The following is a 57,299-nucleotide window of genomic DNA, read 5'->3' on the forward strand; positions in this document are numbered from 1 at the left end:
GGGGTGGGGTGGGTGGGGGCGAACGCTGTTGGTTCGCCCCCCCCCCCCCCACCCTGTAGGCCCCGGGCGGCGGCGGACCACGCCGACCCGGCGAAGCCCCCGCGCTCGACTTCGATGCCACGGCTCGACGGCCGCTCACTGTCTCGAGTCGAATACGCCCACGAGATGGACGCGCACCGCATGTCGTTGCCGCCATGCTCGGTGATCGACGGACCGTCGATGTCGGTCCGTGCCGCTACCGTCGGTCGTCGCGATACCCCTTAACGGAGGACGGCCCGATGTCCGCAGACGCGCGCCGGGAGCGTGCCAGCAAGAACCGCCGCTACTTACCTCACGCGGACAGCTATGTCGCTCGTGAGGACTACTGCCAGCGGTGGCAGGTCGATCCTGAGTGTGTCAATGCCGACTGGCGTGAACTCGACACGCTGGAAGAGCACATTGTACGAGCCGCTGTATACCGCCTTATCGCGCTGCGCCAAGCCGTGATAGCCGGGGAGCGGGACCGGCTGCCTGATCCGAGACTGGTCAACCCCGAAATGCGCGCCAGGACCACCCGCGACGTGATGGACCGCCTCACCCGCCTGCTCGCCAGGTTCGCCGCCCAAGCCCGAGGAGTCGGATGGACATGGGACGAGCTGGCACGTTCGGTCACCGGATCCGAGGTTCCGTACTGGAAGGTCTCGGAAACCGGCGCATTCGAATCGGTGACCGGGCAACCGCTCGGAGCGATCGGTATGCGAACGCTGACGTGGCTCTGCCGAAGCTGTGACCAGCACATCACCGATCGAGGGCCCTACGGCCATCCGGCCGACTGCGAATCGGGACACGCCGTCGACTGCGTACGCCACGCCGGCGAGGTCGCCGCCTACGAGCGAGCGGCCCGCCCGGTGGTCGCCCCGATGCTTCTTCGCAGTAGTCCGCCAGAAGAGGAGGACACCAGCACCGCGGACCTCTGCCGCCTCATCCGCTCCACCCGATGCCGCTGTGCGCAGTGTTTCTACTGCGAGCGCCCCCTGGCAACCCGTCGGCACGAGCACGATCACTTCCCAGTTCCCCGGTCGGCGGACGGCGACCGGGTGGTACCAGCATGTCTGGACTGCCACGAACTGAAGGACACCTACCCCCTGCGCGGGTGGCCCCACGCCGAACTCGCCGCGGCATGGCACGGCATCCTCGCCTGTCTGGACGACGCAGGCGTTCCGGACGGTGAAGACCTCGCCCATCTGGGCATGGTCGACTACTGGAAGGAACAGCCCGACGCCTGGGACGAGGTCGTCCTGGCGCAGTGGCGGCAGCTCCGACCGCTCAGCCGTGTGCTGTACGCCAAAGTGCGCGCTGCCAAGGAACGCCACAAGCGGACCCTCCTCAAGGACACCACGGGCCCCACCGCTCCCGGCACAGGCTGACCTACGAAGGTCGAGTACAGCGCCTCCTCACGGCCGAGGGCGTCATGCCCAACCCTCCTGGGACGGGCCGCAATAGAAAGGTCATAACCGGACGGCCATCCGCTGATCATCGATGCCGAATCTGAGTGAACCTGCGCATCAGGTCCAAGGCGGTCGACGCCATTCCGGCAGGTCACCGAGACGTTTCCCGTTACCGAACCGTCGTCCTCATGATCCAGCATGATCGGCGTAGCAGAAGGCAGCTTCTGGCACGTGGTGGTGCTCACGGCGGCAGGTGAGCACCACCAGGCGATGCCCGGTGGGATCTCCGGTCAACGTCGGTTCTTCTTGCGCGCGGCCGCCTGACTTTTACGCCTGGCCTTCCTGATGTCCACCGCGGTGTCCGAGGGCCGAGATGATCGACGGTCTGTCCGTACACGGCGGCGGCCCTCGGCATGCCACCGTTGCAGAACCGGCGGAAGGCTGCGCCTGGTCGCCAGCCAGTCCATCGCCGTGGCGGTCGCCTCGTCGGTCGACTCGACCGCCAGCCTCGCGGCCATGCGCGGCTTGGCCACCACCGTTGCCGCGATCGTGTCGTAGGCCGGGCCGTCCACGTAGTGCTGCATGGTCATCACATCCCGCACCCCGGGACAGAACGCCCCGCCCACCATCCAGGCGGCCCCGGCCATCACTCCACCGGAATCCTCACCCGCCGGCTCCTGACGGGTGAGGTTGACCAGCAGGTCCACCAGACGGCGCTCCTGCGCGTCGAGCACCACCGGAGCTTCCTCGGTCAACGCGCGCTCGTAGGCCGCCCGCGCCTCTTCGGCGTTGCGCAGCACGTGTACCCGGTCCAGGCCGCCCATGTCGAAGTGCAGGACCGCGTGACCGGTCTGCAGCCCGGATGCCCGACCAAGAACCTCCCCGGTCCTGCGGTAGCCGGCCAGGAGCACCTTCTCGGGCCGCCTGGAGCCTTTGCGCCACTGATCGCCCAGACGCGCATGCGGTGACGACACGAACGGACAGATCTGCGCGGCGTACAGGCCGCAGACCTCGTGGACCGGAGCCTCCCCGTGCAGCGCCGGATCCATGTCGAGAACCTGCTCCTCGAACGCCACCTGCCACCGCAGTTCGTCATGGAAGGGATGGCCGCACACGGCACACAGGTCGAAGGCGGCCAGCGCCAGCTTCCGCCGCTCCGAGATCGACCCGAAGTCAACCCGGTCGGGAGGCTGGCTCACGGTCGTGATGATCGGATATCCGCGCTCGTCGGAGCGCAGGTCGGCACATCGGGCCGGCCGCGGTATCGACTCGGGACGTCGGCCTGTCTCCACTGCCATCCCAGCATGATCCCAGACGGCCGGGCCATGCCGGACACGCACCGGATCAGGATGACATCAGGTCCCTCCCCCTCCCCGAGGGGCGGGGGAGGGACCGGGACTGAAGCAGAGTACGCCGGACCGCTTCGCTCGAACTACCACTACCGACGCCAACACATGTGCGATTATTTCGCTGACCGAAACACGGATTCCCGATCAGTAAAAAATTGACATCCGAGACTTTTGAAGTCACAGTAACAAGGGGAACAAGGCAGGTGGTGTGACAATGCGACGCAACGATGAACAAACGTACGGTGGATCCGGGTGGCATAGCGGACACGAGCCTCTCTACCAGGTCAGCGAGGTCGCGGAGCTGCTCCGCGTGTCCAAACAGACCATCTACCGCGCCATCAACGACGGCGAACTGCCCGCAGTTCGCATTCGAAGCCGCAAACTCGTACCCGAATCGGCGGTCACGGCGGTGCTGCGACGCGCAGCGTCGGCCGGCGGGGCAAGTCCCGACGCGCCGGGTCCCGTAGAATCGCTCGCGTCGACGACGCAAAGAATCACCGAGTAAAGCCCAGTAGCGCAGCTAAGCCGACCGGTAGCCGGACAGCATGGTTTGGGGCGGCGGTGAGCACCGCCACCCCGGACCACAGGTCATCCGTCGTCGTTGTCGAACACCTCGGTCGGCGTGCTGAGGGCCAGCGGGTGTGGCTCGCCGGTCAGCATGGACAGGGCGGTGGCGACCTCTTCCAGGTCGGCTTTCGTGTAGACCGCGATCGCGCCGGGTTTGGCGTCGCCGCTGGGGCGGTGACCGGCGTAGGCGCGGGCCACCGCCTCGCCGAAGTTGCGTTCCACCCACTTCAGGGTGGTGTGCCGCAACCAGTGCGTGGAGATGTTCTGGGTGCGGACCGGTTCGACGTGGTCGCGCAGTCGGTCCCACAGGCCGTCGTAGCGCCGGTAGGTCAACGGTTTGCCGTTGTGGTAGCGCAGTACCTTGCTGGTCGGTTCGCGTGCTCCGCGGTGGTGGGCGTGGTCGACCAGGTGGGTCATCAGCGTCGGTGACACCGGCTGCCAGCGGCTCTGTTCACCCTTCTCGTGCAACAGGACCAGGCACTGCTCCCGGTCCAGGCCGTGGAGTTCCAACGCCAGCGCGCCGCCGCGGCGGGCGGCGGTCTCGACGTGGAACCGGATCAACAGCGCGTCCAGCGCCGGGTCGTCGCCGGTGGTGGAGGCCGCCTCGGTGACCGCCTCCAACACCGTGTTGTTCAACCCGCGCCGGGTCGGTACCGCCCGCTTGGGTTTCTTCACCTTCCACGTCGGATCCCGACTCGCGGGGATCAGCTCGTCGTCGACGGCGAACCTGTACAGGCACCGCGTGGCGCTGAACATGTGCTCGGCCGCGCTGTGCCCACCCCGCCAGTTACGCCGCCGCACCGCGGTCTGACGGATGTGCCCGAACAGCCACGTCAGGTCCGAGGCGGGAACCTCGTCCAACCGGCGGTCGGGCCACAGCGCCACCAACCTGTTCCAGTAGGTGCCGTAAAGCTTGCGCGTGCCCTCGCCCACCAACCCTGACACCACCGGCACCCACTCGGCGATCGTGGGCACCTCCCGCGGCGGCGCGGCCGGCTGCGAGGCCACCAACGCCTCCGGCGACACCCCCAACAGCGCCAGCACCTGACGTGCCTTCTCTAGATCCTCCGTACTCGGCTCGGCCCGGTCCGTCATGACGAACCACCCGCCGCACCGTCGCCGGTCCCATTGACCTGTACCTGTGCCGGACCTGGATCGGTTGCGGCGCCCTCGGCGTCGAACGGCCGCGACGCCACGACCACCTGACGCGGATCGGGGAGGGCCTTGTCCAGCGCCACCAGGCTGTGCACCACCATCGCCGAACGGTCCGGAACCGCGACCAACAGCACCGGATCACCGATCTCGAACGACCACCAACGCCGCACGACCAGCGGAACCTGGATCAACCCGCGCCTGCTCAGCGCGAACACACCACGGGGATTGCGCTGAAGCACCAGCGAGGCCCCGTGCAACCGGATGTCCAGCCGTTCCCGCGGAACCCACCGCAGCAGCGCCAACAACGGCTGGTTGGCCAACCGGCCACGATCATCGAACCGCGCCAAGGCGTAACGCGGCCGATCCCGCATGCTCAACTGCCCCAGATCCCGAATCGAAGGCGCGGGCGTGCGCCGCTTGTCCAGAACCCGGCGCTGCGGAGCGGATGGTGAAGGTTGCCCGACCTCGGCCGACGCAGCCTTGTCGGTCGGCACGCCGGAAACACCGCCCGGATTTCCGGAACGGTGTCGAGGGGAGGTGGTACCCGGTGGAAGACCGGAGATGACCTTGTCAGTCACGGCCACCACCGCCTGGAGCGGTAGAGGCCGTGCCGACCACTTGAACACCCGACCGACAGATTGGTCGGGTACCTGAACTGGTGTTATTGGACGGGGATCCAACACACGATCTTGTGTCCGAGGGGGGACTTGAACCCCCACCCCCTTTCGGGGACTAGCACCTCAAGCTAGCGCGTCTGCCATTCCGCCACCCGGACTCGGCTCTCGCCGTGGTGTGGCCATAGATTACATGATCGTCTTTCGTGGTCCAAATCCGGGGGACGCGCAAGGAGTCGTCGTGGGGTTTTGGCTGCTCACGACGGGTACAGCTTGAGCGGTGCGTTGCAGCGACGTGGACGGCTTGTAGCAGGTTGTTACTCTCTGTTGTGAGTAGCTGTAGGGTCATGTGCTCACACGGCGGGCGGCGTCGCGTTCGGGGTCCCACCCGCCAACTCACCGGGTATCGGCTGAAGGCCCTTGACGCGCTCCCACAGGCGGGTGAAGCGGTCGATGCGCCATAGCTGTGCCAGGACCAGCACGGTCGCACCGAACGCCGTGGGCCACAACCGCAATGCCATCAGGCCCCAAACGATCAGGCCGACACCGGCCAAACCTACGAGGGTCAGCAAGCGCAGGACCGCGCGGTGGTCGGGCGGGATCAGGTTGTGGTCGCGCAGCCAGGCCCGTTCGCCGTAGATGCCGCGCGCGGCCCAGGTTTCCGGGTTGTCGACCGGCGGGAACACCCGCGGGTTGAGGAAGAGCCACGCCACCACGACGCCGATCGGCAACAGGCTCCACCAACCGATCCAGGTACGGCTCCACACGGCCACCAGCAGGGCGGGGATGGCGGCGAAGCGGGTCCAGACGCTCCAGGGGTTGGCGTGGCGCCGCCACGCCTCGTCGTCCATGTGGAAGATCGTGGCGATCCGGTCGGCGACGTTCATAGCGCTTCCTCTCCGGCGAACGGGTTGTCAGTGGACGAGGTCTTCGAGTGCGGCGACTGCCCGGGTGACGCCGTCCTCGGCGCGGATGGCGGCGCCGAGTTCGTGTGCGTGTTGGCGCATCGCCGTGTCGTGCACGGCGGTGGCGATGGCTTCGGCGAGCGCGGTCGCCGTGAGTCGTTGTCGGCTCAGCGGTGGTGGCGCGATGCCGACCACGTGTGCGCGGTGTGCCCAGTGAGGTTGGTCGGCGACGAACGGGCACACCACCTGCGGCACACCGGCGGCCAGTGCGGCGGCGGTGGTGCCTGCTCCCCCGTGGTGCACGACCACTCTTATGCGCGGGAACAGCCACTGGTGCGGGGCTTGGTCGATGACGAGAATGTCCGTTGTGGACGGTAGCGCCGTGATGCTTCCCCAGCCGGTGGCAAGCACGGCGCGGACGCCGGCCTTGCGGATCGCCTCGGTGAGGATGCGGCCGGTGCGCGCGGTGTCGCGGCCTGCCATGCTGCCGAAGCCCAGGTAGACCGGTGGGGGTCCGGCGGACAGGAACTCCTCCAGGTGTGGCGGCGGCGTCCACGGCGAGTCGGGCAAGTACCAGAATCCGGTGGTGCGCACGGTGGTCGGCCAGTCAGGTGCGACGGGGGTGATGCGCGGGCTGAACGCCTGAAGTACCAGTCGGTTGTGCAGCAGGTTGTGGGAGCCGCGGCGGCGCGGTAGGCCGAGTTGGTCGACCCGCCACCGGTCGGTGATGCCGGCGTAGGAGCGCAGCGTCGCGCTCGCCGCCAGGTAGGTGGCGCGGTTGAGGCTCTTGGGCAGCCGAGGCAGCGGCACCATCGGGCAGGGAAACGCCGCGGTGGGCACCCAGCCTGGTTGCAGGGCGGCGAGCACGGCTGGGACGCCGAGCAGTTCGGCGACGTGTTGCGCAGGCACGGCTGGGGTGTGCACGACCACGTCGGCGGCCGAACCGCGGGCGACGTCACCAACGTCGCGCAGCACGTCGGCCATCAGCGGCTTGATGCGGCGCGCGGCGCGCACCGCGGTGATCTTGCCCCGCAGACCGCGGTAACCGCCGTCGATGGCCTGCCGGAGCACGGGGTCGTGCAACAACTTGTTGGGCCCTTCGTCCAACCCGGCGAACTCGACTCCGTGCTCGGCCGCCATCGCGCCGGCGGAGTGCGGCGCGGCCAGCAGGACCTCGTGGCCGGCGCGGCGCAGCGCCACGGCCAACGCGAGCATCGGCTGCACGTCGCCGCGCGTGCCGTGGGTGACCAGCAGCGCCCTCATCGGTCGAGTTCGGTGAATGCGCGCAGCCAGTGGTCGTCGGTGAACAGCCCACCGGTGAGCATTTCCAGCCCGGCTCGCGCCCCCTTGGTCCCGGCGGGGTCACTGCCCAACAGCCGCTCGACCTGCTCGCCCAGCAGCAGTGGCGCGAGCTGCCAGGACACGTAGACCACCGCCCGTGCCCGCGCGTCCGACGTCGGCCGCACCCGTCCGGCAGCCTCCCCTTCGGCCAGCCACTGCTCGGTGCGCTCCACGATCCGGGTGAACAGCGCGGTCGCGGCATCGGTGCCGTCCAGCAGTGAGCGGGCCAGGTAGCGCCGCGCCGGTGTCGCCGCCGCCAGCACCCGTGCCAGCGCCTCCCCCTCCAGGTCGTCGCCGCCCTCCATGCCCGCCAGCACGTGCTCGTCACACGCCTGCCGTAGCCCCTCTTTCGACCCGAAGTGATGCACCACCAGCGCCGGCGACACCCCGGCGTCCGCGGCGATGGCCCGCATCGACGCACCGGCCACCCCGTCGGCGCCGAAGCGGAGGAGGGCGGCATCACGGATGCGAGCCCGCGCGGTCAGATCCGACTTGGCTGAACCCATGTACAGAGTATTGAACACGTGTTCAGTCTTCGCCACGGAGATCGCGGATCTTTACGCCATGTTTGCGGGTTTCCCGGCGTTGTCCCAGGAAAGCGCAAGGAACACGGCGACGCGCGGGCTCGGGTGATCACTAGCGAGATTGTGTGACCGTGAATGCGTGGTGTCGGGGTCGAGCGTGGTCATCCGGCTGATCGGGGATGCGGTAATGGGTCAAGGCTCGCTGGGGGTCGCTGGCCCGCGGCACGTCGAACTCGAACACGGGAGAACTGGAAGTTCACCTGGCTGGTCGTCGTGCCGGGCTCGGTGACGCGGTAACTGGGAGCGAGCGGCGTGTAGGGGGCCTGCGCTTCCGGCACGCCGATCGCCCGGTCAGAGGCAGCTGCTGTGGGAGGGTGTGGTTGTTCTTGGTCGTTCCCTTGTGCGGTGCCGGACTTCCGGCACCGCACAAGGAACGGTTCAGCAGCTGATGCGGGTGTCGCCGACGTCGGTGGTGCAGGTGTCGGTGCCGAGGCCGCCGTTGGCGGTGTCGCCGCCGATGCCGTCCTGGACGTCGATGGTGTCGTTGCCGAGGCTGCCGCCCAGGGTGTCGGTGCCGTTGTGGTCGATCAGGGTGTCGTTGCCGTTCTGGCCGTCCAGGGTGTCGTTGCCCGGCCCGCCGTAGAGGGTGTCGTCGCCGTTGCCGCCGTTGATGGTGTCGTTGCCGCCGAGGCCGCAGATGACGTCGTCGGCGTTCGTGCCGTTGATGGTGTCGTTTCCGTTGGTGCCGACGATCGTGCAGCCGAGGGAGTTGTTCACCGTGGTGGACTGGGTGGCGGAGTTGTTGCCCGGTACGGAGTCGGGCTCGGCGGCCGAGACGGTGGCGGCCGCGGTCGTGGTGCCGGTGGCCGACGGGGTCGCGGTGATGGTCGTGTTCGCCGAGCCGGAGGCGGGGATCGTGCCCAGGGCGCAGGTCACGGTCAGGGAGTCGATCGTGCAGGAACCCTGGGAGGAGGTGGCGGAGTCGATCGTGACCGGGCCGGTCAGGGTGGTGGACGTCGTGACGGCGGTGGCTTCGGAGGGTCCGGCGTTGGTCGCGGTGACCGTGTAGGTGTACGGGTCGCCGCCCAGGGCCACCGGGTCGGCGGAGTCCGTGACGGTGACCGACAGGTCGGCGTCGAGGTAGGTGTACCGGTCGGCGGCCGAGGTGGCGCTGGTGCCGGTCGGGGTGGTGACGGTGATGTCGACGGCACCCGCCGCTCCCGCCGGTGCGGTGGCGGTGAGGGTGTTGTCGTCCACGACCGTGAAGGAGGTCGCGGGGGTCGCGCCGAACCGGACGGCGGTCGCGGCGGCGAGGCCGGAGCCGGTGACGGTGACGGACGTGCCGCCTGCGGTCGGGCCGGCGGTCGGGCTGATCGCGGTCACCTGCGGCTGGCCCACGCGCGCGAGGACCACGCCGAACGAACCGGCGCCGACCGGGAAGGTCGAGGTCACGGTGTTGGTGGCGGTGTCGATCACGGCCGTCGAGGTGGCCCCGTTGTAGGGGACGTAGAGGGCGGACCCGTCGTCGGTGATGGCGAGCCTGCTCGGGTTGCTCCCGACGGGGATGGTCGCGGTCACGGTGCTGGTGGCGGTGTCGATGACCGTGATCGTGTCGGGTCCGACGTTGGCGACGTACACGTGGCTGCCGTCGGGGGAGACCACCACGCCCTGCGAGATCGCTCCGGTCCCGCCGATGGTGATGGTGCCGGTCACGGTGTTGGTGGCGGTGTCGATCACCTTCACGACGCCGACGCGGTGCGCGACGTAGAGCGTGGTGCCGTCGGGGGAGATGGCCTGGCCCGTCGGCCGCACCGCGCCCGTGACGATGGTGGCGGTGACCGTGCTGGTGGCGATGTCGATCACCGACACGGTGGCGGAGACGTTGTTGGTCACGTAGGCGGTGGCACCGTCCGGCGTGATGGCCACCGTCGCCGGGTTGGTGCCCACCGGGACGGTCGCGATCACCGTGTCCGTGCTGGTGTCGATCGTCGAGACGGAGTTGGAGGTGCCGTTCGCGGCCACGATCCGGGTGCCGTCGGGGGTGATCGCGAGCCCGCTGGAGCTGGGGCCCAGCTCGATGGTCGACACCGCGGTGGCGGTGGCGGTGTCGATCACCGAGATGCCGCCGCCGGCTTTGGTGACGTAGACGCGGGAACCGTCCGGGGTGGCGACGAGTTCGAGCGGGGAGGCCCCGACGACGATGGTGGAGACGACGGAGCCGGTCACGGTGTCGTAAGCCGTCACCGTGTCGTCGCTGCTGTTGGCGACGTAGGCGAATGTGTGGGTGACAGCGGGCACGGCGTGCGCGGGCTGCGCGCCCACGGCGAGCAGGCCCGCCGATGCGGCCGACGCGCTCAGCGCCAGGGCCAGTCCGCGGCGCCGTCCGGATCTGCGGCGCTTTGCCTGCGATGTTGTGGAATTCATGAGCGGTATCCTTTCTGCGGGTGCGGAACCTCAGCGCAGTGAGGCTGAACGTGCGGAACCATCAGAACGGCGAGACAGCCGGAATCGCCGGTTCTCTCATCGGCTGCTCCTCCGCGTGGCGATGGGCAGCCCGAATGACCGGTACCGCGCGCGGGTTTTCGTGATCGAGTGCCATTGGATCGGGAGGAAGAACTGCGGGGCGCAGACCGGCGATCAATTCCCCGGACTGCTGTCCCGCCGGGTGTCGGAGCAGGTTATCGAGCCGACGAATGAGTGCGAAACCTTCGCTGTGATGTCCGCCCCGAACGCTTCCCCGGCTCACCGGATCGAGCGTCGAGAGCCACCTAGAGCGTCGGTGGAGCCGGCCGGAGCCCACCCGTTCGGAGTAGGAAAGGTGCTCCGTACACCCTAAAAAGCGGACAACCCTCGGAGGAATGCGCAATGTGCGGTATCCGTCTTTCTGCGGTGACGAGCTGGCGCCGGACGATCGCGCGGGTCCGGCGGTCCCACCTCGTCGCGTGCGGACCCGTGCGGACGCCAGGGGAGACGCGTGGGCGGTGGTGCTGCGAACCCCAGTCCACCCCGCCGGGCATGGCCGGCCGCGTCGCGATTCTTGGCCGCCCCGAAGGGAATTCGTCAGTGAAGGCTCGTGTTGTCGGCAGAAGAGTCGGGGTGACGGCGAATTTCTGGTCCGGGTGTCGGAGGTCCGCGTGCGCATGTTCACCCTGGACGTGGAATGGTTGCTGTCATTGGTTCGCCATGACGCTGAACGGATCGCCGGTGATTGAACCACTCGGCGGGACCACCGCTCGCGGCTCCGTCGTTACCGTTGTCCACTGGCCCACGTGTCGCGTCACCGACCGGTTTGGGGAGCAGCACATGCGTTGGTTGTCCGTTGTGGCCGCGATGACGACGCTGTTCTTCGTCGCGCCGTACGCCGAAGCCTCCGTCGAGTTCGAGGAGCTGCTGCCACCGGCCGGGGAGCGGTCGGTCTCCGCGTGGGCGGTCAACGAGGCCGGGCAGGCGGTCGGGGCCGCGCACTCGACCGGTGACGCGCTCCGCTGGGACGGGGCGGCGAACCCGGTCCGGGTCGGCAGTTCCCTCGGCATCGGCGTCAACGGGCGCGGCGACGTGCTCACCTACCTGAGGTTGAACACGGTCGGCCCGCTGCTCTACTCGATCGCGGTGTGGGAGAACGGCCAGGAGGTCGACCGGTCGCCGCAGGGCCGCCTCACCGTCCCGTTCTCGGTGCGTGACATCAACGACTCCGGAGTCGTCCCCGTGGGGTACCGCCACAACTCCGACGGCGGCGGGTACGAGACCACGCGCGGGGGCACCTGGCGCAACGGCCGGTTCGCCGACCTGCCGTTCCCCAAGGCCACCAAGGTCGCCCACCGGGTGGTCAACACCAAGGGCACCACGGCGGGCTCGCTGACCCCGCTGGACGGCACCGGGAATTTCGCCTTCCGCTGTTCCGCCACCACGTGCACGCGGCTGCCCGCGGCGGGTCCGGCGGGTACCCACGACGCGTCGGCGCTCAACGAGTCCGACGTGCTGGCCGGCACGTGGTGGTCGGTCGAGCCGCGTTCGTCCCGCGCGGTCGTCTGGAACGGCACCGCGGTGACCGTCCTGCCCGGCGTCAACGCGGGCGTGGCGGACAACCCCCGTGCGATCAACGAGCGGGGTGACGTCGTCGGCCGGCACGAGGTCGACGGCGTGCGCAAGCCCGCGCTCTGGCGCGGCGGGCGACTGGTGGACCTGGGCGCGACCGGCACCGGCGAGGCGGTGGCGGTGAACGACCGGGGCGACGTCGCCGGCTGGCACACGACGGCCGACGGGGTCCGGCCGTTCTTCTGGCACGCGGGCACCCTGACCGACCTGCGCACGCCGAACGACCTGCCGTCGAAGGCGAGCGGCCTGAACAACGCCGGCGTGGTCATCGGCACCGCCGAGCAGTTCGGCCCGCCGTCGCGCGCCTACCGCTGGACCGTGCGCTACTGACGCGTGAGCCGACCAGCACGGCCACGCTGCGCCAGCGGCCCGATTCAGGCGAACAGGTCCTGCGGCAACCTCATTTCCTTGAACAGGTGGTCGCGTGAGGCTTCGAGGTCCCGGCGCAGTCGGTTCAGGTCCGCGTCGAGCAGCCGTCCCCGCCACTTGCGCACCCGGCCGGCGACGATCACGGTCTCCACGTTGGTGCGGTCCATCAGGGACACGACCGCCCCGGGCACGTTGTTGAGCGGGGCCACGTTGAGGGCGGTGGCGTCGAGGAGGACGACGTCGGCTTCCCTGCCCGGTGTGAGGGTGCCGGTCCTGCCGTCGAGTCCCAGGTGCTTGGCGCCGTTGACGGTCGCGTAGCGGAGCACGTCGCGGACGGTGAGGAGGTCCGGCGTGCCGGGGGCGGGCGTCGGCCAGGTGTTGGGCGGCCCTTGGTCCAGGACCTGCTGGTTGACGATCATGCGCTGCATCGTCATCGCGGTGCGCATCTGCGTGAACGGGTCCGCGGTCATCGTCGTCTCGACGTCCGAACTCAAGGAGGGCTCCATGCCCAGCTCCTGCATCTTGAGGATGGGCGGGGTGCCGTGCCGCATGGTCATCTCGATGGGGAACGCCAGCGAGACGTGCGCGCCGGCGTCCCGGAACCGTTGCCAGGTCTCGTCGGACATGCCGGTCATGTGGATGAAGAGGTTGTCCGGACCCACGTCGACCCCGCCGTCGCCCCGCGCGACGGCGTCGAGGACGGGCCGCATCCCCCACGAGCCAACGGAATGCGCGGCGATCCGCAGACCCAGCTCGCGGGCGATCGCCCACGCCCTGGTGTAGACCTCCCGGCCGAGGTGGAGTTCGCCGCCCATGACCATGGTCACGAGCTGGTCGTCGGAGGGGAACCACTTGTCCCGGATGCGGTACGCGTCCTCGGGGTAGCGGGCTCCGGTGCGGCCGTCGCCTTCGAAATAGCCGAATGCCGCACGCCGCCCGGTGTCGATCAACGCCTGGATCGCCGCATCGGTGTGTTCGGGGGAGTGGTGGATCTGCGACACGTCGAGCACCGTGGTGACACCCGCGTCGAGCTGCGAGAGCCCCGCGAACAGCTCGTTGATGTACACGTCCTGCGTCCGGTACACCCGTGCGAACCCTTCGAGGACGTGCTCGGTGTAGTTCGGGTGCGCGCTCGGCGATCCGGACCCGTCGTCGCGGAGCAGGCCGTTGGCGAGGAACGCGCGCTCCGCGGTCTCGAACAGGTGGTGGTGGGTGTCCACGAAACCCGGCATGACGATGCGCCCACGCGCGTCGATCACGCCGGCCCCGGCGGCGCGGATGTCGGGCCGGACCTCGACGATCCGCTCGCCCTCGACCAGGACGTCGGCCTGCGCGAAGTCGCCGACGTTGGGGTCCATGGACATCACCGCGCCGCCGCGGATGACGTAGCGGCGTCCACGGCGGCCGGTGTCCTTCGGCGGTTGAGCGTCGGCCGGCCAGGCGATGACTGCTGCGGTCACCGTCGCGGAGGTCTTCAGGAAGTCGCGCCGCCTGCTCATGGTGCCCCCTCGTGCTGAGTTGATGTATCAACTCAAGAGTCGCACAATCGAGTTGACACATCAACTGGCGAGTACGATGGCCGCATGGTGCAGCAGCGACTGACCGAACGCGAACTCCGCGCCTGGCGGACGTCCTTCCAGATGCTGGAGCTGCTGCGAACGCGCATCGAGCAGCAGCTCCAGGCCGACAGCGGTCTGTCCAATGCCGACTACACCGTGCTCGCGCTGCTGTCCGAGGCGCCCGACGGCCGGATGCGCCCCTACGAGCTGGGGCAGGTGGCCGGCTGGGAGAAGAGCCGCATGCACCACCAGCTCACCCGGATGGGCAAGCGAGGTCTGATCACCCGGGAGCAGTGCGGCCCCCGGGGTGTGGACGCCGTGATCACGGCGAAAGGACTCGCCACGCTCAAGAAGGCCGTACCCGGTCACGCCCAGGAGATCCGGAGGCTGTTCATCGACCCCCTCACGGCGGAGGAGTTGGACGAGTTCGCCCGCATCGCCGGCACGATCCTCGACAACCTCCAGGCGGACCAGCCGGCCGACATCGGAGATGCATAAAGAGTTCATATAAACCTGCTATGCTTCAGGCGTGAGCCGAGCCGCTGATGCCATCGGGTCAGCCCTCTACGGTCTGGCCACCAGGGCCGTGAGACGCCTTCCCCGCGACATGAGCCTGACGTCCGCCGCCACCTTGGCCACCCTGGACAAGACCGGCCCGCGGCGGATTACCGACCTGGCGGCGGCCGAGGGCGTCACCCAGCCCGCGATGACCGTCCTGGTCCGGGTGATGGAGAAGTCCGGGCTGGTGGAGCGGAAGGGTGATCCGTCCGACAAGCGGGTCACGCTGGTGTGCCTGACCGAGGCCGGTGCGTCGTACGTCCGGAAGCGGCGTCAGGCGGGCGTTGACGCGTACGCGCGGTTGATCGACCAACTCACCGCCGACGAGGTCGAGACCTTGGCGGCAGCCCTGCCCGCGTTGCTGCGGCTGGCGGACCTTGAAAGCGAGTCGGACCGGTGAGCACTGTCCGGTTACGTGCCGAGGCACGCCTGCTGGTCCCCGCCCTGGTGTTCGTCGCCCTGGTCGTGGCGGCGGTCGCCAGCCTCGGGACACCGCTCATCACCAGCGTGGCGACCACGTTCCACGTCTCCCTCGACAGCGCGCAGTGGATGCTGACCATCGCCCTGCTCAGCGGTGCCGTCGCCACACCCGTCCTCGGCCGGCTCGGAGCCGGTCCGCACCGGCGGGCCACGATCCTCGCCACGTTGGCGATCGTCGTCGTCGGCAGCGCGCTCACCGTGCTGCCGCTGCCGTTCGCCTGGCTGCTCGTGGGCAGAGCGGCCCAAGGCGTCGGGCTCGGTCTCACGGCGCTGATGATGGGCGTGGCCCGCGACCATCTTCCCGAGCAGCGCGGCGCGGCCACGATCGCCCTGATCTCGGTGGTCTCCATCATCGGAGCCGGCGTCGGCTACCCGCTGGCCGCGCTGCTCGCCGAGTTCGGCGGACCGCGGGCCGCCTACGGCTTCGGCCTCCTCGTCACCACCATCGCTTTCGTGACCGCGTGGCGCTCCGTGCCCGCAGCTCCCGAAGGCCGAGCAGCTCACGTGAACGTGGCCGGTGCGCTCGTCCTGGCAGGGGGACTGTCCCTCGTCCTGTTCCTGGCCGGCGAGAGGAGCCTGTGGAGCCGACACCTCGCCGTGGCGGTGTCCCTTGCCGTCGCCGCCGTGCTCCTGCTCTGCGTCTGGGCCGTTCTCGAACTGCGGACCAGGACGCCCCTGGTCGACGTCCGGGCGGTACGGCGCCCGGCGGTCGCCGGGGCGAACATCGCCATGTTCGTCGGCGGGAGCGGCATGTACCTCCTGCTCACGCTCATCACCCGCTACGCGCAGACGCCGCACGGCGCCGGCTACGGCTTCGGACTGACCACCTTCGTGGCGGGGCTGGTCCTCATCCCGTTCTCGGTGCTGGGGTTCGTCGCCGGCAAGCTCACGTCGCGAGTCCGTGAACGGCTCGACGGCCCCCTGCTCCTGGCCGGCAGCGCCGCCATCGTCGGCGGCGGGTTCGTCCTGTTCGCCGCGGCCCGGTCCAACCTGGCCGAACTGCTCGCGGCCATGGGTGTGCTGGGCTTCGGCGTCGGCAGCTTCTCGGCCGCCATGCCCGGCGTCATCCTGGCCGTCACCCCCAAGAGCGAGACGTCGAGCGCCATGAGCTTCAACTACGTCGTCCGCAGCGTCGGGTACTCCCTGGGCAGTGCCATCGGGGGCCTGGTCCTCGCAGCGGGCCCCGGCCATCTCTTCCCCGACGACAGCGCTTACACCACCGCGGCGCTGGTCGGCATCGGCACCATGGCGATCACGACGCTGACAAGCCTTGCCCTCCGACGCTCACCCAAGGTCAACCCGTAAGTCAGATGCACTCACTGGAGGTTCCATGTCCAAGGGCTACTGGGTCAGCGTCTACCCCACCATCACCGACCCCGAAGGGCTTGAGGTCTACAACGAACTGGCCGGTCTGGCCATCAAGGCCGCGGGCGGGCGGGTGTTCGCCGGCATCGGCAGCCGGGTCGTCGCACACGAAGCCGGAATCGCCGAGCGCGTCGTCCTGATCGAGTTCGACAGCTTCGAGAAGGCGGTTGCCGCGTACGAGGGCGCGGCCTACCGGAAGGCGCTGGCCGAACTCCCCGACGGCTTCGAGCGCGACTTCCGCATCGTCGAAGGACTCGACTGACGACCGGGGCCGCGGTGGCGCACCCGCTGCGCCTGTCCGGTCCATCCCCTTGTCGGTGGTTGACCCGGCGGGGTAGTGGTTTTCACAGATCCTTGGTCCCCGGTGCCGGACGCGCCTAGCGTGTCGCCTCCGGCCGGGCAAGCCGGTCGGAAACCTTCTGGTACAGGGGGATTCATGCGATTGGCCCTGAAGTTGTCGGCCACCCTGATCGCGGCCGTGACGGCGTTCGGACTGGCGCAGCCCGCCGCGGCGGCCACTTCCGCCGTGCCCGCCGGCTGGCAGCTCGTCAAGGGAAGTGACGTGCGGGTGGCCGCGCAATACCTCTACTCGGCCGCCAGTGGTCGGTACGTGTCGGCGGAACTCGACTACCCCGGTGGTAACAACGGGTTGTTACGCGCCAGATCGACGGTCGCCGACGCCTGGGAGCAGTTCACGTTCGCCTACGACGCGGCCGCCGGCAAGTGGTCGATCAAGTCCATCGCCAACGATCGTTACGTGTCGGCGGAGCTGGACTACTCGGGCGGCTACCGAGGAGTCCTCCGCGCCCGTGCTACCGCGGTGGACCTGTGGGAGCAGTTCGACCTGTTCTACAGCGCGGACGAGGAGCGGTACGCCTTGCGTGCCGCCAACGGTTCGTTCGTGTCGGCGGAGTTGCAGTACACGGGCGGCTACACCAACGTGTTGCGGGCACGTGCCGGAGCGATCGACGCCTGGGAGAAGTTCATCATCGGCTGATCACCAAGGCGGGACGCCCGGTTCACGTCGCAGTGGACCGGGCGTCCCGCCTCGGGCAGCGGGATGCCGGGCTCAGCCCACGGCCCGGCCCGCCCACCAGTTCCCGGGCGAGTCGGGGTCCGCGCTCGTCCAGTAGTCCACGCACGCCCGGACGAACTCCTCCGCCGTCAGCAACCCGTCGCCGTCGAGGTCGAGGTGGCTGAACGCCACCGCCGACTCCTCCTCGGTCAGGTTCGGGAAGTGCCCGTGCTGGAACTTCCGGAACTCGGCCGGGCTGACGTTGCCGTCCGCGTCGGTGTCGGCGATGGCCAGGAACGCCTCCGCGAGCGCTCCCACGGTCGCGCGGGCGGCCTCCGGGTCGTCGGCGAGGCTGCCGGTGGAGGCGACGAACTGCTCGCGGCTGATGGCCTGGCCGCCGTCGGGGACGTGGGGCAGGTGCAGGTCGCGCCAGATGCCCAGGTAGGCGTCGATGATGCGGTGCTCCTCGGCCGAACCGGAGGCGTGGCCCAGTGCTTCGGCGGCGCGGCGGCCCATCAGGACGTGGTCCTGCTCGGTCAACAGGCCGTCGCCGTCCACGTCCAGGTGATCGAAGCCGTGGTTGATCTTGGCTTTGAGCAGGTCGGTGAGAGGCACTGCATCCTCCGGACTGGTGCGGTGGGTACCTGGACCTGCTTACAACATCGGGGGGTTGAGCACGGTCGAGTAGGTCCGATCGGGTCGGGTCACCACACTGCCGGGTGATGGCTGAGGGTGAACGGCTCGGTCATGCGGCGGTCCGGCTGATCACGCGCCCATGTGGATGTAGGGCGCCCACGACGACGGCGGTTCCGACTGGCGGCGCTTCCGCATCATGTGGTGCACCGCGTGGGCCGCGGTGTTGTCGGACCGCAGCTCGGTGTAGAAGTCGGAGGTCGCCCGGAGGGCGGGCCCGTCGCCGAGCGACCAGAGGCTCGCCACGACGTCGCCGAAGCCCGCGAGCTGGAAGCCGCTCGCGATGCTCAGCGCCTCGTCGGGCAGGTCCAAGCCCTGCCGTGCCGTGGTGCACGCGGACAGGTACGCCAGCGTGCCCCGGGGAACGTGGAGTCCGGCCAGGTCGGCGAGACCGAGCGGCCCGTCGTGCAGGAACAGCTGCCCTTGGTGGCGCTCCGCCGGGTTGCTCCCACCGTGGCAGGCGAAGTGCACCATGTCGTGTGACGCCAGCGCCGCCATCACCCGCTCGCGGGTCGCGGCGGCGTTGCGCAGGATGCGGCTACGGGGGAACAACCCGGCGAGGAGCGCCAGCTCCTGGTCGACCCCCGGCAGGTCGGGCAGACCCGGTGTGCGGGACAGCCCCACGACCAGCGGGGCGGGGTCCGGGTGCGTCCGCCACGGCCGGGTCCGGCGCAGCGCGCGGATCGACGTGGTGTAGGAGAAGACGGCGCGGTCGAGCGCCTGCGGTCCGCCGCGGACTCCCGCGGCGTGCAGCGGGAGGTGCGACAGGAGGCCGGTCGGGCACCACCGGACCACGGGCGGACGCCGGCCCTCCGGCGGCGGGCCGGTGAGACCGAGCGCGGTGAGGACCGGTCCGGTGATCACCTCCCACAGCCACTCCAGACCGTCCAGGAGATCTTCGTCGTCCGCTTCGACCAACTGCCTCGTCCGGGACCGGAGCGTGTCCAAGTCCACCGGCGGCAACGGCACGTGCCGCACGCCTTCGGTGGTGACGATCAACGCGTCGAGACGTCCTCGCGCGGCCAGCGGCACCACCACCGGGCCGGATCGGCACGCCTCCAGGATCTCGGGGAGGCGCGGGGGCTTGAGGAAGTCCTCGAAACCGGGCAGTTCGCGGATGTCCTCGACGAGGCGCTGCCGCTCGCGGTCGAGTCGGTGGCGGCTGTCCGAATCGGTGGCACCGGCCAACTCCGCGGTCACCCGGGCCAGGTCGGCGGCCGGTCCCGGCGCTCGCCCGGCGAGTGCCGGGATGCCGTCGCGCACCGCGGTGCTCTCGGCGAACAGCACACCCCGGCCGCGTTCCAGCAGTTCCAGGGCCAGTTCCGGTCGGCCCGCCGCGATCGCGTACGAAGCGGCGCGCACCGGGGCCGTGCGGAACTCGCGCAACGCCGACTGGCGGTCTTCGGTGGACAGGTGCCGGCCGGCCAGGTCGGACAGCGATCCGATGGCCGTAACCATCAGGTCGGCCGCGCCGTGGTCGTCCAGGTCACCGAGGATTTCCGCGGCGGAGACGGCCATGCGGACCCGTTGCCGCACTGTGCCGCCGGGGCACGCCATGGCGGCTCGCAGCGCGGCCACGGCGGTGTGCGCGTACTTCCGGTCGCGGGTGTCCGCGTAACGGTTGTTCCACAGCGCGGCGAGCGTGAAGCGCATGTTGGCCCGCTCGACCTCGTCGGTGGCCTCCTGCGCGCCACGGTCGAGGTGGGCCACGGCTTCGTCGAAGGAAGACGGGTCGCCGAGCAGTTCGTGCCGGGCGACGAGGGCCGTCGCCAGCGTCCGCGCCACCTGGCCCGGCATGCGTTTCCCGGGCGGCACCTCGGCGGCGGCCTGCCGTGCGGTGGCCACCGCTGCGTCGACGTCACGCGGTGAACCGGTCCGCCGGGCGAGGCGGATCAGGTCGTCGGTGAGGGTGGCCAGGACGCGGGGGCGGACGGGGTGGTCGGCCGGGATGCCGTCGAGACAGGACCGGCACAGCTCGGCGATCCTGCCGGGTTCCGGGTTCTCCTGAGTCCGGTGGCCGAGGGCGACGGCGAGGTGGCCGGTCGTGGCGGCGTGGGCGGGATGCGTGGTCGGCAGGTTGTCGAGGAGGCCGCGCAGCAGGGTGACGGCTTCGTCGAGGGCTCCGGTGTCCGAGGTTGCGCCGTGGCGGGAGATCAGCAGTCCCGCGAGGATGTTGGTGACGTCGACCAGTTCTTCCGCGCCTGGCGACGCCGCTACCGCGGCTCGTGCGTGTCCGACGGCTTCGTGGAGGGACGAGGCGTCCCCGGTGGCGTTGTGGGCGAGGACGAGCGTCTCGACCAGTCGGCGCAGGCTGCGCACCCGTGTCGCCGGGGTCGCCCGGTCGACCGACCACCGCGCCAGGTCCAGGGCCTCGGTGAGTGCTTCGGGGTCGTGGTGGGCTTCGTGCAGCGAGCACAGCAGGTGGATCAGGTTGTCCTGGAACCGCCACCGCACGTCGCTGCCGGGTGGGGACATGCCCAGGCCCATGACGAGGACCGCCGCCCCGGCGAGCAGCGCGGTGCGGTCGTCCGGGCCGATGCCGGCGATGACGACGTCGCCCACCATGTCGTTCCACGCCTCGACCGCGTGCCCACCGGAGGCGGTGCGGGGGAGTTGGCCCAGCACCGGCTCCGGTACCAGCGAGCCGTCCGCCGCGAGCGGGGTGAAGACGAGCATCGCGAGCATCAGGCTGCGTTCGTCCTTGGCGGCCAGGTAGCGGTTCCAGAACAGCCAACCCAGGACGGCGAACGCCTCCATGCAGTAGGCCGGGCCGTCGGGATCGCCGGACAGCACACCGCGGACCTCGATCTTGAGCAACGCGGCGGCTTCGTTTTCGGCGTCCGGGTCGAGGAGGGCGTCGGGGCTGCCGGCCCGGAGCCGGGCGAGGAGGCGTTGCCGGACGGGGCCGCGTTCCGCGCTCATGCCTGCCGCCGGTACCGCTGCCACGTCTGCGTTTCGTCGTCCCAGATCAGGACGTGCCCGTCCACCTCGGGCGCCATGAGGGCCAACTGCCGCACGGCCGCCTCCGGCAGCGGGTCGGGGCCGATGATGTGGAGGTCGTGGTCCGGGTCGAGGATCGAGAGGCGGTTCGGGTCGCCGGGCTTGCGTTTCGCGAAGATCGCACGGAGCGCGGTGTACGCGTCCTCGGCCGACTTCTCGATCATCGCGGTGACGAACGGCAGGACCACACCGGTGCCCGCGCCGCCGAGCACGACCCACATCCACTCGGGGATCGTGCGGGCTGGGGCGTCTTGTGGGCGTTTCCAGGTGAGGAGTCGGTGCACGGTGCTGCCCGCGTCTTCGGATTCTTCCGACGAGTAGCCGGCACCGGTCGGCGTGCCCAGGGTCCAGGTGCCGTCCGCGGCGCTGTAGGTGATCGCCACGTCGAACGTCTCGTCGGGAAACCGCCGCGGTTCGGCTCGGGCCCACAGCCAGCCCAGTGCGCCCGTTCCGTCGCCGAGGTCGTCCGCGTAGGCGGTGCGGCGCACGACGGTCAGCCCCATCGACTCCAGGGTGGCCGTGACCTGGTCGAGCCGGGCGTCCAGCGCTGTGGTCAGGTCGTCGTCTTGTGGCACAACGGCATTCGTAGCACGTCCGAGGGCGACCGGGGGGCGCTTGGGGAACGTGAGCCGACGGCAGGTCTCGCGCCATCCCGGTGGGCGACGTGGCACCGGCGGTCAACGCCCTGGCGCACGATGTCAACGACGACGCCGCCGTTTCCCGGGACGCTGGGCCCCGGAGCCCGATCCGCCGCCGCCGGACGGCTCCGCGGCAGAGAGGCGATGCGATGTCGTGTCGCCGATCGGTAGCGCTTCAGGAGAGGACGAGATGATGAAGAAGGGCTGGGTCGTCGTGGCGACGCTGGTCGCCGCGTTCGGCACCGCACCGGTGGCCGTGCAGGCGGCGCCGGGCACCGCCGGCACGGCAGCCGAGGCCGCTGCGCCGAGCTGCGCCGCGGGCGATCTCTGCTTCTGGCCGCACGCGAACTACCGCGGGCAGCGGGGCAGGGTCGCAGGGGACAACCCGGACTGGCGGAAGCTGCCCAGCGCGGACTGCCCCGGCGGGAACTGGGACGACTGCGCGAGTTCGCTCGCCAACCGCGGACGAGAGTGCACCGTCTACTTGTACAAGAACTACAACTACCGCGGCGAGGAGCACAGCCTGAGCCGTAACGACCAGGTCCCGGACATCGGGCGCTGGGTCCCCGGGTTCAACGACTCCATCAGCTCCAACCGCTGGTGCAGGCGCTGACATGCCCGGACGTCCAGCCGGGCCGGTTCTCGCGCTGATCGTCCTGGTCTGGTCGGCCGGCTGTGGCTCGCCGCGGCCGGCCGACCAGCCACCGCCTTTCACCGGCACGCTCGGGCCCACGGCGTTGGACCTGGTCACGCGCTCCGGGACCTGGCCCGCCACGCAGCGCCTGCTCGACAGGGCGGTCAACCGGCTGAACCAGATGTGCCTGGCCCGGCAGGGGTTTTCCTACCCCGACCTGGACGTTCCGGCACCGGTCGACCCGGCGGACGACGTGGCGGTGGTCGACCTGCCCGGCCGGGCCACGCGGGGGTACGGGATCACCGACGCCGGCCCGGACGTCACCCCGCCGAGCCGGTCCGCCGCGGACGTCTTCTACGACGGCCTGCCGCCGGCGGAGCGGCACCGGTTCGACCTGGCGTTGTTCGGCTCGCCGCACACCAGGCGCGAGGTGGACACGGCCGGCGGGCGGTACTCCGTCCAGGACACCGGGTGCGAGGCCGACAGCAGGCGGCGACTCGCGGGCGACGTGGCCCTGTGGGCTCGGATCACCTACACGCCCGAGGCCATCGGCAACCGGCTCGCGGTCGAGGTGGAGCAGGCACCCGCCTACCGGGACGCGCTCACCGCCTGGCGTTCGTGCATGCGCGACCAGGGACACCCGTACCCCACACCGGAACAGGCGCAACAGGACCTCCGAGCGGACACCGGCACGCCCGCGGACCGGCGGCGGAGCGTGGAGATCGCGGTGGCGTCGGCCGACGGGAACTGCGCGATCCGGACCCGCCTGCCTTCGACGGCGCTCAACGCGCGAAGGGAACTCGCCGCACACCTGCCCCACGCCGACCGGGCAACCGTGGCCGAACTGGCGTTCCACCGCGATGCCGCGGTCGAGCGGGCACGGGCCTTCGTCCCGTCCGCACCATAACTCGGGCGTCGACCGCGACCTGACGGTCGTACTCGACGCGCTCCACCTGACGTTCCGGAACCGCCGGGGTTCCGTGTCGCGTGGGTCAGCAGTGGGGGACGCCGTTGCAGGCGCTCGGTTGGTTCTCGATGAACAGGACGTCTTTCAAGGTGACCGTGACGTTGTTCTGCACCGCCAGGCCGCCACCGGCACCAGTGTGCCCGGTGCTGCCGTCGGGGACGTCGGGGGCGTGCGATCGTCCGCCCGGCCCGCCCTTCCCCGTGACGTTGCGCTGGAAGGTGGTCATGTCGAAGGCCCCCGCGTTGCGGGTCTCGAAGAACACACCACCGCCGCTGCCGCCGTCGCCGCCCCCGGCGCCTTGGCCCTGGCGGGCGCCGAAGCCGCCCGTTCCGCCGGCCCGGCCGTTGCCGGTCGTGTTGCCGATGAAGTCGGTATGGGTGGCGGTGAACGACCGGGTCACGGTCCTCGCCAGGTGGATCGCGCCGCCGCTGCCGCCATGTCCGCCGTACGCGCCGTCGCCTGCCCTGCCCTCAGGGACACCGCCGTCGCCGCCTCGGCCGCCGTCGCCGCCGTTGCCGGTGCGGTTGTTCTCCGCCGTGAAGCTGAACAGGACCACCGCCCGCCCGAGGTCGCGATCGATGAACAGGGCGCCGCCGAAGCCACCGTTGCCGCCGCTGCCGGAGCGGAACTTGTTGAGCCGGCCGCCGCCGTTGCCGCCCACTTCGCCGTTGCCGCCGTCGCCCGCCCGCCCGCCGGGGCCGCCGTCACCGGTGACGTTCCCCGAAGCCGAGCTGCCGTGGACGTTGACCTGGTCGCTGGTGTAGACGGCACCACCGTTGCCGCCGTCGCCACCGCGGATCGGACCACCGCCGTTGCCGCCCGGACCGTTCGTGTTGTCGCCACCGCGGCCGGAATCGCCACCCGGGCCACCGGACCCGGTGCGGTTGTCGTCGACCGATGACAACAACAGCTCGAACACACCGGCGTAGTTCGCGATCGCGCCACCAGCGCCGCCGTGGCCACCCAAACCGCCGCGGATGCCGTCCCGTTCCTCGGGCACGGCGCTGTTGTCCTTGCCCCGCCCACCTGCCGCACCCCACCCGCCGTTGCCGGTGACGTTGCCCTTCAGCACCGACTTCGAGACCCGCAACGCCGTGCCCTCGCTGTAGACCGCACCACCGGAACCACCCCTGCCGCCGTCGACGCTCCCCGCGCCACCGGCCGCGCCGTCACCGGTGCGGTTGCCGGACAACGTGCTGCGGCTGATCAGGAGTTCACCCCGGCTGTGGACGGCACCACCGCCGGCGCCGGAACCACCCGGCGCGACGCCGTCCGGGGTGTGGCCGCCGGTGAGGGTCAGGCCCTCCAGGGTCAGCTTGGCCCCGCCCGCCACCTGGAAGAAACGGAACCGCGGCGCGGCCGGGTGCCGGGTGATGGTCGTGTCGTCGCCCACCAGCTCGACGTTGCCGGTGACGACCGGAAAACCGTTGTCCCCGATCGGCCGGTCCACCCGGTACGTGCACCGACCGGCCAGGATCAACCGAACAGGCGCACCGGACGCGTTCGCGTCCTCAATGGCTTTGATCAGTCTTGGCGTCTCACATGGGACATAGGTGTCCGCCGCCGCCGAAGGCACGGCGACCACCCCGATGCCCAACGTCAGAACTCCGACCACGAAAATCCCTCGGCGCATGTGCCCCCCTCACTTCTTGTCACCGCACCCCAGTCTCGACCGGTCGAAAACCGCTCTCCAGCCACGAAACGGCCGAACCCGTTGCACCGCAGAAGAATTCGAGCCAACCTGGAACCGCCGGTGATTCCACCTGCGACACCTGGGAATATTCCGACCGCGGACGGCTAAGCCCTTTCGGGCGTGAAGTCCGGCAGGGTGAGGGCGGAGTGGGCCGGGCGGCCTTCCTCGGCGGGCAGGGCGTCGAGGTTGCGCAGCATGGTGTTGCGCTGTTCCAGGGCTTGCGCGGTGACGGGGAGGAGCGCCGCGTCGCCCTCGCCGATCAGGTCCTGGTTCAGGGTCACGAAGCCACGGGTGTCGCGCTCGTAGGCGGCGAAGGCCGTGGTGTGGTCCTGGTCGGCCAGGGAGCCCGCGAGCATGTAGGCGCCGACCAGTGCGAGGCTGGAGCCTTGTCCGGTGAGGAAGGAAGGCGCGTGCGCGGCATCTCCCACCAGCGCCACCCGGCCGCTGGACCAGTGGGGCATCCGGATCTGGCTGACCGCGTCGAAGAACAGGTCGTCCGCCGCACGCATCTCGGCGAGCATCCCCGGGACCTCCCAGCCCGCGTCGGCGAAGACCGCCGAGACCAGGTCCCGTTGGGCTTCCGGGTTCCGGAACGCGTCGAACGGCGGTTCCGGGTGGGCGAAGGCCAGGAAGGCGTGCAGGTCCTCCCCGGCGGCGTAGAGCGCTGCCGCCCGGCCCGGGGTGTTCCACATGACGGCCTCGTCGCGGAGGTTGAAGTCGTTGGGGATGGTGAACCCGGCGAAGCAGTAGCCGAGGTACCGGTGGAACTGCTCCTCGGGGCCGAACAGGAACTCGCGCGTCCGCGAGTGCAGGCCGTCCGCGCCGAACACCAGGTCGAACGTCCGCTTGCCGCCACTGCGGAAGGTCACGTCCACGCCGTGGTCGGACTGGTCGAGGGCGTCGACGGAGTCGTTGAACAAGAACTCCACGTCGTCACGGGTCACCGCGTAGAGGGCGTCGGTCAGGTCCCCGCGCCGCACCTCCAGGTCCTCGGCGCCGCCACCGGTGACGGCGCGCGGGTTGAGCGAAGCGACCTGGTCGCCCTCCCCGTCGAGGAAGGTCAACCGGCGCAGCGTGATGTGCGCCTCCCGCAGTCGCGGCAGGATGCCCATCCTGCGCACGACTTCGAGCGCCGTGCCGCGCACGTCGATGGCGTAACCACCGCCGCGGAGCGCCGCCGCCTTCTCGACCACCGTGACCGTGAACCCGTAGCGGTTGAGCCAGTACGCGAGCGCGGGACCCGCGATGCTGGCACCGGAGATCAGGACCCTGCGGCCGGAGTGGCTGCTCTGCGTCATTCCTTGACTCCTTTGCTCATGGTGCGAACGACGAACAGGGACAACGTCGCGATGACACCGGCGATCAGGAAGCCGGTGGCGAACGCCGACTCGGCCGGGACCTCCGACCCCGCGGGGGTTCCGGCGGTGAGGACCACGCCACCGATCTGCACACCCACGCCGTAACCGATCACACGGGTCACCAGGACCAGGCTGGTGGCGATGCCGGTGTCGCTTTGCTCGACGGACGTGGCGGTGGTGGTCAGCATCGCCGTGACGCACAAACCGTTGGTGAGCGCGATGAACATCTTGCCGATGACGAGGTGCCAGACCTCGGAGTGCACTGCCGCCAAGGAGAACAGGGTGGCGGCCATGGCCACGACCCCGGCGGCGACCACGGCACGCGAGCCGAAGCGCCGCACCGCGATCCCGCTGATCGGACCGGCCACCGACGCGGCGATCGCGCCGGGCAGCAGGAAGAAGCCGATCGCGGTGGCGCCGGCGTTGAAGCCGTAACCGTCGCCCGACACCGCGAACAGTTGGGGGACGAGGTAAACCGTCACCGCGGTGCCGACGCAGATCACGAACGTCAGCACGGAGGACTGCCACATCGCGGGCCGTGCCAACATGCGCAGGTCGACCATCGGTGAGGCCGCACGTCGTTCCACGGCCACCCATCCGGCAGCCAGGGCAACGGTGACGACGACGAGGCCACCGACGACGAGCGGCTGCGAGCCGATGTCGGGTGCCAGGGTGAGCGTGAGCATGAGCGCGACGACCGTCCCGCTCAGGAGGACCAGGCCGGGCCAGTCGATCCCGGCGGCGTCCGGCGGGCTCGGTCGATCACGCGGCATCAACCAGCCCACGAGCGCGGTGGTCGCGATGATCGCCATCGTCGGCAACGCGAACATCCAGTGCCGGGACAGCCCTTCCGCCACGGGACCGGCCGCCAGCGTCCCCGCCATCCCGCCACCCACGAACAGGCCGCTGACCACCCCGATGCCCACCTTCGAATCCCCCGCGGGGAGGTGTTCGCGCACCATGATGAACATCAGGGGCAGCGCGCCCACCATCGCGCCCTGCAACACCTGGCCGACCAGCAGCACGGGCAGGTTCGGCGCCAGTGAGGACACCAGGCCACCGGTCGAGACCACCGCCATCAGCCGGATCAGAACTCGTTTTCCGCCGTGGCGGTCGCCTAACTTGCCCGCGACCGGCGTGACGAGCGCGCCGGTGATGAGCAGCATGATGCTGAGCAACGCCCCTTCGGCGGGACTCATGCCCAGTTCTCGTTGCAGGAGCGGGAGTGTCGGTGTCACCACCGATTCCAACGCGCCGATGGAGAGTGCCAACGCCCCGAGGGCACCGACAGCGGCCTTCCCGATGCGGACCGGGGGAGCCAGGGTTGCGGTCATGGACGTCTCCGTCATTGCCGGGGGTTCGTCGCGTAGCGCTTCGCGCAAGCCGTCCGAGGACGGTGATCACTACACTACACCGTGCAGTGTAGTGCTGGTTAAGATGTGCCCATGTCGTCCACGAAGGCACTGCGCGAGGGGTCCACGGGCAAGCGGACCGCGATCCTCTCGGCGGCCCGGGAACTGTTCCTCGCCAACGGCTTCGACCGGACCAGCGTCGACGCGGTCGCCGCGCGCGCCGAGGTGTCCAAGCGGACGGTCTACGACTACTTCGGCGACAAGCACACGTTGCTGCGCGCCGTCATCGACACCGTCGGCCAGTCGCTGATCGCCACGATCAGGCGCACCATCGACGACAACCTGACCGATCCCAGCGACCTCGAAGACGCTCTGGTCGCGTTCTCGATGCGCATCGCGACCGACATGTTCGACTCGGCGGAGTACACGGCGCTGCGACGCCTGGTCCGGTCGGAACCCGACAACCTGCCACGCGGCTACAACACGATCGCCGACGTGCCCGAGGAAGCACTCGCCGAGCGCTTCACCGCCTTCGCCGCGGCCGGACTGCTCGACATCCAGGACGCGCGGCTCGCGGCCGACCACTTCGTCGCGCTGACCTTCGGCGTGGCGCTCACCAGGCTGGGTTCGGCGAACGCCACCGAGGACACCCGCGTCCGCCCGTTCATCGTCGAGGGAGTACGAACTTTCCTCCGTGCCTACGGAACCAGGTAGGCCCGGCGACCGGGGGGCTCATGAACTGGCACGACGCCATGGTGCTGAAGGAACTGGACTCGGCACTCCTGAAGACCATGAAAGAGGACGAGTTCAGGGAGGAGATCGAACGGCTCAAGCTCAGGCCCGGGGACGTCACCAAGAACCTGTCGCGCAGTCGGCCGCTGTTAGCCGCTGCCCGTGAGCTGTCGAAGTCCGCGGCAGCGGTCGACGCGGATGTCGAGCGTCACCGCCGGGAAAAACCGGTGTGGTGGCCGCGTTCCTGGCGTCCCGCGGCGGCCGAGGTGCGTTTCCTCGTGCTGGGAGCGTCGACGTTGCTCGGCTGGCTCGCCTTGCTGGTCGTGTTCGGCGGATTCGTGCCGGGCTTCGTCTTCACGGTGACCGGCACGGTGGCGCTGGCGATCAGCACGGGGTTCGCCGCGATGGGGTTGCCCGTCGAGTTCCTCAACGCGGTGCGGTGGACCGCCGACTTCGCGACCCTCGCCCTCGCCGGGTCGACCGAACGCCGCGACCTGCGGCAGCGGATGCGGAACGAGGTCGTGCGCCCCGCTCTGCGGAAGTGGCTCAGCTCCCAGATGACGCCGCTGTTCACCGTTGTGCTGGAGTTGCGCAACGCGGACCAGTTGTCGTTGCCCGCCGGGGAGGGGCCGCTGGTGGAAACCGCCGCGGTCGCGGCCTGCGTGCGCGAGGTGAACAGGTCCAGGCCCGGTGCGGTGGGACTGGCCGGACCTCGCGGCGTCGGGAAGAGCACGATCATCAACCGGGCGTTGGACAACCAGTTCACCGACGAGAGCCGCCAACCGATGCTCGGCGTGCTGACCAGCGCGCCGGTTCGTTACGACGCACGGGATTTCGTCCTGCACCTGCACGCGTGCGTCTGCCGGGCGGTGCTGGATCACCTGACGCCGGACCAGTCGGGCAGCGAAACCCGTCGCCAGTGGTTGCGCGTGCTGGGACGGCACCAGCTGCGCGAGCGGGTCGCGGACGTCGCCAAGGACGTGCTCCGATGCGCGGTCTGGGCACTGGCGGCACTCGGCTTCGCGGGGCTGGCCTGGGGATGGCGCGACGACGTGCCCGCGCTCGTGCGCGCGGGCGCCGCGTTCGCCTCCGCGCTCAAGTCGGACGTCGGCGGCTTCGTGTCGACGGTCGACCTCCGCGGCGTGGCCGCGGTGCTCGCCTTGTACGCCTCCTTCCGCGCGGCTTGGGCGTTGTGGTGCTTGACGGGGTGGCCGGTCGTCGCGGGATTGGCCGCGGCGGCGTGGCGGCGTGCCTTCGGGACGTCCCGCCCGAAGCGGCGCGAACCGGCGATCGCGGCGCTCCACGCGGTCGCGGAACAGCACCTGCGGCAGATCCGGTTCCTCCAGACCCACACCTCGGGGTGGTCCGGGAAGGTCAGCGCCCCCATCGGGTCGGAGCTGGGGTGGACGAGGTCGTTGGCGAAGACCGAGCAGCCGTGGACCCACCCCGAGGTGGTCGACCGCCTCCGCGACTTCCTGGCACTGGTCGTCGAGGTGCTCGTGGACGGTTACGGTCGGCTCAGCGGGGTCGCGATCGCGATCGACGAACTGGACAAGATCGGCGACCCCGAGGAGGCCAGGCGTTTCCTCAACGAGATCAAGGGCGTGTTCGGCATTCCCCACTGCCTGTTCCTGGTCTCGATGTCCGACGACGCGCTCACCGCCTTCGAACGACGGGGCATCCCGGTGCGCGACGCGTTCGACAGCGCGTTCACCACGATGATCGACGTCCGGCCGTTCACGCTGGACGAGTCCCGCGACTGGCTCGCCCGGCGCGCGCTCGGCATCCCGGAACCGTTCGTCTGGTTGTGCCACTGCCTTTCCGGCGGTCTGCCGCGCGACCTGGGGCGCACCGCGATCGTGCTGCACGACCTCTACGAACAGCAGAACCGCAAGCTGCGCCTGGCCGACGCCGCGCGGTCCCTGGTGCGGCGTGACCTGGACCTCAAGATCCGCGCCTTCACCCACACCGCCCGCCGGATCACGCCCGGTGGGGCGGAGGCGATCGACCAGTCGCAGTCGCTGATCGAAGCGCTCCAGCGGACCACCGTCGCCGACGTGGGCCGGCTGTTGCCACGTGCCCTGGAGATCCGGAAGTGGAGCGTGGACGGGGAGCCCACCGCGGTCACGGAGTTGAGCGCCGAGGCGGCCTGCTACATCTTGTTCTGCCAAACGGTCACCGACGTGTTCGACACCAGTTCCGAACCGCAGCGGCTCAAGCGGCTCGCCGCCCGGATCGACCCGCACGAACCCGGCGCGCTGGCGGTCGAACTGGCCACCGCCCGTCAGCAGATGAGCATCGACCCGACCCTGGCGTGGAACCACCTGGCCGACTTCCGGAAGGCCCTCGCCGACGATTGATGGCCGACAGCCTGCGAGGTGAGGAGATACTCACCGCAGTACGGCGGCTTTGGACGGTGTGCAGTGGCCGGAGCCCGGCGGCGACGTGCCGGTATCAGGGAACCGCTGTGCGGGCTACGTGCTTCCTCCGTTGGCGGATCGACAAGGCGAACACGGCCGACACCCCGAGCAGGATGAGCGTGCCGGAAACGTCGGTGGACAGAGCACTTATCGAGGTCCCGGTGGACTTCGGCATGGTGAACACGGTGGCGGACATGGCCAACGAGATCATCAGCAGCACCACCGACACGGCGACGGGCAGCCGACGCAGGGGGCGCATGAGCACCACCTCGACGGCCTCTCGGACGGTGAGGTTCCGCCTGCCCGCGCGCAAGCTCGCCACCGGCCAGCGGAGCACGACTGAACAGAGACTGCCGAACAGGAGCATGGCGATCGCGGTGTTCATGTCGTCCCCGGCGGTCTTGCCCGGCGGCGGGGTGCCGAGGAAGTAGCCGACCACGCCGCCGACGAAACCGCTCACCCCGGAGAGCACACCCAGCCACAGCGGGATCAACAGCAACCCACTGGCCACCCGGACGGCATTCACCGGCTCGCTCCGCCGGGCGCTGTCGCTCTCTTCAGCGCGTCCCCGGATGACGGTTTCCTCGGGCGGCAAGCCGTGCGTGGTGGGTGGGGGATCCGCGGCGGGCGGCTGCCGAGGCGTGGTGTCGGATTCCGGTTGCGGTTCCCTGCGCAGCAGGAGATCCGCGCTGGTGTCGGTGCTCTTGAACTTCGGCTCGGGCAGGCCGCGGTTCGCCATGGCGGCGAGCAGCGAGCGGTAGAGCGTCCGGATCGTCAGCGGCGCTCCCGGAATCGACGTTCCCCGCTTCAGGAGCGCGATCAGTTCCCCGGTGAAAGCCGTGTTCCGCTCACCGGGCGGTGCGTGGGACACCTGGTTCCGGGATGTGGAGGTGATGACCGACGTGCCCGCGATCGCGATGTCCCGGGAGTTGATCCCGCTGCCGGACATGGCGCCGAGGGCTGTCCCGGAGTAGCAGCAGTCCAGGATGAGGAGCTTGACCCTGGCGGGGCTGTCCGCCAGCACTTCGCGCACGAACTCGAACGGGACGGCGGAACCGGCCAGCCCGTCCCGGTCGGTGTGCCGGACGGTCAGGTACAGCTCGTCCTTGGTGTCGTGCCGGACGCCATGGCCGGCGTAGTACACGATCAACAGGTCTTCGGCCTGGTTGACCGCGCCGCGCAGGCGCTCCATGAAGCTGCTCACGGAGTCCGGGGTGTCGACGACGATGCACTGCTCCCACCCCAGGATGCCGGTGTCGGCGGAGGTCAGGGCGGACACCAGGTCGAACAGGTTGTTGCGCACCGAGGGCAGCGGCGAGAACCGATCGGCCTGCCGGAAGTCACTGGTGCCGATCAACACGGCCCTGGAGCGCTGCGGGATGGGAAGCGTCGCCACCTATCCCTCCAGGAACGTTTGCAGCGCAGTGACCGTCGCCCGCGCGTCGTCACCGGAACCGCACGTCAGCTCCAACTCGCGACCCTTCTCGTCGCGGACGGTGAGGGTGACCTTCGCGGTCGTGCGGCGGTGCTTGAGGTAGTCGAACAGCGACCGCACGAGCACCGACGCGGTCCCGCTGGTCAACACGATCACGGCGGCGTCGACCAACTCGCCCATCTCACCCTCGGCTGGTGGCGCCGCGGCGAGGCTGACCCGGCCGCGCAACGCGTCCTCGTCGCGCAGCCACTTCACCAAAGCTCGTACTTCGTCATCCGAGCCCGCTGTCTGAAAACGGACCGTGGCGGTTGACATCCGATCCCCCTAGTCGGCGGAGCCTGACTACTCCGACCGGGTCAGTACCGTGTCATGAGCCATCTCATGCGCGGAAGATCCAAGGACGTCACGCTAGCGCAACCGCCGCCATCCAACAGCACCTTCCCGCGAATGCACTTCATCCCTGGATACGGCTTCTGAGTGCCGTGGCGAAAGGGCCGCTAATAACGGATTGGTTCGACGTCCGATAGACCTCGTCGTTGGGAGCGGTGGAACACGGACGACGACGCCCTAAGGTCGGGGCCTGCGGCAAAACCGGCCGCCACCGCGGTGCGCGGGAAGTCGAGTGCGCAGAACGCCGTCAGCTCGAACGAGTCGTGTCCGCGGTGGGTAGTGGTCCTCCCGATGCCGGTGGCCCCGAGGGCTGCATCTTGATGTACCAGCGCTCGTCACCGCGGTCGAGGAGCAGGCGTTCGGTGTAGGTCTCCGATTGGCCGGAGGGACTGGACATGGTGCCGGTCAGGTGGGCTGCTGCCTGGTGGGGGACAGGGCTCTGGATGTCCTGGGAGGTGATGTGCAGGTCGCGGCCTCCGTGTTCGGACAGGCGTCGGGCTATCGCCTTGTCCGGGGCGGGGGCCTGTTCGGAGGCCAACCGGCGCAGGGCCGGTTGGTCTTTCGCGTTCAGCGCCGCCACATAGGCGGCGACGGCGGACTCGGGGGTGGAGGCGCCACCGGGTTCCGACGTGGCGCAGGAAGCCAGTAGGACGAGCGCTGCGAGCGTCGTGGTGGACCGCCGCCACGACCTGCCTCGCACTACTGCACAGTTGTGCGACTTGGGCATCGTGTCCTCGGGTGCGATGTACGTCCCGGATGTCCCGGCACTCCGAGGGTATCGCGTGGTCGACGTCGTTGTCCGGCGCAGGTCGGAGACGGTGGCGGGCTGCCCACAGCCTGGATCGGCGTCACGACGGCGGTCGTGACGCCGATCGGCGGAGCAGCCCGGGTCAGTCGACCGGGGACGCGTAGCCGGACACGGTGCCGTCCGGGGTGAACGTCCGGTCGTCGACGTACTTGGACCCGGTGCCGCTGTTGCCGGAGATCACGGTGATCTTCCCGGTCTTCGTGTTCACCTTGGTCACGATGCCCACGTGGCTGGCGTAGGTGCCGCCCGAGTTCAGGTTGTACACCACCGCGTCACCCACCTTGACGCCCTTGATGCTCGACCCGGAGTTCCAGGTCTTGTTGGTCTTGCCGTACTTGTAGAGGCTCGCCGCGGCGGGCGTGATGCCGGACGTCTTGGCGCCGGCCTGCTTCCACACGTACTTCAGGAAGTCCGCGCACCAAGCCTCGGCGCGCCACCCCTTCTTGCAGCCCTTGGTGGAGCCGGAACCGGCCTGGCCGCTGTAGAAGTTGCAGTTCGCCGCGCCCTCCTCGTGGTTGCGGGTCTTGTCCTTCAGCTCCCGCTCCGCGATGGAGGCGATCTTGGCGCCCAGGGACGCCGCCGCCTGGACGGGCTCCGCCTCCTGCGCCGCCGCGTACGAGGTGCCCGTGGTGAACGCGAACAGTGCCGCGAAGAGCGCGAGCACCTTGATGATCCTTGACATCGCTGACGCATCCCCTCTGCGTTGTGCGGCCGTCATCGGCCGACGCGGCCAACTCTCGGGGCGCCGTCGTGGACATCCATTGGACTTTTCTGGAACCCGCCGGTCAAACCCGGGTTCTCGCCGCGCCGCCGGTGTCGCCGATGCGGAGGTAGATGGCGCGGGCATCGGCGAACGCCCGCCGCGCGGCGACCTCGTCCACCTGCTCGTAGGCACGACCGAGCGATTCCAGGGCCGCGGCGTGGTAGGAGTGCCACCCGCGGGTCCGCCACAACGCGACGGACTCCTCCAGGTGCACGACGGCGTCGTGCGGTCTGTTCTCCTGCAACGCCAACAGCCCCAGCAACTCCAGGCCCTCGGCGGTGTGGTGGGTCATCCGGTGCCGACGGCTCAGCGCGAGCGAGCGCTCGGCGTCGGCGGTGGCCCGGTCGCGGTCGACGCGCAGGTGCAGGCGTGCGGACGCGAGCAGGGACAACACCTCGGTGTAGGAGTCGCGGTGGCTGCGGGCGATGGCCAGCGACTGGTCGAGCATGTGCTTGCTGACGTCGAATCGCCCCAGCTCCCGGTACCCGATGCCGGCGAACTGGAGCGCGGTGGCTTCCCAGCGCGGGTTCCGCAGCGCACGCGCGTGGTCGAGCGCGCGTTCGGCGTGCCCCACCGCGATCGCGACCTGCCGTTCTTCGAAGTGCGCGACGGCCAGCGCCAGCTCGGCCCGCGCGGACCCGCCGAGGTGGTTCGCGTGCTCCGCCAGGGCGAGCGCGGTCTCCGCCGTGGCGACGGCCTCGGCGTACCGGCCTTCGGCGGTCGCCGCCCAGGAGTGCATCACGGCCGCGTCCGACGCCCCGGCGTCGTGGCCGAGTTCGGCGAACAGGTCCCACAGGGCACGGGATTCCGCGCGCAGCCAGTCCATCGCCTCACCCGGACCGTTGGCGATCCAGGTCGTGACGTCCAGCAACCCGCGCCGCATCACGGCTTCACCGAGCCGGTTGCCGTGCGCGACGCACGCGTCGAGCACTTCCCGGTTGAGCGCGAGCCAGTCCGAGTACATGCCACGCAGGTCGAAATACTTCTCCAGGCACCCCGCCAGGTCGAACGCGAGATCGCTCAACCCCGACCGGCACGCCTGGCGCACCGCGTCGAACAACGCCGACCGCTCCGCGTCGAACCAGGTGTCCGACCACTCGGGCGACAAATCGGGCACCAGGTCGTCCACCGGCGGCCGGAACGCGGGGCCGCTGATGCGCGCGTAACACGGTCCGGGCACGTACTCGGTCAGCCGCTCGGCGAGCGCCAACCAGCCGCCGAGCGCGCGTTCGACGGCCCGGTCGCGCTCGGCGGCGGTCTCCTCCTCGGCGGCGCGCTCGGCCGCGAACAGCCGGATGAGGTCGTGGCAGCGGTACCGGTACTGGCCCACGGGGTCGATCTCGGACAACGTCAGCAGGTGGGCGTCGACCAGCGCTTCGGCGTGCCCGATCGCCTCGTCCAACGGGAGTTCGAGCAGCACGGCGACGACCCACGGCGGGAAGTCCGGCACGGCGACCAGGCTGAGCAGGCGCAGCAACCGCCGGGCGGGCTCGGTGAGGCCCGCGTAGCTCAACGCGAAGGACGCGCGCACCTCCAGGTCGCCGACCGCGAGCCGGTCGAGCCTGCGGTGCTCGTCGCTGAGCTGCCGCACCATGTGGTCCAGCCGCCACGTGCGCCGTGCCGCGAGACGTGCGCCGGCGATCCACACCGCCAACGGCAGACCACCGCACAGCGCGACGATCCGCTCGGCCGCGGCGGGCTCGGCCGCGACGCGCCGCTCGCCGACGAGTTTCGTCAGCAGCGCCACGCCCTCGTCGGTGGTGAACACGTCCAGCTCGACCGACTCGACGCCTTCCACGCCGGCGGGCTTGGCCCGGCTGGTGATCAGGACGGCGGAGGTGGCCGTCCCGGGCAGCAGCGGGCGCAACTGCCCGGCCGTCTCGACGTTGTCCAGCACTACCAACACCGTCCGGCCACGCAGCAGGGTGCGGAAGACCTCGCCGCGCTCGGCCCGGTCGGTGGGAATGGCGCGGTCCGGGACGCCGAGCAGCCGCAGCAGCCGGGTCAACGCGTCGCCCGCACCGCCGAGGTCCACCCAGAGCTGCCCGTCGGGGAACCGGTCGGCGACCCGGTGCGCGACGTGCCGCGCGAGGGCGGTCTTCCCGACACCGCCCATGCCGACGACCGCGACGACCCGCCCGCCGGTGAGCGACCGCGCCACGAGTTCCGCGGGCTGCCCGGCCCGGTCGGTGAAGTCCCGCACGTCCGGCGGCAGCGCGGCGGGCGCGGACCACGTGATGGTCTCCGCGGGTTCCTCGCGGGCCGGTCCCGCCTCGACCCGCAGCAGTTCCGGGTCGGCGGCCAGCACGCGCCGGTGCATCTCGACCAGTGTGGCACCGGGGTCGACGCCCAGTTCGCCGGCCAGCGCCCGGCGGGTCCGCGTGAAGTGCGCGAGCGCGTCGGCCGTGCGGCCCAACCGGTGCAGGGCGAGCATCAGCCGGGCGACGACCTGCTCGTCCAGGGGCTCCTCGGCCACCAGTGCCGAGGCGGTGGCGAGTGCTTCGGCGTCCCGGCCGCAGCGCAGCAGCAGGTCGCACCGGCTCAGCCGGGCGGCGGCGTGCTCGCGTTGGAGGGTGTTGCGCTGCGTCGTGAACCAGGCGCTGTCGGCACCGCTGAACGGCTCACCGCGCCACAGCCCCAGCGCCTGCTCCAGTACGTCCGCCGCGTCGCCGGGGTGCCCGGTGGCCTTGGCCTGCGCGACCAGGCGGCGGAACCGGTGCACGTCCACGAGGTCGGGGTCCACCCGGGCGACGTAGCCACCCGGGTGCCGTTCGATGAGCGCGTGGTCCGCCAGCGCTCGGCGCAACCGCGACAGGTAGCTGTGCAACGTGTTCTGCGCGGCGGGCGGGGCGTTCTCGCCCCAGACCCGGTCCAGGACGCGGGTGAACGGCACGACGCGCTCCGCGTCGACCAGCAGCGCCGCGAGCACGTGCCGCTGCTTCTGGTGCCCCAGGTTCACCGCGTCGGGACCGGACCACGCCTCGACCTGCCCCAGCAGGGTGAACCTGATCGCGCCCACCGGATCCCCTTCCGCACCGCCACGCGGCAGTCAGGCTAGCCAGGCGGGGGACCCGCCGCCGGCGTTTACCGCGCGGCGTTCAAGGATCGCCCAAGTCCGTCTCATACCGCTTGGGCGATGCTGTCGTGCCGATCTCACGCCTCGCGGCGTGACGATGCGGTCAAGCCGTGGGTCGTCGGGCCTTCCGCGTGGCCCGACGACGTGGTCAAGCCTTGCGGAGGCGGGCGATGACGCCGTCGATGTCGGCGGCGAGCAGGTGGGGGCGGACGAAGTGGCCGCCCGGCTCCTCGTGCGCCTCGTGCGGGATGCCGGCACCTGCGAGCAGGGCGCGGAACTCCCGCTGGCCCGCGAGGACCTGGGACTCGTTCGCCCGGTCGAACCAGTCCACCGGGCTGGGACTCGTGCCGGCGACCAGGAAGATCCGCTTGTTCCGGTAGCTCTCCACGCGTTGCACGGGGTTGTCCGCGCTGACCCGCGCCTCGTCCCACAGCGGCGCGCCGTAGACCGTGCCGCCGCCCAGGTCCAGCGCGGCCGAGGACAGGTTCGCCCAGTGCACGACGGCGCCGCCGTCGCGGCGCAGGCTGGCCGGCCCGGAGTGCGCGCTCACCGACGCGAAGTGGCCGAAATACTTCGCCGCGTACTTCAACGCGCCGAAACCACCCATCGAGAACCCGGAGACCGCACGGCCGTCGTACTCGGCGTAGGTCCGGAAGTTCGCCTCGACCCACGGCAGCAACTGGTTGATGTGGAAGGTTTCCCAGTCGCGGGGACCGACGTTGGTGCTGACCGGGTTCGAGTACCAGCCCGCGTGACCGCCGTCCGGCATCACGACGACGAGCGGCTTGCCCGCGGTCAGTTCCCGGATGCGGAGCCGGTCGAAGGCGATGAAGTCCTGGTCGAGGCCGCCGCCGTGGAACAGGTACAGCACCGGGTACCGGCGTCCGCCGGTGTGGTAGCCGTCGGGCAGCAGGACGTTGACCGCCGGGTTCCAGCCGATCGCCGCGGTCGCGAACCGGTAGTACCGCATCCGGGGGTCGCGCTCGTCGCGCTCGACGATGCGCAGGCCGAAACCGTCTTCCGCGGCGCTCGCGACCGAAGACGTCGCGAGAAGACCCGCGCCGCCGAGCGTCGTGGCCGCGGTGAGCCCGCCGACGGCCTTCAGGACATTCCTCCTGGAGTGGTGCTCGCTCAACAAAACCTCCTGGTGCCGCACCGGTTGCTTACGGCACGTGATTGGACACCCGGGGTAAGGGGCTCGGGCAGAGGTACCAGTGGGAAACACCCGTTCAGCCCAGCAGGGCTACAACGAATACGGGTACAGGTGGACCGCCGAGAGGGGGACGGTCAGGGTGGCCGGTTCGCCGGGCTCGACCGGCGCGTCCCCCGCGAGTTCCAACGCCACCGGGGAACCGGCCACCTCCAGGTGGGGCGCGCCGTCGTCGGTGAACCACAGCACGCCGCCGATGACGACGTGGCCGCCGTCCAACCGGAAACCGCTGCCACCGCCGGGGTGGAGCCGGATGTCGCCGTCGACATCCAGCTCCACGTCGTAGGCCGCGCCCACCCGAGGTGGTTCGGGGGAGTGCCACACACCCGCGCCGTCGCCCTGCCCGCAGCGGAAGTGGACGGTGTCGTGGGCAGTCGCCCGGATCTCGATCCGCATCGCGGGTGTCCTTCCGGGTTATGGGTGCGTCAGGCGGTTCATGAGGACGGCGGTCAAGTGGCCCTCCGCATCACGCGCTTCCCTCGCACAGCGCGGAATCCAGCACGGGGGTCGAAGACGGTGACGTCAAAGGCATGTGCGCGTTCGTGACAACCGAGGCGAACCTGCCGTCCTCCGTGGTCAAGGTGAACGAGTTGTGCCCGGTGTTCAGGATGCCGTTGTGCCCCCACGCTTCTCCGCCACAGGAAAGGTCCACTTTGGCCAGACCGAGCCCGTAGAAGTGGTTCGGCGCGATGGTCCGCCTCATCTCGGCCAGCGCGGCCGGGGAGAAGACGCGGCCGTCGAGGATCGCCCGGTAGAACTTCACGAGGTCGGACGGCGTGGACGCCATCGCGCCCGCCGTGCTCCAGAACGACAGCTCGACCGCGGTGGTGGCGTCGACCCAGAAGAAGAACGGTCCCAGTCGCTCACCCACGTAGCCGGGCAGGTAAGGCTCGGCCAGCGCACGTGTCCGCGGTGCGGGGAACGAGGTTTCCGTCAACCCGAGCGGGGTGATGACCCGATCGGTGATGAGGTCGCGTGCGGTGCGGCCGGTGAGGCGCTCGATCAGGAGCCCGAGCACCAGGTAGCCGACGTTGGAGTAGTTCATGGCCGCGCCGGGCGCGGACTGGGCGGGTTCGTCCATCGCGGACCGCACGAGTTCGGCCAGGTCGTAGGTGCCGTCCGGGTTGGCGACGGGGTCGCGGACGTCGCGGACCATGCCGCTGGTGTGCTGGAGCAACTGGCGGACCGTGATGACGTCGCCGTCGTAGTTCCCGGCGATCACACCGGGCAGGTAGCGCTCGATCGGCGCGTCCAGCACCACCCGGCCCTCGTCCACGAGCTGGAGCACCACGGACGCGGTGAACGTCTTGGTCTGGCTGCCGATGCGGAAGTGGTCGTTCGCGGTGATCGGGCGTTGTTGGCCGACCTTGGCGGTGCCGCTGCTCAACGTCCACGCCCCGGTCGCGTCCCCGGCGTGCACGGCCGCACCTGGTCCGGCCACCGCCTGGTAGCGGTCCAGCGCGGCCTTGGTGGCGGCGTGGTCCTGCTGCGCCGCGGCGGGTGTGGTGCTGCCGACGACGAGGGCGAGCACCAGTACGCCGGTCAGTAATTTGCTGCGTGCCATGGAGTTTCTCCCGTGGTTGATCTGCTTTGCTCGCCGATGGACGACATGGCCGGCCGTGGAGTCCCGCATGGTCATCGCGCCACCCGTGTCCATCCGTTGCCGCCACTGTTCGCACATCACGTCGTCACCCGGCCACGAGGTCGTCGAGTTGCCGCCGCACCCGTTCGGCGTCGGCGTCACGGCCCTGTTCCCGGTACAGCTCCAGGGCCTCCTGCCACACCGCGCGGGCCCGATCACCCCGTCCGAGGGCGACGTGGGGGTGTCCGAGGCGGTCGAGGGTGTGGGCGGCGTCGGTGGTGTCGCCGAGCGCCCGGTACAGGGTGAGGGCCTGCTGGTAGTGGTCCACGGCCCGGTGGTGGTGGCCGGTGTGGTGGTCGATGAAGCCCAGGCTGTCCAGGACGGCGGCTTCGCTGTTGGTGGCGTGGTGGTGCCGGGCCAGGGCGAGGGCGGCCAGGCAGTGGTCGCGCGCGGTGTCGTAGTCGCCGACGTGCGCGGCGTACCAGCCGACCGCGTTGAGCGCCACGGCTTCCGCCACCGGCTCGTCCAGGGTGCGGAACAGGTCCAGGGCGTAGCGGGCGTGTTCGAGGGCTTGCCGGTCGTCGCCCTGCCGCTCGCGGATGCGTGCCAGGTAGTGGTGGGTCTGGGCCTGCTGGTTGGTGTCCTGGTGGTGCTCGGTCAACGCGAGGGCCCGGTGCAGGTGCTCGACGGCCTGGTCGTGCAGCTCCAGCTCGGAGTAGGCGTGGCCCAGGCGTCGGTGGGCGAGGGCACGCGTGGCGGGGTCGGGCAGGTGTTCGGCGGCGTCGACGGCGGCCTGCCACACGGCCAGCGCGTCGTGGCGGTGCCCGCGCCGCATGTGGAAGGTCGTCAACGCCCAGGCCAGGTGCCACACGGCCGGGTACCGCCCGGTGGCGTCGGCGGTGTGCTGGGCGGACAGCAGGTGCGGGTGGTGGGTGTTCAGCCAGGCCAGCGCGGACGGCGGGTCGGGCAGCGCGAGGGGCCGGGCGCCCGCGGCGGGCGGCCCGATCGTGATCGGCTGGCGGTGCGGGTCCAGCAGGCGGTCGGCGGCGTGTGCGGTGTGGAGGTAGTGGTCCACGACCCGTTCCAGCGCGGCCCGGCGCACCGGCTCGGTGAGGTGGTCGTGGGCGGTGGTGGCGGCGTAGGCGCGGACCAGGTCGTGCATCGCGTAGCGGCCGTGTGCGTGCCGGTCGAGCAGGAAGTGGTCTTCCAGGGCACGCAGTGCTTTGCGCGTGTCCACCTCCGGTTCCCCGGTGAGGGCGGTGGCGGCGGGCAGGTCGATGTCCGGGCCGGGTGCGATGCCCAGCAACGCGAACACGGTGCGCTGCCGGTCGGTGAGCCAGCGCAGGGACCACGAGAGCACGGCGGGCAGGCTGGCGGTGGGGTCGGTGTCGTGGTCGAGCATGTCCAGGCCGGACTCCCGCAGTTCGGCGGCGATCTCCGCGAGCGGCACGTGCGGGCGGGTGGCGGCGTGGCGTGCGGTGATGGTCAGGGCCAGCGGGTGGCGTCCGCACAGGCCCAGCAGCTCGTCGGTCACCGCGGACTCGGCGTCGATACGTGCCTCGCCCAGGCGTGCGGCCAGCAGGGCGCGCGCCTCGGCGGGGGTGAGCACGTCCAGGGACAGGTGGCGTGCGCCGTGGCGGTCGATCAGGGACGGCAGGGTGGTGCGGCCGGTGACCAGCACGGTGCAGGTCGGGCTGCCGGGCAGCAGGGGTGCGACCTGCTCGGCGGTGGCGGCGTTGTCCAGCACGACCAGCATCCGCCGTCCGGCGACCAGGCTGCGGTACCGCGCGGCCAGGCCGTCCCGGTCCGGCGGCAGCCCGTCGGGTGCCGCGCCCAGTGCGGTGAGGAAGCCGCGCAACGCGTCCGCCGGGTCGATGGGCCGTCCGGTGGGGCTGAAGCCGTGCAGGTCGACGAACAGCTGCCCGTCGGGGAAGCGGTGCAGGTTGCGGTGCGCCCAGGCCAGGGCCAGCCAGGTCTTGCCGATGCCGCCCGCGCCGCCGATCGCGGAGATCAGCACGGTCGAGGCGGTGGTGGTCGGGGCGTGGTCGAGCTGGGCCAGTTCCGCGTGGCGGCCGGTGAACATCCCCGGCGCGGCGGGCAGTTGGCGTGGCGTGGCGGGCGGTCGCCCCGCCTCCGCCGCGGGGTCGGCGAGAGCGGGGTCGGCGGCGAGGATGCGCTGGTGCAGGCGTTGCAGGTCGGGTCCGGGGTCGGTGCCCAGGTCCTCGGCCAGGCGGGCACGCAGGCGCCGGTAGTGGTCCAGGGCGTCGGCTTGGCGGCCGTTGCGGTACAGCGCGAGCATGAACTGCCCGGCCAGCCGCTCGTCCAACGGGTGCGTGGTGGTCAGGGCGGCCAGGCCGGTGAGCAGACCGGCGTGCCGCCCCAGCCGTAACCGGAGGTCGTTGTGGTCCAGCTCGGCGGCCAGCCGCTGCCGCTCCAGCTCGGCGCGGACCGCGTCGATCCACGGGGTGTCCAGGCCGGTGCACGGTTCTCCCCGCCACAGCTCCAGCGCCCGCCCGAGCAACGCCGCCGCGCCCTCGTCGTCGGTGGCGTGGGCGTCGGCGACCAGCCGGTGGAACCGGTGCACGTCCACCGCGTCCGGGTCGACGACCAGTTCGTAACCGCCGGAACGACGCACGATGTCGGCCTCGCCGGTGGCCCGCAACGCCCGGCGCAGGCGGGACAGGTAGCCGTACAACGAGTCCCGGCCGCCGTACGGGATCCGGTCGCCCCACGCGCGGTCGAGCAGCTGATCGGCCGACAACCACTGGTTGGCCGCCACCAGCAGCACGGCGAGCACCCACCGCTGCCGGGCGTGCCCGAGGTCGACCGGGCGGCCGTCGACCTCGGCCTCCACCGGGCCCAGCACGCGGAACTCCACCGCCATCGCGGACATCCCCCCAGCCGACCGGCGACTTGTCGGCACCGGTCTAGCAGGGCCGTTGCCCGATTTCAGGTTTACCTCAGGTTTTCATTCGATCAGCCGAGTACCGCTCCCCGCCGCCGCTTCGTCCACTGAAGACCGCGACCTGCCGCGCAACAACGCCGTCACGACCAACGCCACCGCGATGCACACCACGCCCAGCACCCACAGCACGAGGTCCATGGCGGCCGGGTAACCCGCGCCCGCCAGGGTGCCGGAGGTCCGGGCGGCCACCACCGAGCCGACCACGGCGATGGCGAGGGTTTCCCCGGTCAGCTTGGTGGTGTTGAACAGACCCGCGGCCACACCCGCCTGCGCCGCGGGCGTGCTGCCGACGGCCAAGCCGTCCAGCAGGCCCGTCGCGATGGCGATCCCGACACCCATCACGAGCAGCGGCCCCGTGCGGTCGTCGGTGGCGGCGAACCAGAACGCACCCGCGCCGACCAGCACCAACGACGCGATGACCTGGACCGGCGGGCGCACCCAGCGGGCGGCCATGCCGCACAGGACCGGCACCACGAGCATCGGCCCGGTCAGCAGCATGACCAGCGCGCCCGCCTGCGCCGCCGGCAGGCCCAGCGTCGCCATGAAGTACGACGGCAGGTACACCACCAGCGGACCGAACACGGCGACGATCGCGACGACGGCGGCGCACAGCCCCAGGAACCTCGGGGACGTCAGCAACCGCAGGTCCAGCACCGGTTCGGCGGCACGCCGCTCGATCCGGACGAACAAGGGGAACAGCACCGCCGAGCCCAGCGCCGCGAGCAGCACCGGCGGCGCCGTCCAGCCCAGTTCCGGGCCCTCCACGAACACCAGGATCAGCAGCACCAGCGCGGCGGTGAACGCCACCGTGCCCGCCCAGTCCATCCGGGCCGCCGCGGTGCGGCCCGATTCGGGCAGGAACCGGAAGAACGCCAACGTGATCAGGCCGATCACGCCGGGCAGCGCGAACGCGCCGCGCCAGCCGAACGACTCCATCAGCAGCCCCGCCAGGGTCGGCCCGAAGGCCAGGCCCAGCCCGATGGTCGCGCCGAACAAGCCGAACACGCGGGTCCGCCACGCCCCGGTGAAGGTCTGCGCGAGGACCGCGCTGGCCCCGGTCACGGTGGCGGCGGCGCCGATCCCGGCCACGACGCGGGCCAGGTCGAGCAGGACGACGTCGCCCGCCACCGCGCTCACCAGCGCGCTCACCGAGAACACCAGGACGCCGGCGGCGAACGTCCGACGCCGGCCGTACCGGTCCGCGAGCGAACCGGTCACCAGCATGAAGCCGGCGAAGGTCGCGCCGTAGCCGTTGACGACCCATTGCACGGCCGCGAGCGTGGCGGGCAGGTCCTCCGTTATCCGGATGAGCGCCACGGAAGCGCCGCTGAGGGTGAAGGGAACGAGGAACAACGCGGTCAGCGAGATGACGACCGTTGCGGTGCGGTTCATGTCGGGTAACCTCAATGCGCGTTGGCCGACAAATCGTCCCGGTGCGCACGATCCCCGGTCGCGCAACGCAAAGCGCATTCACGACCGGCATCGCGGACGACCGCGCACCGGTGCCGGCGGGCCGGGTGGAATTCCAGGAGGCGGAGTGCCCGACGGGGCCTCGCCGGGCAGAACCCGTGCAGTCGAACGAACGGAGCGTGGATGAAACTGGAACTGGAAGGCAAGACCGCACTCGTCACCGGCGCCAGCCGGGGCATCGGGCTCGCCATAGTCCAGGCGCTGGCCGCGGAAGGGGTGCAGGTCGCCGCGTGCGCGCGGACGACCAGCACGCCGCTGTCCGAAGCCACGCCGTTGATCCGGCAATTAGATCTGACCACGCCGGCGCGGGCGGTGGAACTGGTGGACTGGGCGCTCGGCGAACTGGGCGGCATCGACGTGCTGGTCAACAACGTCGGCGGCTCGCCGGCCCGCACCGACGGTTTCCTGGCGATCGACGACGACGAGTGGCAGCAGGCGTTCGAGCTGAACTTCTTCAGCGCCGTGCGCACCACCCGCGCGGCGCTGCCCAGCCTGCTCGAACGCCGAGGGAGCATCATCAACATCGGTTCGGTCAACTCCCGCCTGCCGCTGCCCCGGCTGATCGACTACTCCGCCGCCAAGGCCGCCCTGTCCAGTTTCGGCAAATCGCTCGCCGAGGAGGTGGGGGAAGCCGGTGTCCGGGTGAACACCATTTCGCCCGGACCGACGCGGACGGCGGTCTGGACGTCGACCGACGGCATGGCGTCCGGCCTTTCCCGCAGCGCCGGCGTCGACCACGAGGAGTTCGTGGCGCAGGTGCCGGCGATGACCGGGATGAACACCGGCCGGTTGGCCGAGCCGGAGGAGATCGCGGCCCTCGCGGTGCTGCTGGCGTCCGGCCGCGTGGGCAACATGAACGGCTCGGAACTCGTGCTCGACGGCGGGATGCTCAAGCAGCTCTGACCCGGTGGGGCGGCGGGCACGGCCGGCCGCCCCACCGCCGTCAGGGTTGGATGGACTGCCGGTGGCGGAAGACGTTGCGGGGGTCCCAGCGCCGCTTCACCGCGCGCAGCCGCGGGTAGTTGACGCCGTAGTACAGCTCCACCCCGGACCGCCCGGACCGGTTCCACGCGGGATCGTCGAGGTCGGCGTCCGGGTAGTTGACGTAGCAGCCGCCGGTGCGCTCGTCGTGCAGCGGCACGCCGCCGGTCTCGGAGAACACGTCGCGGTAGAACTCGCGGATCCAACCGAGGTGGTGGGCGTCGTCGGCCGGGTCGGTCCAGTAGTTCTGGATCAGCAGCTTCAGCACCGAGTCGCGCTGGACCGCCGCGGTCGCCCGGGGCGGCACCGAGTTGACCCGGCCGCCGTACGCGGAGAGCAGCAGCAACGCCGTGTCGTTCCGGTACTCGGCGTCGGTCAGGTAGCGGTAGGCGATGCCGACCTGGTCCTCGGACAACGCCACGCGCAGGTACGCCGACCGGTACTTGGCCCGCATGCTCGGGTTGGTCAGCATCGGGCTGCCGGTGGCCAGCATCTGCGTCGCCTGCAACCAGGGCAGCCGCCGGGGCGTGACCAGCTCCGGGCGGGGCAGGTGCTCGCCCATGGCGTTGGTCACCGGTCCGGTCGGGACGTCGACGCCGTCGCCCACCGCGTCGAGGAACTCCGCCAGGACGGCCTCCGCCGCCGCCACCGACGCGTCCATCTGCGTCAGCATCCCGATCTGGCCGTTCGAGCGGTGGTTGAGCTGGAGCGTGGCGAACAAGCCGGCCGCGGGCGAGTCGGGGTCCTGGTTGCGGACCTGCCAGCCGGTGAAGTTGTCGACCAGCCGGCGGAACGAGGTCTCGGTCATCGCCGCCCACTCCCAGGAGACGGCGCTGACCAGGACCTCGGACGGCGGCGCGGGCAGCAGCGGCGCGGTGTCGTCGTCGTCCGCGGCGGGTGACCGCAGCCAGTACCGGGTGACCACGCCGAAGTTGCCGCCGCCGCCACCGGTGTGCGCCCACCACAGGTCCCGGTTCGGGTCGTCGGCCTCGCGCGTCGCGGTGACCAGCCGGGCGATGCCGTCCTCGTCCACGACGACGACCTCCACGGCGTACAGGTGGTCGACGACCAGGCCGTGCTTGCGGGACAGGAAGCCGTAACCCGCGCCGCAGATGTGGCCGCCCGCGGCCACCGAGTAGCACATGCCGCCCGGGAAGGTCACGCCCCGGAGCCGGTAGATCGTCTCGTAGACGTCGAGCAGTTCGGCGCCCGCCTCGACGGCGAACGCGTTCATCCTCGGGTCGAAGTACACCTTGGTCATCTCGGACAGGTCGATCACGACGTTGACGTCCGGGTGGTACACGAAGTCCTCGTAGCAGTGCCCGCCGCTGCGGATCGAGATGCGCTTCCGTGCCGTGACGGCGTCCTGCACCGCGCGCCGCACCTCCGGACCCGAGGTGGGCAGGCACACGTAGTCGGGACGCCCGACCCATCGCTGGTTCTTGCCGCGCACCAGGTCGGGATACCTGCCGTCCTGCGGTAAAACGCGAACCAACGTCGATTTCCGCCCGTTCTCCGCCGTGTCCTCCAGCCCGATCAGCCGGCCCTGTTCCATTGATGCCCCATTCATGTGTTCGTCCGGGTTATTGCCGTTCAGGCTGCCACGATCCGCGGCGGAACGCCGGCCGGGTGATTGATCTTGCCGGTGGCCGCGGAAGTGATGACGGCTCACCCGCCGGCGTGTTCGCGGGTCCACTCGGATAAGAGGGTTGACAGCGGCTGTGGATACGTGTGCACCGCCCCGAAACCGCTGCGAAGAAAGTGCACGTCGTGCAGGGCGACTGCCATCTCACTCTTTCGGGTGGATAGATCATGAAGCGGTAAATGCCCGCCCACGCCCCGTGTCGGCTGTGCTACGGTTCGAAGTGCAGGATCGGGGAGGAAACTGCCGTGAGTCGAGGTTGGGAAGAATGTGCCGACCGGGCCGACTATATCGCAGCACCGACGGAAATCGCGCGCCCCGGACGCGGGTCGATTTCCGGACCACTCGGGCGACCGGTACCGCCCATTTGTCAATGACGACCGGGGAACCGTCACCACGAGTTCACCCGCTCGCCGATCTCGGAGCACCTCTGGGGGGAACGTGCCGCCGCGAACCGAACAACGAATCCAGCAGCCACCGGGCGGGTCGCGCACCCGTCCCGAACAGGTGCTGATCTCCCGGCTGGGGCTGCACTTCGCCGCGAACCTCAGCTACGGCGACTGGGAACGCGCCGGGACCCAGTTGTCGCGCATCGTCAGCTCGTCGGCCTGGTGCCTGGGCGACTGGCTGGTCCGGGGTCAGGAGAACTACCCCGACCGCTACGTCCGGGCCGTCGAGACCGCCGGGCTCGACTACCAGACGCTGCGGAACTACGCGTGGGTCGCCCGGTGCTTCCCGATGCGGCGGCGTCGGGAGCGGTTGAGCTTCCAGCACCACGCCGAGGTCGCGGCCCTGGACGTCGCGCGGCAGGACGAGTGGCTGGACCGCGCGGAGGAGGGGAGCTGGTCGCGCAACGAACTCCGCCGCCGCATGCGCGCGCACCGGCAGGGCGCGGCGGCGATCACGGCCACGACGTCGTTGCTGCCACGCGTGCCGGTGGCGCGGGAGCGGGTGGAGCGCTGGCGCGCGGCCGCGCGGCGGGTGGACAACCACCTGGAGCACTGGATGGTGGTCGTCCTGGACCACGCCGCGGAGAACGTGCTGGGCGCGGAGACGCCGTAGGGCGGGTCGCGCACGACCACGAACGCCGCCGTCCCGCCGGCGGGACGGCGGCGGGTGGGCCGGGTGGCCGCGGGCGCTGCCGCGCGGGTGGCGGCGGGGGCCGGGTGGCCGCAGGTGCCGCTGGGGCGGTGGTTGTGGGCCGGGCGGTGTGTCGAGCAGGGGACGTTTCCCTTGTGGCACAAGGCTTCCCGACGCGCCCGGTGGTGGACGTCCCGCAGTCGCTGCCCTAGGCTCCGCGGCACGGATGTCCCGTTGTGCCTCCCGGTGCGTCGAATCGACCGTCCGCGGTCGTGCCACCGGCACTCCGCCCGGAATCCGTGAACCCCGCGAACAGCCGGCGCCGCACCGGCTCGCGCACCAGCCTTCGAACCTGATGGAGGGGGCATGACCGAACACGTGGTGATCGCAGATCTCGACGAGACGTCCGCCGTCCACGGCGTGCACGGGGCGGCCGGGGCGTCGGAGTGGAAGTGCTTCGCCCGCCGCGACAACCTCTTCGGGCGGTGGGAGGCGATCGAGTGGGCCGCGCTCCCGCCGGGCGGCGTCAGCGGGGCGCACGTCCACACCCGCACGGAGGAGCTGTACTTCATCGTCGCCGGCACCGGGGTGATGCTCCTCGACGGCCAGGAGCACCCGGTCCGGGGCGGCGACCTCATCCTGAACGGCCTCGGCACCCGGCACGGCCTGCGGAACGCGGGTCGGGACCGGTTGGAGTGGCTGGTCATCGAAGTCGTGGGACCGCCGATGGCGGACGCCTACGCGCACCACCAGAAGAAGATCGACATCGGGGGACGACAATGAGCAACGCCGTGGTGGTAAACCTCCGCGAGGTGCGGGAGATCGACGCCGGGGACTTCCTCAGCGGCCCGCTGGGACGCATCCGCCTGCCGCACCTCCAGCCGGGGCAGCGGGAGGCGCTGGTCGCGCAGGGCCAGGAGCACACCCTGTTCGTCGTGCGCGGCAACGGGAACGCGGTGTCCGGGTCGGTCACCGTCGCACTGCGGCCCGGCGTGGCGCTGACCCTGCCGCTGGGCAGCGAGGTCACCGTGGAAGCGGGCGGCGAGGGGCTTGAGCTGTTCATCGCCAGCCTGGCCACCCCGTCGGCCGCGGGTGCGGTCGGATGATCGTCACCAGCGCCGCCGGCCTGAGCCGGGCCGCGGACGACCACGCGTGGCGCTGCCTGGCGCGGCGCGGGATGCTGCACAGCGAGTGCGAGGCCGTCGACTACCTCCGGCTGCCACCGGGCGCCACGCGGGACGGGCGTGGCCGCGATGGCGTCGACGTGGTCTGGTTCGTCCTCAGTGGACAGGGCCGGTTCAGCGACGGGAACCGCTCCGTCGAGCTGAACCCGGGCGACCTCCTGCTCTCCACGGGCGGCAGCCGCGGGAAGCTGCACAGCGCCGCCGCCCCGCTCGAACTGCTCTCCCTGACCGTGCTGCCGACCGCGGTGACCGAACGGCTCCCCGCGCGCGTCCCGGTGGCGTCGTGGCTCCTGGGCGGCGGCCATGGCTGACCGACTGGTGGTCACCACCCTGGACGAACCGTCCGAGGTGCACGAGATGCACGGCGGCGAGCGGGTCGCGCGGTGGAAGTGCCTGGTGCGGCGGAACAACATGTTCGGGCCGTGGGAGGCGGTGGAGTGCTCCTCCCTGCCGCCGGGCGCGGCCAGCGGCGTGCACCTGCACAGCCGGACCGAGCAGTTCGACTACGTGGTGTCCGGGCGGGGCGTCATGACGATCGACGGCGTGGACCACCCGGTCGCCGCCGGCGACCTGGTCACGACCTGCCTCGGCACCCGGCACGGCATCCGCAACACCGGCGCGGACGACCTGGTCTGGCTCGTCATCGAGGTGTCCGGGCCGGGGATGGCGGAAGGCGTGCCGGACCGGGCCGCCAACGGCGTCCGCGCGGAGGTGGTCGACCTCCGCGCGGCCCGCGACGTCGACGCGCTGGACTACCTCGCCGGGCCGCTGCGCCGGGCGCGGCTGGTGCGCCTCGACCCGTCCCGGGCGGAGTCCCTGGTCGCCGACGACCAGGAGCACGTGTTGTTCACGCTCACCGGCACCGGGACCGCGACGACGGGGTCCACCAGCGTGCCGCTGCGGCCCGGTGTCGCGGTGGGCCTGCCGCACCTCGGCGCCGCGTCGATCGCGAGCGGGCCGGACGGGGTGGAGTTCTTCGTGGTGAGCCTTGCCGTACCGGGGAAAGCGGGTGGTGCGACGTGATCGTCTCCAGGACGCACGACGGCCTCACGGTGGCCTTCGACCGGAACGCCGGCTGCGCCGCGTGGCGGTGCCTCGGCCGCCGGGGGATGTTGTTCAGCGAGTGCGAGTCGTTCGACTACGTCCGGCTCGCGCCGGGGGCGGTGCTCGACGAACGCGGCCGGGGCGACATCGAAGAGGCGTGGTTCGTGTTGCGCGGCAGCGGTGAGTTCACCGTCGAGGGGGAAGCGCCGCTGCACGTGGAAGCGGGCCGGCTCGTGCTCTGCCCACACCGGACCGGCGGCACGTGGCGCGGTGTCGGTGACTCCGCGCTGGAACTGCTGGTGCTGGCCCTGATGCCCGCCTCGGTGAGCCGACGGCTCCCCACGCGCACACCCGCCGACTGAACCGAAAGGGGGGACACGTGAACCACCAACGCATCGAGGTCGACGTCCTCGTCGTGGGCTCCGGACCGGTGGGCGCGACGTTCGCGCGCACCCTGGTCGACGGCGGACGCGAGGTCATGGTGGTGGACGCCGGCCCGCAGCTCTCCAGCCGCCCCGGCGAGCACCTGAAGAACCACCTCGCCTACCAGCACAGCCACGAGCGGTTCGGCACGCTGATCCGGGGGCACCTGCACCCGTTGTCGCGCGCCGCGCCGGCGGCGGTGCCGGACCAGCTCATCAGCCTGGACGCGGGCGTCGCGACGTACGCGGTCGGCGGCATGGCCACCCACTGGACGGGTGTGACGCCCCGGCACCACCCGGGTGTCGAGCGGTCCGACGTCATCCCGGCCGCCGAGTGGGACGCGCTCTACGGCGACGCCGAGGCGTTGCTCAACACGCGCACCGACCTGACCGCGGACGCCATCTCCCACCAGGTCGTGCTGGACGCGCTCGCCGACGAGTACGCGGAGCTGCCCCGCCCGTACGGGGTCCAGCACCTCCCGATGGCCGCGGAACGCCGCACCGACAACCCCCGGCTGGTGCGTTGGACGGGCGCGGACACCATCCTGGGCCCGCTGGCCGACGGCGCGCGGGACGGGTTCGTCCTGCGCGAGCAACACCAGTGCACGCGTCTCGTGCCGACGGCGGACGGGTCCCGCATCGCCTACGCCGAGATCGTGGACCACATCGCGTGGCGGACCCTGCGCGTCGAGGCGACCACGTACGTCGTCGCCTGCGGCGCCGTCCTGACCCCGCAACTGCTCCACGCCTCGGGCATCCGCCCGCCCGCGCTCGGCCGCTACCTCACGGAGCAGCCGGTCGCCTTCTGCCAGGTCGTGCTCCGCGACGACCTGGTAGGGCGCGTCGCGACGGACCCGCGCTTCGCCGACCGGGTGGCGACCCACCGGGCACGCCACCCCGACGACGTGCTGCCGATCCCGGCGGACGACTTCGACCCCAACGTGTGGATCCCGGTGTCACGGGGCCGGCCGTGGCACTGCCAGGTCCACCGCGACCTGCCCTACGACGGCATGGTGCCGGACCCGGACGTGGACGAGCGGCTGGTGGTCGACCTGCGCTGGTTCGGCCTGGTCGACCCGAGGCCGGAGAACCGGGTCCGCTTCTCCGACACCGCGCGCGACCGCTACGACATGCCGGAGGCGCGCTTCGAGTTCTCGCTCGGCGAGGCGGACCGCGTGCGGCAGCACCGGATGATGGCGGACCTGCACCGGGCCGCCGCCGCGCTCGGGCCGTACCTGCCCGGCTCCGAGCCGCGGTTCGTCATCCCCACGTTGCCGCTGCACATCGCGGGCACCACGCGGATGGGGTCCGACCCGGGCACCAGCGTGGTCGACACCGGTTCCCGCGTCTGGGGCGTGGAGAACCTCTACCTCGGCGGCAACGGCGTCATCCCGACCGGCACCGCGAGCAACCCGACGTTGACGAGCGTGGCGCTGGCGCTGCGCGCGGCACGCGGAATCCTCGGCTCCGGACGACAACTCCCAGCAGAAAGGCACGCGCATGAGCAGCGGCCCAGGACACCTGTTCCTCGGTGAGGACGAGAAAGCACTGGTCCACCGGGCGCTGGACGAGTGGCAGCTCAACCGCTACCGGTTCGGCGAATCGGACGAACCGTCCATGGTGTACGCGCTGGAACGCGAGTTCGAGCAGCGCACGGGCGCCCGCCACTGCCTCGCGGTCAACAGCTGCACGTCCGCGTTGCTCACCGCGCTGGTGGCGCTCGGCGTCGGTCCCGGCGACGAGGTGATCGTGCCCGGGTACACGTTCATCGCGTCCATCGCCGCGATCGTCCACCGGGGCGCGGTACCCGTGCTCGCCGAGATCGACGAGTCCCTGACCCTCGACCCGGAGGACGTGGTCCGCCGGATCACGCCCGCCACGAAGGCGATCCTCGCGGTGCACATGCTCGGCGCACCGGCGGAGATGGGCGAGTTGCGGCGGATCGCGGACGAGCACGGGCTGTTCCTGGTGGAGGACGCCGCGCAAGCCTGCGGCGGTCGGTACCGGGGCCGCGCCCTGGGCACCATCGGCGACGCGGGCGCGTTCTCGCTCAACCGGTTCAAGATCATCACCAGTGGTGACGGCGGCCTGCTGACGCTGGCCGACGACACGGCCTACGAGCGTGCTTTCGCCTTCCACGACCACGGGTTCAAGCCGTTGCGCCAGGGCATCGCCGACGCGGACTCGCTGTTCGGGATGAACCTGCGGATGCACGAACTCAGCGGTGCGGTGGCACTCGGGCAACTGCGCAAGATCGACGACATCCTGGGCACGCTGCGCAAGCAGAAGACGGCGTTCCTGGACGCGATCGGCGAACTGCCGGGCGTGACGCGCAGGCGCATCACCGATCCGGACGGGGAGTGCTCCTCGTTCCTGGTCCTGCGCTTCGAGACCGTCGAGGCGGCACGCGCGGTGGCCGGACTGCTCGGCACGTCCACGCTCATCGACTCGGGCCGCCACTACTACGGCAACATGCCCCAGTTGCTCGCCCGCCGCACGCCCACCCCGTCGGAACACCCCTTCTCCTGCCCGGCCCACCCCACCGACCGGCGGTACACGCCGAACATGCTGCCCCGCACGGACGACGTGCTCGGCCGGTCGGTCGCCCTGTCGGTCGGTGTGGTCGACGCCTACCTGGGCTCCGGGGTCGGCATCAACCCGCTCTCGTCGCCGGACGAGATCGAGGCCGCGGCCCGAGCCGTGCGATCAGCTGTCTACGAAGTGGTTGCGAGGACATGAACACACGATCCGGAACGACCGACACGACCCACCACTGGCGCGTGCGGGCCGAGCAGTCCATCGACTACGAGGTCCGCATGACGGACGGCGTCTTCGACCCGGCCAACCGCGCGTTGCTGGACGCGGGGACCACCGTCCGCACCGACCGGCCCCGCCGGTTCGTCGTGATCGACGCCAAGGTGCACGACCTCTACGGCGGCGCGCTCCGCCGGTACCTCGAACACCACGACTGCGAGTACCGCCTGTGCGTGCTGTCGGCCGCCGAAGAGGCCAAGACGATGGAGTCGGTGTACACCGTGGTGCACGGGCTCGACTCGTTCGGCATCTCGCGCAGGCACGAGCCGATCATCGCCATCGGCGGCGGGATCCTCCTGGACATCGCGGGTCTGGCCGCCAACATGTACCGGCGCAGCACGCCCTACGTGCGGGTGCCGACCTCCCTCATCGGGCTGGTCGACGCCGGGGTCGGCATCAAGACCGGGGTGAACTTCGGCTCGCACAAGAACCGGCTCGGCACGTACTTCGCGCCGACCGTCGCGTTGCTGGACCGGGGTTTCCTGGCCACGGTGGACGACCGGCACATCAGCAACGGCCTCGCGGAAATCCTCAAGATCGCCCTGATCAAGGACGCCGAGCTGTTCCGCCTGCTGGACGAGCACGCGGAACTGCTGCTCGCCGAACGGCTCACCGGCCGGACGCCGACCGGTGACGCCGTGGCCGCGGCGGTGTTCCACCACGCGGTGGGCGGGATGCTGGAGGAGCTGGAGCCGAACCTGTGGGAGCAGCACCTGGAGCGCCTGGTCGACTACGGCCACTCGTTCAGCCCCACCCTGGAGATGCGGGCACTCCCGGCGCTACTGCACGGCGAGGCGGTCGCCGTCGACATGGCGCTCACCACGGTGCTGGCCGAGGCACGTGGTCTGGTGTCCACCGAGGACCGCGAGCGGATCTTCGGCCTGATGCGCAGGCTCCGCCTGCCCACGTGGCACCCGTTGCTGGAGCCGGACCTGCTGGAGCAGGCGTTGCGGGAGACCACCCGGCACCGGGACGGGCGGCAGCGGATGCCGATCCCGGTCGGCATCGGCGACGCGTGCTTCCTCCACGACCTCACCGTCACCGAACTCGCGGGCGCGGCCGACGTGCTGCGCGTGCTGGCCGAGGACGCGCCGGCCGGTGAGCTGGTCGTCACGGACGTCGGCGGGACGCCTGAGGCCGCGGCGGACCGGGTCATCCGCCGGGACGGCGTGAGCAGCACCCGGGAGGTGATCACCTGGTCGTCGCTGCCGCCCGGCACGTCGCGCGAGGAGGGCGCGCGGACCGGCACGGACAGGTTCTGCTTCGTCCTCGACGGTCACGGCGAGCTGCGCGTCGGCGACACCACGCACGCGATGCGCCCCGGTTACCTGATCGCCATCCGGGCCGGCGCGGTGCACCGCTTCGCGAACCCCGGCGGCGAAGACCTGAGCTGGCTGGTGATCGAGGTGCCCGGTCCGCCCGACGGGCTGGTGCTCACCGCGGACGTGCCGACGCCGGGGGGTGTCTCGTGAGCGGGGGCATCCCGGGTGCGTGCGGGGTGCACCACGTCGCCTACACGGTGCCCGACCTGGAGCAGGCGGTCGAGTTCTTCACCGAGGTCGTCGGCGCGGAACTCGCCTACACCCTGGACTCGGTGCGGGACGACGAGGGCGACTGGATGACCCGCAAGCTCGACGTGGACGCCGCGGCCACCGCCCGGGTCGCCATGCTGCGGCTCGGGCCGGTGACCAACCTGGAGCTGTTCGAGTACACCGCGCCGGACCAGCGCAGGCAGGTGCCCCGCAACAGCGACTGGGGCGGCCACCACCTGGCGATCCACGTCGCGGACGTCGACGCCGCCGCGGCGTACCTGCGGGCGCAGCCGGGCGTCCACGTGCTGGGTGACCCGGAGACCATCACCGACGGACCCATCACGGGCGACCGCTGGGTCTACTTCGTGACGCCGTGGGGGATGCAGATGGAGCTGATCAACCTGCCGACGGGCGCGCCGTACGAGCAGCGGACGGATGTGCGGCTGTACCAGCCGGGCGAGCGGAGCGGGGGAGGGGTGTCATGAGCCCGTCCACGCAGCCGGAGCTGGTGCCGGCGGGCGAGGGGGAGACGATCTGGTTCGACGGCAACGTCTACACGGTCAAGATCAGCGGCGAGGCGACCAACGGCGCCCTGTCGGTCCTGGAGTCCTCGATCATGCCGGGCTGCGGCCCGCCGCTGCACGTGCACACCGTGGCGGACGAGGTGTTCCACGTGTTGTCCGGCCAACTGGAGTTCCAGGTCGGCGACGCGGAGTTCACCGGCCGGGCGGGGGACTACGTCTTCGTGCCCCACGGCACCCCGCACCGCTTCAAGAACATCGGCGTGCACGTCGCGCACACGATCTTCGCCTACACCCCGGCGGGATTCGAGAAGTTCTTCCTGGAGTCGGGTGAACCGGCCGTGGCCGGCACCCCGGTCCCCCAGTGGAGCAGCGAGGAGTTCGAGCGCGCGGTGGCCATCGCGCCGCGGTTCCACTGGGAGGGACCGCCGACCAAGTAGGACCGTCACGGCAGACGTGGTTGGCTGAGCCACGCGTCGAAGAACGGCTCCAGCGGCGCGATGGAGTGCCACTGGGCCAGGGCCGCGAAGTCCGCCGTGGTCGCGGTGCCGTGCCGGTGGTTGCGGTTCCAGTCACGCAGCAGGGTGAAGAACGCGTGGTCGCCCAACCGGTCGCGCAGGGCGTGGAGCGTGAGCGCACCACGCTTGTACACCCGGTCGTCGAACATGTTCGCCACGCCCGGATCGCCGATCCGCAGGTCCTGCGGCAGTCGCGCGAGCCGGGCGTGCGCGCGCTCGGCGTGCACGGCCGCCGGCGGGCCGCCCGAGTTCTCCGACCACAGCCACTCGGCGTAGCAGGCGAAACCCTCGTTGAGCCAGATGTCCCGCCAGTCCGCCAACCCCACGCTGTTGCCGAACCACTGGTGCGCCAACTCGTGCGCCACGAGCCGTTCGCAGCCTCGCTCGCCGTCCACGTGGTTGGCGCCGAACACCGACATGCCCTGCGCCTCGACCGGCACTTCGAGTTCGTCGTCGGTCACCACCACGTGGTACGCGCGGAACGGGTAGGGGCCGAACAGCTCCTCGAACACCTCCACCATGCGTGGCTGGCGGGCGAAGTCGTGCGCGACCGCCTGCCGCAGCCGCGCGGGGGCCAGGACGTCCTGGCCCGGCGCGAGGGACAGCCGCTCGTACTGGCCCACCTGCACCGACGCCAGGTAAGCCGCCATCGGCTCGGACTGCTCGTAGACCCACGTCGTGCTGCTGCCGCCGGTTCGCCTGTCGACCAGCAGCCCGTTGGCCACCACCGCGTACGCCGACGCGGCGGTCACCGAGATCCGGTAGGTCGCCTTGTCCCGCACCAGGTCGTTGCACGGGAACCACGACGACGCGCCGATCGGCTGGCTCGCCACCAACGCGCCGTCGGTCAGCTGCTCCCAGCCCAGCTCGCCCCAGTACCGCGTGCGGATGGGCTGCGGCGTGCCCGAGTACCGCACCTCGACCACGCTGCGACCACGCGCCGCGCGCCGCACCCGCAGCTTGCCGTCGCCGTGGGTGTAACGCGCGGGCGCGCCGTCCACCAGCACCTTGCCGACGGTGAACCGGCCGAGGTCGAGCGTGATCGGACCCTC

49 protein-coding genes and 1 tRNA gene (1 of these 50 running past the window's edge) are annotated in these 57,299 nt (G+C 70.7%); 24 read left to right on the forward strand and 26 right to left on the reverse strand.

Going from position 1 to position 57,299, the window contains the following annotated elements; all coding sequences use genetic code 11:
- The first annotated feature begins 278 nt into the window (after window positions 1-278).
- Window positions 279-1,406 (forward strand): HNH endonuclease, encoded by a 1,128-nt coding sequence (locus KZQ38_RS33630; RefSeq protein ID WP_219448066.1) that lies wholly within the window; start codon window positions 279-281, stop codon window positions 1,404-1,406.
- 311 nt (window positions 1,407-1,717) lie between these two features.
- Here the strand turns inward: KZQ38_RS33630 and KZQ38_RS33635 are convergent, their stop codons facing one another.
- On the reverse strand, window positions 1,718-2,626 hold the full coding sequence (locus KZQ38_RS33635) for a hypothetical protein (protein ID WP_219448067.1): 909 nt from the start codon (window positions 2,624-2,626) through the stop codon (window positions 1,718-1,720).
- A 364-nt stretch (window positions 2,627-2,990) separates the two neighbouring features.
- On the opposite strand from KZQ38_RS33635, the gene KZQ38_RS33640 reads away from it, so the two are divergent.
- Complete coding sequence (locus KZQ38_RS33640; protein ID WP_219448068.1) at window positions 2,991-3,281, forward strand: helix-turn-helix domain-containing protein; 291 nt, start codon at window positions 2,991-2,993, stop codon at window positions 3,279-3,281.
- A gap of 83 nt (window positions 3,282-3,364) precedes the next feature.
- Here KZQ38_RS33640 and KZQ38_RS33645 read toward each other — a convergent pair whose 3' ends face one another.
- The 7 genes from KZQ38_RS33645 to KZQ38_RS33675 form a co-directional block, all read right to left on the reverse strand.
- A complete protein-coding gene (locus tag KZQ38_RS33645; RefSeq protein ID WP_219448069.1) occupies window positions 3,365-4,438 on the reverse strand; it encodes a tyrosine-type recombinase/integrase in 1,074 nt (357 codons plus the stop codon).
- Window positions 4,435-5,076, reverse strand: a complete 642-nt coding sequence (locus tag KZQ38_RS33650; protein ID WP_257902884.1) for a hypothetical protein — start codon at window positions 5,074-5,076, stop codon at window positions 4,435-4,437. The genes KZQ38_RS33645 and KZQ38_RS33650 overlap by 4 nt, the downstream gene beginning before the upstream one ends.
- A 114-nt stretch (window positions 5,077-5,190) precedes the next feature.
- Window positions 5,191-5,273: transfer RNA gene (locus tag KZQ38_RS33655), tRNA-Leu, on the reverse strand.
- A 192-nt stretch (window positions 5,274-5,465) separates the two neighbouring features.
- Window positions 5,466-5,999, reverse strand: coding sequence for a DUF6653 family protein (locus KZQ38_RS33660; protein ID WP_219448070.1), 534 nt, complete (start codon window positions 5,997-5,999; stop codon window positions 5,466-5,468).
- Between the two features lie 27 nt (window positions 6,000-6,026).
- On the reverse strand, window positions 6,027-7,280 hold the full coding sequence (locus tag KZQ38_RS33665) for a glycosyltransferase (protein WP_219448071.1): 1,254 nt from the start codon (window positions 7,278-7,280) through the stop codon (window positions 6,027-6,029).
- Window positions 7,277-7,864, reverse strand: coding sequence for a TetR/AcrR family transcriptional regulator (locus tag KZQ38_RS33670; protein WP_219448072.1), 588 nt, complete (start codon window positions 7,862-7,864; stop codon window positions 7,277-7,279). The genes KZQ38_RS33665 and KZQ38_RS33670 overlap by 4 nt, the downstream gene beginning before the upstream one ends.
- Window positions 7,865-8,320: 456 nt before the next feature.
- On the reverse strand, window positions 8,321-10,306 hold the full coding sequence (locus tag KZQ38_RS33675) for an IPT/TIG domain-containing protein (protein ID WP_219448073.1): 1,986 nt from the start codon (window positions 10,304-10,306) through the stop codon (window positions 8,321-8,323).
- Window positions 10,307-11,185: 879 nt separating this feature from the next.
- On the opposite strand from KZQ38_RS33675, the gene KZQ38_RS33680 reads away from it, so the two are divergent.
- Complete coding sequence (locus tag KZQ38_RS33680; protein ID WP_219448074.1) at window positions 11,186-12,307, forward strand: hypothetical protein; 1,122 nt, start codon at window positions 11,186-11,188, stop codon at window positions 12,305-12,307.
- Between the two features lie 44 nt (window positions 12,308-12,351).
- Here KZQ38_RS33680 and KZQ38_RS33685 read toward each other — a convergent pair whose 3' ends face one another.
- Window positions 12,352-13,845 (reverse strand): amidohydrolase family protein, encoded by a 1,494-nt coding sequence (locus tag KZQ38_RS33685; protein ID WP_219448075.1) that lies wholly within the window; start codon window positions 13,843-13,845, stop codon window positions 12,352-12,354.
- Window positions 13,846-13,929: 84 nt separating this feature from the next.
- Between KZQ38_RS33685 and KZQ38_RS33690 the strand changes: the two genes are divergently transcribed.
- From KZQ38_RS33690 to KZQ38_RS33710, 5 genes are all read left to right on the forward strand, one after another.
- Window positions 13,930-14,403, forward strand: a complete 474-nt coding sequence (locus KZQ38_RS33690) for a MarR family winged helix-turn-helix transcriptional regulator (RefSeq protein WP_219448076.1) — start codon at window positions 13,930-13,932, stop codon at window positions 14,401-14,403.
- Window positions 14,404-14,434: 31 nt separating this feature from the next.
- Complete coding sequence (locus tag KZQ38_RS33695; protein ID WP_308258724.1) at window positions 14,435-14,863, forward strand: MarR family winged helix-turn-helix transcriptional regulator; 429 nt, start codon at window positions 14,435-14,437, stop codon at window positions 14,861-14,863.
- Window positions 14,860-16,248 carry an MFS transporter gene (locus KZQ38_RS33700; protein ID WP_308258725.1) on the forward strand — a complete coding sequence of 463 codons (1,389 nt, stop codon included), beginning with the start codon at window positions 14,860-14,862 and terminating at the stop codon, window positions 16,246-16,248. Before KZQ38_RS33695 ends, KZQ38_RS33700 begins: the two co-directional genes overlap by 4 nt.
- A 25-nt stretch (window positions 16,249-16,273) precedes the next feature.
- A complete protein-coding gene (locus KZQ38_RS33705) occupies window positions 16,274-16,570 on the forward strand; it encodes a DUF1330 domain-containing protein (RefSeq protein WP_219448077.1) in 297 nt (98 codons plus the stop codon).
- Window positions 16,571-16,744: 174 nt separating this feature from the next.
- A complete protein-coding gene (locus tag KZQ38_RS33710) occupies window positions 16,745-17,305 on the forward strand; it encodes a fascin domain-containing protein (protein ID WP_219448078.1) in 561 nt (186 codons plus the stop codon).
- A gap of 72 nt (window positions 17,306-17,377) precedes the next feature.
- Here KZQ38_RS33710 and KZQ38_RS33715 read toward each other — a convergent pair whose 3' ends face one another.
- From KZQ38_RS33715 to KZQ38_RS33725, 3 genes are all read right to left on the reverse strand, one after another.
- Entirely contained in the window at window positions 17,378-17,938 is a 561-nt protein-coding gene (locus tag KZQ38_RS33715; protein WP_219448079.1) for an EF-hand domain-containing protein, read from the reverse strand.
- A gap of 150 nt (window positions 17,939-18,088) precedes the next feature.
- A complete protein-coding gene (locus tag KZQ38_RS33720; RefSeq protein WP_219448080.1) occupies window positions 18,089-20,938 on the reverse strand; it encodes a CHAT domain-containing protein in 2,850 nt (949 codons plus the stop codon).
- A complete protein-coding gene (locus KZQ38_RS33725) occupies window positions 20,935-21,591 on the reverse strand; it encodes a hypothetical protein (protein ID WP_219448081.1) in 657 nt (218 codons plus the stop codon). The genes KZQ38_RS33720 and KZQ38_RS33725 overlap by 4 nt, the downstream gene beginning before the upstream one ends.
- 256 nt (window positions 21,592-21,847) lie before the next feature.
- On the opposite strand from KZQ38_RS33725, the gene KZQ38_RS33730 reads away from it, so the two are divergent.
- Window positions 21,848-22,267 carry a peptidase inhibitor family I36 protein gene (locus KZQ38_RS33730; protein WP_219448082.1) on the forward strand — a complete coding sequence of 140 codons (420 nt, stop codon included), beginning with the start codon at window positions 21,848-21,850 and terminating at the stop codon, window positions 22,265-22,267.
- Between the two features lies 1 nt (window position 22,268).
- Window positions 22,269-23,195 (forward strand): hypothetical protein, encoded by a 927-nt coding sequence (locus tag KZQ38_RS33735; protein ID WP_219448083.1) that lies wholly within the window; start codon window positions 22,269-22,271, stop codon window positions 23,193-23,195.
- Window positions 23,196-23,280: 85 nt separating this feature from the next.
- On the opposite strand, the gene KZQ38_RS33740 is transcribed toward KZQ38_RS33735, so the two are convergent.
- The 3 genes from KZQ38_RS33740 to KZQ38_RS33750 form a co-directional block, all read right to left on the reverse strand.
- Window positions 23,281-24,705: a hypothetical protein gene (locus KZQ38_RS33740; protein ID WP_219448084.1), complete on the reverse strand. Its 1,425-nt coding sequence runs from the start codon at window positions 24,703-24,705 to the stop codon at window positions 23,281-23,283.
- A gap of 347 nt (window positions 24,706-25,052) precedes the next feature.
- Window positions 25,053-26,246: an FAD-dependent monooxygenase gene (locus tag KZQ38_RS33745; protein ID WP_219448085.1), complete on the reverse strand. Its 1,194-nt coding sequence runs from the start codon at window positions 26,244-26,246 to the stop codon at window positions 25,053-25,055.
- Window positions 26,243-27,640, reverse strand: coding sequence for an MFS transporter (locus tag KZQ38_RS33750; protein ID WP_219448086.1), 1,398 nt, complete (start codon window positions 27,638-27,640; stop codon window positions 26,243-26,245). The genes KZQ38_RS33745 and KZQ38_RS33750 overlap by 4 nt, the downstream gene beginning before the upstream one ends.
- A 111-nt stretch (window positions 27,641-27,751) precedes the next feature.
- On the opposite strand from KZQ38_RS33750, the gene KZQ38_RS33755 reads away from it, so the two are divergent.
- Both KZQ38_RS33755 and KZQ38_RS33760 read left to right on the forward strand, forming a co-directional pair.
- Entirely contained in the window at window positions 27,752-28,372 is a 621-nt protein-coding gene (locus tag KZQ38_RS33755) for a TetR/AcrR family transcriptional regulator (protein ID WP_219448087.1), read from the forward strand.
- A 20-nt stretch (window positions 28,373-28,392) separates the two neighbouring features.
- Complete coding sequence (locus KZQ38_RS33760; protein WP_219448088.1) at window positions 28,393-30,750, forward strand: hypothetical protein; 2,358 nt, start codon at window positions 28,393-28,395, stop codon at window positions 30,748-30,750.
- Window positions 30,751-30,844: 94 nt separating this feature from the next.
- Here KZQ38_RS33760 and KZQ38_RS33765 read toward each other — a convergent pair whose 3' ends face one another.
- The 9 genes from KZQ38_RS33765 to KZQ38_RS33805 form a co-directional block, all read right to left on the reverse strand.
- Window positions 30,845-32,206: a caspase family protein gene (locus KZQ38_RS33765; RefSeq protein ID WP_219448089.1), complete on the reverse strand. Its 1,362-nt coding sequence runs from the start codon at window positions 32,204-32,206 to the stop codon at window positions 30,845-30,847.
- Window positions 32,207-32,560 carry an effector-associated constant component EACC1 gene (locus tag KZQ38_RS33770; RefSeq protein ID WP_257902885.1) on the reverse strand — a complete coding sequence of 118 codons (354 nt, stop codon included), beginning with the start codon at window positions 32,558-32,560 and terminating at the stop codon, window positions 32,207-32,209.
- A 965-nt stretch (window positions 32,561-33,525) separates the two neighbouring features.
- Window positions 33,526-34,125, reverse strand: coding sequence for a CHAP domain-containing protein (locus KZQ38_RS33775; protein WP_219448091.1), 600 nt, complete (start codon window positions 34,123-34,125; stop codon window positions 33,526-33,528).
- A gap of 103 nt (window positions 34,126-34,228) precedes the next feature.
- Window positions 34,229-37,225: an AfsR/SARP family transcriptional regulator gene (locus KZQ38_RS33780; RefSeq protein WP_219448092.1), complete on the reverse strand. Its 2,997-nt coding sequence runs from the start codon at window positions 37,223-37,225 to the stop codon at window positions 34,229-34,231.
- A 205-nt stretch (window positions 37,226-37,430) separates the two neighbouring features.
- On the reverse strand, window positions 37,431-38,417 hold the full coding sequence (locus KZQ38_RS33785) for an alpha/beta hydrolase (protein WP_308258726.1): 987 nt from the start codon (window positions 38,415-38,417) through the stop codon (window positions 37,431-37,433).
- A gap of 108 nt (window positions 38,418-38,525) precedes the next feature.
- Entirely contained in the window at window positions 38,526-38,888 is a 363-nt protein-coding gene (locus KZQ38_RS33790) for a hypothetical protein (RefSeq protein WP_219448093.1), read from the reverse strand.
- Window positions 38,889-38,958: 70 nt separating this feature from the next.
- Window positions 38,959-40,056 (reverse strand): serine hydrolase domain-containing protein, encoded by a 1,098-nt coding sequence (locus tag KZQ38_RS33795; RefSeq protein WP_219448094.1) that lies wholly within the window; start codon window positions 40,054-40,056, stop codon window positions 38,959-38,961.
- Between the two features lie 124 nt (window positions 40,057-40,180).
- Window positions 40,181-42,958 (reverse strand): AfsR/SARP family transcriptional regulator, encoded by a 2,778-nt coding sequence (locus tag KZQ38_RS33800; RefSeq protein ID WP_219448095.1) that lies wholly within the window; start codon window positions 42,956-42,958, stop codon window positions 40,181-40,183.
- An 84-nt stretch (window positions 42,959-43,042) separates the two neighbouring features.
- Entirely contained in the window at window positions 43,043-44,431 is a 1,389-nt protein-coding gene (locus tag KZQ38_RS33805) for an MFS transporter (RefSeq protein ID WP_219448096.1), read from the reverse strand.
- Between the two features lie 201 nt (window positions 44,432-44,632).
- Between KZQ38_RS33805 and KZQ38_RS33810 the strand changes: the two genes are divergently transcribed.
- A complete protein-coding gene (locus tag KZQ38_RS33810; RefSeq protein WP_219448097.1) occupies window positions 44,633-45,412 on the forward strand; it encodes an oxidoreductase in 780 nt (259 codons plus the stop codon).
- Between the two features lie 40 nt (window positions 45,413-45,452).
- Here the strand turns inward: KZQ38_RS33810 and KZQ38_RS33815 are convergent, their stop codons facing one another.
- Entirely contained in the window at window positions 45,453-47,045 is a 1,593-nt protein-coding gene (locus KZQ38_RS33815; protein WP_219448098.1) for an FAD-binding oxidoreductase, read from the reverse strand.
- Between the two features lie 528 nt (window positions 47,046-47,573).
- On the opposite strand from KZQ38_RS33815, the gene KZQ38_RS33820 reads away from it, so the two are divergent.
- From KZQ38_RS33820 to KZQ38_RS33870, 11 genes are all read left to right on the forward strand, one after another.
- Complete coding sequence (locus KZQ38_RS33820) at window positions 47,574-48,194, forward strand: LmbU family transcriptional regulator (protein ID WP_308258727.1); 621 nt, start codon at window positions 47,574-47,576, stop codon at window positions 48,192-48,194.
- Window positions 48,195-48,578: 384 nt separating this feature from the next.
- The gene (locus KZQ38_RS33825) at window positions 48,579-48,995 is read left to right on the forward strand and encodes a cupin domain-containing protein (RefSeq protein ID WP_219448099.1); all 417 of its coding nucleotides are present in this window, start codon (window positions 48,579-48,581) and stop codon (window positions 48,993-48,995) included.
- Window positions 48,992-49,318 (forward strand): cupin domain-containing protein, encoded by a 327-nt coding sequence (locus tag KZQ38_RS33830; RefSeq protein ID WP_219448100.1) that lies wholly within the window; start codon window positions 48,992-48,994, stop codon window positions 49,316-49,318. Before KZQ38_RS33825 ends, KZQ38_RS33830 begins: the two co-directional genes overlap by 4 nt.
- Entirely contained in the window at window positions 49,315-49,707 is a 393-nt protein-coding gene (locus tag KZQ38_RS33835; protein WP_219448101.1) for a cupin domain-containing protein, read from the forward strand. The genes KZQ38_RS33830 and KZQ38_RS33835 overlap by 4 nt, the downstream gene beginning before the upstream one ends.
- Window positions 49,700-50,419 carry a cupin domain-containing protein gene (locus tag KZQ38_RS33840; RefSeq protein WP_219448102.1) on the forward strand — a complete coding sequence of 240 codons (720 nt, stop codon included), beginning with the start codon at window positions 49,700-49,702 and terminating at the stop codon, window positions 50,417-50,419. Before KZQ38_RS33835 ends, KZQ38_RS33840 begins: the two co-directional genes overlap by 8 nt.
- A complete protein-coding gene (locus KZQ38_RS33845) occupies window positions 50,416-50,802 on the forward strand; it encodes a cupin domain-containing protein (RefSeq protein WP_219448103.1) in 387 nt (128 codons plus the stop codon). Before KZQ38_RS33840 ends, KZQ38_RS33845 begins: the two co-directional genes overlap by 4 nt.
- 17 nt (window positions 50,803-50,819) lie before the next feature.
- Window positions 50,820-52,397 carry a GMC oxidoreductase gene (locus KZQ38_RS33850; RefSeq protein WP_219448104.1) on the forward strand — a complete coding sequence of 526 codons (1,578 nt, stop codon included), beginning with the start codon at window positions 50,820-50,822 and terminating at the stop codon, window positions 52,395-52,397.
- On the forward strand, window positions 52,363-53,601 hold the full coding sequence (locus tag KZQ38_RS33855) for a DegT/DnrJ/EryC1/StrS family aminotransferase (protein ID WP_219448105.1): 1,239 nt from the start codon (window positions 52,363-52,365) through the stop codon (window positions 53,599-53,601). The genes KZQ38_RS33850 and KZQ38_RS33855 overlap by 35 nt, the downstream gene beginning before the upstream one ends.
- Complete coding sequence (locus KZQ38_RS33860; protein WP_219448106.1) at window positions 53,598-55,148, forward strand: 3-dehydroquinate synthase family protein; 1,551 nt, start codon at window positions 53,598-53,600, stop codon at window positions 55,146-55,148. The genes KZQ38_RS33855 and KZQ38_RS33860 overlap by 4 nt, the downstream gene beginning before the upstream one ends.
- Window positions 55,145-55,693 (forward strand): VOC family protein, encoded by a 549-nt coding sequence (locus KZQ38_RS33865; protein WP_219448107.1) that lies wholly within the window; start codon window positions 55,145-55,147, stop codon window positions 55,691-55,693. The genes KZQ38_RS33860 and KZQ38_RS33865 overlap by 4 nt, the downstream gene beginning before the upstream one ends.
- Window positions 55,690-56,169, forward strand: coding sequence for a cupin domain-containing protein (locus KZQ38_RS33870; protein ID WP_219448108.1), 480 nt, complete (start codon window positions 55,690-55,692; stop codon window positions 56,167-56,169). The genes KZQ38_RS33865 and KZQ38_RS33870 overlap by 4 nt, the downstream gene beginning before the upstream one ends.
- A gap of 5 nt (window positions 56,170-56,174) precedes the next feature.
- On the opposite strand, the gene KZQ38_RS33875 is transcribed toward KZQ38_RS33870, so the two are convergent.
- On the reverse strand, window positions 56,175-57,299 hold the 3' portion of the coding sequence (locus KZQ38_RS33875; RefSeq protein WP_219448116.1) for a M1 family metallopeptidase. It continues 123 nt past the right edge of the window; the window shows 1,125 of its 1,248 coding nt (coding positions 124-1,248); its start codon lies off the right edge, out of view; it ends in the stop codon at window positions 56,175-56,177.

The organism is Saccharothrix obliqua (assembly GCF_019375475.1).
Taxonomy (GTDB): Bacteria; Actinomycetota; Actinomycetes; order Mycobacteriales; family Pseudonocardiaceae; genus Actinosynnema; species Actinosynnema obliqua.

Coding starts and splice junctions, on each gene's coding strand:
- KZQ38_RS33815 (WP_219448098.1), bottom strand. CDS start 47,045: ATGGAACAGGGCCGGCTGATCGGGCTGGAGGACACGGCGGAGAACGGG.
- KZQ38_RS33775 (WP_219448091.1), bottom strand. CDS start 34,125: ATGTCAAGGATCATCAAGGTGCTCGCGCTCTTCGCGGCACTGTTCGCG.
- KZQ38_RS33685 (WP_219448075.1), bottom strand. CDS start 13,845: ATGAGCAGGCGGCGCGACTTCCTGAAGACCTCCGCGACGGTGACCGCA.
- KZQ38_RS33855 (WP_219448105.1), top strand. CDS start 52,363: ATGAGCAGCGGCCCAGGACACCTGTTCCTCGGTGAGGACGAGAAAGCA.
- KZQ38_RS33835 (WP_219448101.1), top strand. CDS start 49,315: ATGATCGTCACCAGCGCCGCCGGCCTGAGCCGGGCCGCGGACGACCAC.
- KZQ38_RS33665 (WP_219448071.1), bottom strand. CDS start 7,280: ATGAGGGCGCTGCTGGTCACCCACGGCACGCGCGGCGACGTGCAGCCG.
- KZQ38_RS33660 (WP_219448070.1), bottom strand. CDS start 5,999: ATGAACGTCGCCGACCGGATCGCCACGATCTTCCACATGGACGACGAG.
- KZQ38_RS33870 (WP_219448108.1), top strand. CDS start 55,690: ATGAGCCCGTCCACGCAGCCGGAGCTGGTGCCGGCGGGCGAGGGGGAG.
- KZQ38_RS33630 (WP_219448066.1), top strand. CDS start 279: ATGTCCGCAGACGCGCGCCGGGAGCGTGCCAGCAAGAACCGCCGCTAC.
- KZQ38_RS33810 (WP_219448097.1), top strand. CDS start 44,633: ATGAAACTGGAACTGGAAGGCAAGACCGCACTCGTCACCGGCGCCAGC.
- KZQ38_RS33675 (WP_219448073.1), bottom strand. CDS start 10,306: ATGAATTCCACAACATCGCAGGCAAAGCGCCGCAGATCCGGACGGCGC.
- KZQ38_RS33745 (WP_219448085.1), bottom strand. CDS start 26,246: ATGACGCAGAGCAGCCACTCCGGCCGCAGGGTCCTGATCTCCGGTGCC.
- KZQ38_RS33645 (WP_219448069.1), bottom strand. CDS start 4,438: ATGACGGACCGGGCCGAGCCGAGTACGGAGGATCTAGAGAAGGCACGT.
- KZQ38_RS33840 (WP_219448102.1), top strand. CDS start 49,700: ATGGCTGACCGACTGGTGGTCACCACCCTGGACGAACCGTCCGAGGTG.
- KZQ38_RS33710 (WP_219448078.1), top strand. CDS start 16,745: ATGCGATTGGCCCTGAAGTTGTCGGCCACCCTGATCGCGGCCGTGACG.
- KZQ38_RS33750 (WP_219448086.1), bottom strand. CDS start 27,640: ATGACCGCAACCCTGGCTCCCCCGGTCCGCATCGGGAAGGCCGCTGTC.
- KZQ38_RS33830 (WP_219448100.1), top strand. CDS start 48,992: ATGAGCAACGCCGTGGTGGTAAACCTCCGCGAGGTGCGGGAGATCGAC.
- KZQ38_RS33680 (WP_219448074.1), top strand. CDS start 11,186: ATGCGTTGGTTGTCCGTTGTGGCCGCGATGACGACGCTGTTCTTCGTC.
- KZQ38_RS33640 (WP_219448068.1), top strand. CDS start 2,991: ATGCGACGCAACGATGAACAAACGTACGGTGGATCCGGGTGGCATAGC.
- KZQ38_RS33690 (WP_219448076.1), top strand. CDS start 13,930: ATGGTGCAGCAGCGACTGACCGAACGCGAACTCCGCGCCTGGCGGACG.
- KZQ38_RS33790 (WP_219448093.1), bottom strand. CDS start 38,888: ATGCGGATCGAGATCCGGGCGACTGCCCACGACACCGTCCACTTCCGC.
- KZQ38_RS33755 (WP_219448087.1), top strand. CDS start 27,752: ATGTCGTCCACGAAGGCACTGCGCGAGGGGTCCACGGGCAAGCGGACC.
- KZQ38_RS33670 (WP_219448072.1), bottom strand. CDS start 7,864: ATGGGTTCAGCCAAGTCGGATCTGACCGCGCGGGCTCGCATCCGTGAT.
- KZQ38_RS33760 (WP_219448088.1), top strand. CDS start 28,393: ATGAACTGGCACGACGCCATGGTGCTGAAGGAACTGGACTCGGCACTC.
- KZQ38_RS33805 (WP_219448096.1), bottom strand. CDS start 44,431: ATGAACCGCACCGCAACGGTCGTCATCTCGCTGACCGCGTTGTTCCTC.
- KZQ38_RS33770 (WP_257902885.1), bottom strand. CDS start 32,560: ATGTCAACCGCCACGGTCCGTTTTCAGACAGCGGGCTCGGATGACGAA.
- KZQ38_RS33705 (WP_219448077.1), top strand. CDS start 16,274: ATGTCCAAGGGCTACTGGGTCAGCGTCTACCCCACCATCACCGACCCC.
- KZQ38_RS33720 (WP_219448080.1), bottom strand. CDS start 20,938: ATGAGCGCGGAACGCGGCCCCGTCCGGCAACGCCTCCTCGCCCGGCTC.
- KZQ38_RS33860 (WP_219448106.1), top strand. CDS start 53,598: ATGAACACACGATCCGGAACGACCGACACGACCCACCACTGGCGCGTG.
- KZQ38_RS33735 (WP_219448083.1), top strand. CDS start 22,269: ATGCCCGGACGTCCAGCCGGGCCGGTTCTCGCGCTGATCGTCCTGGTC.
- KZQ38_RS33795 (WP_219448094.1), bottom strand. CDS start 40,056: ATGGCACGCAGCAAATTACTGACCGGCGTACTGGTGCTCGCCCTCGTC.
- KZQ38_RS33730 (WP_219448082.1), top strand. CDS start 21,848: ATGAAGAAGGGCTGGGTCGTCGTGGCGACGCTGGTCGCCGCGTTCGGC.
- KZQ38_RS33825 (WP_219448099.1), top strand. CDS start 48,579: ATGACCGAACACGTGGTGATCGCAGATCTCGACGAGACGTCCGCCGTC.
- KZQ38_RS33800 (WP_219448095.1), bottom strand. CDS start 42,958: ATGGCGGTGGAGTTCCGCGTGCTGGGCCCGGTGGAGGCCGAGGTCGAC.